This is a genomic window from Pseudomonas marginalis (genome assembly GCF_900105325.1).
Lineage (GTDB): Bacteria > Pseudomonadota > Gammaproteobacteria > Pseudomonadales > Pseudomonadaceae > Aquipseudomonas > Aquipseudomonas marginalis.
This window is the reverse complement of the sequence record NZ_FNSU01000003.1, coordinates 4,421,829-4,479,499: the sequence shown is the minus strand read 5'-3', so window position 1 is coordinate 4,479,499 and position 57,671 is coordinate 4,421,829. Positions and strand designations below refer to the sequence as shown.

Annotated in this window: 52 protein-coding genes (2 of these 52 cut by a window edge); 38 read left to right on the top strand and 14 right to left on the bottom strand. The window is 58.5% G+C overall.

The window, feature by feature from the left end; genetic code table 11:
- The 3 genes from betC to BLW22_RS30165 form a co-directional block, all read left to right on the top strand.
- Positions 1-1,151 carry the 3' portion of a choline-sulfatase gene (gene betC, locus BLW22_RS30175; protein ID WP_074848089.1) on the top strand. It extends 364 nt beyond the left edge of the window, so the window shows 1,151 of its 1,515 coding nt (coding positions 365-1,515); its start codon lies off the left edge, out of view; it ends in the stop codon at positions 1,149-1,151.
- A gap of 16 nt (positions 1,152-1,167) precedes the next feature.
- Entirely contained in the window at positions 1,168-2,082 is a 915-nt protein-coding gene (gene choX, locus BLW22_RS30170; RefSeq protein ID WP_065926825.1) for a choline ABC transporter substrate-binding protein, read from the top strand.
- 158 nt (positions 2,083-2,240) lie between these two features.
- Positions 2,241-3,809 carry a SulP family inorganic anion transporter gene (locus BLW22_RS30165; RefSeq protein WP_074848087.1) on the top strand — a complete coding sequence of 523 codons (1,569 nt, stop codon included), beginning with the start codon at positions 2,241-2,243 and terminating at the stop codon, positions 3,807-3,809.
- On the opposite strand, the gene aroE is transcribed toward BLW22_RS30165, so the two are convergent.
- Together aroE and hemF are read right to left on the bottom strand one after the other, a co-directional pair.
- Positions 3,810-4,631, bottom strand: coding sequence for a shikimate dehydrogenase (gene aroE / locus BLW22_RS30160; protein WP_065946452.1), 822 nt, complete (start codon positions 4,629-4,631; stop codon positions 3,810-3,812).
- Positions 4,631-5,563, bottom strand: coding sequence for an oxygen-dependent coproporphyrinogen oxidase (gene hemF / locus BLW22_RS30155; RefSeq protein WP_065926822.1), 933 nt, complete (start codon positions 5,561-5,563; stop codon positions 4,631-4,633). Before hemF ends, aroE begins: the two co-directional genes overlap by 1 nt.
- A 188-nt stretch (positions 5,564-5,751) precedes the next feature.
- Between hemF and BLW22_RS30150 the strand changes: the two genes are divergently transcribed.
- Entirely contained in the window at positions 5,752-6,729 is a 978-nt protein-coding gene (locus tag BLW22_RS30150) for a quinone oxidoreductase family protein (protein ID WP_074848085.1), read from the top strand.
- Positions 6,730-6,787: 58 nt separating this feature from the next.
- Here BLW22_RS30150 and BLW22_RS30145 read toward each other — a convergent pair whose 3' ends face one another.
- Both BLW22_RS30145 and dprA read right to left on the bottom strand, forming a co-directional pair.
- A complete protein-coding gene (locus BLW22_RS30145; RefSeq protein ID WP_027608149.1) occupies positions 6,788-7,345 on the bottom strand; it encodes an L-threonylcarbamoyladenylate synthase type 1 TsaC in 558 nt (185 codons plus the stop codon).
- Positions 7,346-7,420: 75 nt separating this feature from the next.
- On the bottom strand, positions 7,421-8,524 hold the full coding sequence (dprA, locus tag BLW22_RS30140) for a DNA-processing protein DprA (RefSeq protein WP_065926820.1): 1,104 nt from the start codon (positions 8,522-8,524) through the stop codon (positions 7,421-7,423).
- Positions 8,525-8,778: 254 nt separating this feature from the next.
- On the opposite strand from dprA, the gene def reads away from it, so the two are divergent.
- The 5 genes from def to BLW22_RS30115 all read left to right on the top strand — a co-directional run bounded on the left by def (position 8,779) and on the right by BLW22_RS30115 (position 13,341).
- Positions 8,779-9,285 carry a peptide deformylase gene (gene def / locus BLW22_RS30135; protein ID WP_005783383.1) on the top strand — a complete coding sequence of 169 codons (507 nt, stop codon included), beginning with the start codon at positions 8,779-8,781 and terminating at the stop codon, positions 9,283-9,285.
- A 69-nt stretch (positions 9,286-9,354) separates the two neighbouring features.
- Entirely contained in the window at positions 9,355-10,308 is a 954-nt protein-coding gene (fmt, locus tag BLW22_RS30130) for a methionyl-tRNA formyltransferase (protein ID WP_065926819.1), read from the top strand.
- Positions 10,305-11,615 (top strand): 16S rRNA (cytosine(967)-C(5))-methyltransferase RsmB, encoded by a 1,311-nt coding sequence (gene rsmB / locus BLW22_RS30125; protein WP_065946449.1) that lies wholly within the window; start codon positions 10,305-10,307, stop codon positions 11,613-11,615. Before fmt ends, rsmB begins: the two co-directional genes overlap by 4 nt.
- A 22-nt stretch (positions 11,616-11,637) precedes the next feature.
- Complete coding sequence (trkA, locus tag BLW22_RS30120; RefSeq protein WP_027608153.1) at positions 11,638-13,011, top strand: Trk system potassium transporter TrkA; 1,374 nt, start codon at positions 11,638-11,640, stop codon at positions 13,009-13,011.
- An 18-nt stretch (positions 13,012-13,029) separates the two neighbouring features.
- Positions 13,030-13,341: a tetratricopeptide repeat protein gene (locus BLW22_RS30115; RefSeq protein WP_065926817.1), complete on the top strand. Its 312-nt coding sequence runs from the start codon at positions 13,030-13,032 to the stop codon at positions 13,339-13,341.
- A gap of 116 nt (positions 13,342-13,457) precedes the next feature.
- Here the strand turns inward: BLW22_RS30115 and BLW22_RS30110 are convergent, their stop codons facing one another.
- Positions 13,458-14,345, bottom strand: coding sequence for a lysophospholipid acyltransferase (locus BLW22_RS30110; RefSeq protein ID WP_012721461.1), 888 nt, complete (start codon positions 14,343-14,345; stop codon positions 13,458-13,460).
- Positions 14,346-14,385: 40 nt separating this feature from the next.
- A complete protein-coding gene (locus BLW22_RS30105) occupies positions 14,386-14,943 on the bottom strand; it encodes a DNA-3-methyladenine glycosylase I (RefSeq protein WP_065926816.1) in 558 nt (185 codons plus the stop codon).
- An 81-nt stretch (positions 14,944-15,024) separates the two neighbouring features.
- Here BLW22_RS30105 and glyQ point away from each other — a divergent pair, with 81 nt between their 5' ends.
- The 4 genes from glyQ (at position 15,025) to BLW22_RS30085 (ending at position 19,421) form a co-directional block, all read left to right on the top strand.
- A complete protein-coding gene (gene glyQ / locus BLW22_RS30100) occupies positions 15,025-15,978 on the top strand; it encodes a glycine--tRNA ligase subunit alpha (protein WP_003187265.1) in 954 nt (317 codons plus the stop codon).
- Positions 15,975-18,029: a glycine--tRNA ligase subunit beta gene (glyS, locus tag BLW22_RS30095; RefSeq protein WP_074848083.1), complete on the top strand. Its 2,055-nt coding sequence runs from the start codon at positions 15,975-15,977 to the stop codon at positions 18,027-18,029. Before glyQ ends, glyS begins: the two co-directional genes overlap by 4 nt.
- 2 nt (positions 18,030-18,031) lie before the next feature.
- On the top strand, positions 18,032-18,568 hold the full coding sequence (gene gmhB / locus BLW22_RS30090) for a D-glycero-beta-D-manno-heptose 1,7-bisphosphate 7-phosphatase (RefSeq protein WP_162494271.1): 537 nt from the start codon (positions 18,032-18,034) through the stop codon (positions 18,566-18,568).
- A gap of 82 nt (positions 18,569-18,650) precedes the next feature.
- Complete coding sequence (locus BLW22_RS30085) at positions 18,651-19,421, top strand: lysophospholipid acyltransferase family protein (RefSeq protein ID WP_065926814.1); 771 nt, start codon at positions 18,651-18,653, stop codon at positions 19,419-19,421.
- Between the two features lie 179 nt (positions 19,422-19,600).
- Here BLW22_RS30085 and BLW22_RS30080 read toward each other — a convergent pair whose 3' ends face one another.
- Positions 19,601-21,883, bottom strand: a complete 2,283-nt coding sequence (locus tag BLW22_RS30080) for a CHASE2 domain-containing protein (RefSeq protein WP_074848081.1) — start codon at positions 21,881-21,883, stop codon at positions 19,601-19,603.
- 448 nt (positions 21,884-22,331) lie between these two features.
- On the opposite strand from BLW22_RS30080, the gene BLW22_RS30075 reads away from it, so the two are divergent.
- On the top strand, positions 22,332-23,057 hold the full coding sequence (locus BLW22_RS30075; protein ID WP_027608161.1) for a response regulator transcription factor: 726 nt from the start codon (positions 22,332-22,334) through the stop codon (positions 23,055-23,057).
- Between the two features lie 106 nt (positions 23,058-23,163).
- On the opposite strand, the gene gyrB is transcribed toward BLW22_RS30075, so the two are convergent.
- Genes gyrB through dnaA form a run of 4 tightly spaced genes read right to left on the bottom strand, consistent with a single transcriptional unit; the run spans position 23,164 to position 29,372 of the window.
- Entirely contained in the window at positions 23,164-25,581 is a 2,418-nt protein-coding gene (gyrB, locus tag BLW22_RS30070) for a DNA topoisomerase (ATP-hydrolyzing) subunit B (RefSeq protein WP_065926811.1), read from the bottom strand.
- Positions 25,582-25,585: 4 nt separating this feature from the next.
- Positions 25,586-26,689, bottom strand: a complete 1,104-nt coding sequence (recF, locus tag BLW22_RS30065) for a DNA replication/repair protein RecF (RefSeq protein ID WP_027608164.1) — start codon at positions 26,687-26,689, stop codon at positions 25,586-25,588.
- A 20-nt stretch (positions 26,690-26,709) separates the two neighbouring features.
- Positions 26,710-27,813 (bottom strand): DNA polymerase III subunit beta, encoded by a 1,104-nt coding sequence (gene dnaN, locus BLW22_RS30060; RefSeq protein WP_065926810.1) that lies wholly within the window; start codon positions 27,811-27,813, stop codon positions 26,710-26,712.
- Between the two features lie 38 nt (positions 27,814-27,851).
- Positions 27,852-29,372 carry a chromosomal replication initiator protein DnaA gene (gene dnaA, locus BLW22_RS30055; RefSeq protein ID WP_065926809.1) on the bottom strand — a complete coding sequence of 507 codons (1,521 nt, stop codon included), beginning with the start codon at positions 29,370-29,372 and terminating at the stop codon, positions 27,852-27,854.
- Positions 29,373-29,957: 585 nt separating this feature from the next.
- Between dnaA and rpmH the strand changes: the two genes are divergently transcribed.
- The 5 genes from rpmH to mnmE all read left to right on the top strand — a co-directional run bounded on the left by rpmH (position 29,958) and on the right by mnmE (position 33,907).
- Positions 29,958-30,092, top strand: a complete 135-nt coding sequence (gene rpmH, locus BLW22_RS30050) for a 50S ribosomal protein L34 (protein ID WP_003213577.1) — start codon at positions 29,958-29,960, stop codon at positions 30,090-30,092.
- Positions 30,093-30,108: 16 nt separating this feature from the next.
- Positions 30,109-30,513 (top strand): ribonuclease P protein component, encoded by a 405-nt coding sequence (rnpA, locus tag BLW22_RS30045; RefSeq protein ID WP_053128141.1) that lies wholly within the window; start codon positions 30,109-30,111, stop codon positions 30,511-30,513.
- A complete protein-coding gene (yidD, locus tag BLW22_RS30040; protein ID WP_010207715.1) occupies positions 30,506-30,751 on the top strand; it encodes a membrane protein insertion efficiency factor YidD in 246 nt (81 codons plus the stop codon). The genes rnpA and yidD overlap by 8 nt, the downstream gene beginning before the upstream one ends.
- Before the next feature lie 2 nt (positions 30,752-30,753).
- Positions 30,754-32,457 (top strand): membrane protein insertase YidC, encoded by a 1,704-nt coding sequence (gene yidC / locus BLW22_RS30035; protein WP_065926808.1) that lies wholly within the window; start codon positions 30,754-30,756, stop codon positions 32,455-32,457.
- 79 nt (positions 32,458-32,536) lie between these two features.
- Entirely contained in the window at positions 32,537-33,907 is a 1,371-nt protein-coding gene (mnmE, locus tag BLW22_RS30030) for a tRNA uridine-5-carboxymethylaminomethyl(34) synthesis GTPase MnmE (protein WP_074848076.1), read from the top strand.
- A gap of 60 nt (positions 33,908-33,967) precedes the next feature.
- On the opposite strand, the gene BLW22_RS30025 is transcribed toward mnmE, so the two are convergent.
- The 3 genes from BLW22_RS30025 to BLW22_RS30015 all read right to left on the bottom strand — a co-directional run bounded on the left by BLW22_RS30025 (position 33,968) and on the right by BLW22_RS30015 (position 37,949).
- Positions 33,968-36,406, bottom strand: coding sequence for a TonB-dependent siderophore receptor (locus BLW22_RS30025; RefSeq protein ID WP_074848074.1), 2,439 nt, complete (start codon positions 36,404-36,406; stop codon positions 33,968-33,970).
- A 92-nt stretch (positions 36,407-36,498) separates the two neighbouring features.
- On the bottom strand, positions 36,499-37,443 hold the full coding sequence (locus BLW22_RS30020; protein ID WP_065946445.1) for a FecR domain-containing protein: 945 nt from the start codon (positions 37,441-37,443) through the stop codon (positions 36,499-36,501).
- Positions 37,443-37,949, bottom strand: a complete 507-nt coding sequence (locus BLW22_RS30015; RefSeq protein WP_065926804.1) for a sigma-70 family RNA polymerase sigma factor — start codon at positions 37,947-37,949, stop codon at positions 37,443-37,445. The genes BLW22_RS30020 and BLW22_RS30015 overlap by 1 nt, the downstream gene beginning before the upstream one ends.
- 564 nt (positions 37,950-38,513) lie before the next feature.
- Here BLW22_RS30015 and mnmG point away from each other — a divergent pair.
- From mnmG to BLW22_RS29920, 19 genes are all read left to right on the top strand, one after another.
- Positions 38,514-40,406, top strand: a complete 1,893-nt coding sequence (gene mnmG / locus BLW22_RS30010) for a tRNA uridine-5-carboxymethylaminomethyl(34) synthesis enzyme MnmG (protein ID WP_027608172.1) — start codon at positions 38,514-38,516, stop codon at positions 40,404-40,406.
- Positions 40,403-41,047 carry a 16S rRNA (guanine(527)-N(7))-methyltransferase RsmG gene (rsmG, locus tag BLW22_RS30005; protein ID WP_065926803.1) on the top strand — a complete coding sequence of 215 codons (645 nt, stop codon included), beginning with the start codon at positions 40,403-40,405 and terminating at the stop codon, positions 41,045-41,047. The genes mnmG and rsmG overlap by 4 nt, the downstream gene beginning before the upstream one ends.
- 18 nt (positions 41,048-41,065) lie before the next feature.
- A complete protein-coding gene (locus BLW22_RS30000) occupies positions 41,066-41,863 on the top strand; it encodes a ParA family protein (RefSeq protein WP_016978715.1) in 798 nt (265 codons plus the stop codon).
- A 9-nt stretch (positions 41,864-41,872) separates the two neighbouring features.
- Entirely contained in the window at positions 41,873-42,745 is an 873-nt protein-coding gene (locus BLW22_RS29995; RefSeq protein WP_027608174.1) for a ParB/RepB/Spo0J family partition protein, read from the top strand.
- A 148-nt stretch (positions 42,746-42,893) separates the two neighbouring features.
- Positions 42,894-43,301, top strand: a complete 408-nt coding sequence (locus tag BLW22_RS29990; RefSeq protein WP_010565865.1) for a F0F1 ATP synthase subunit I — start codon at positions 42,894-42,896, stop codon at positions 43,299-43,301.
- A gap of 16 nt (positions 43,302-43,317) precedes the next feature.
- Positions 43,318-44,187 (top strand): F0F1 ATP synthase subunit A, encoded by an 870-nt coding sequence (atpB, locus tag BLW22_RS29985; protein WP_074848072.1) that lies wholly within the window; start codon positions 43,318-43,320, stop codon positions 44,185-44,187.
- Positions 44,188-44,320: 133 nt separating this feature from the next.
- Positions 44,321-44,578 carry a F0F1 ATP synthase subunit C gene (gene atpE / locus BLW22_RS29980; protein ID WP_002555987.1) on the top strand — a complete coding sequence of 86 codons (258 nt, stop codon included), beginning with the start codon at positions 44,321-44,323 and terminating at the stop codon, positions 44,576-44,578.
- 55 nt (positions 44,579-44,633) lie between these two features.
- Complete coding sequence (locus BLW22_RS29975; protein ID WP_008439543.1) at positions 44,634-45,104, top strand: F0F1 ATP synthase subunit B; 471 nt, start codon at positions 44,634-44,636, stop codon at positions 45,102-45,104.
- Between the two features lie 12 nt (positions 45,105-45,116).
- Positions 45,117-45,653 (top strand): F0F1 ATP synthase subunit delta, encoded by a 537-nt coding sequence (locus BLW22_RS29970; RefSeq protein WP_065926802.1) that lies wholly within the window; start codon positions 45,117-45,119, stop codon positions 45,651-45,653.
- A gap of 21 nt (positions 45,654-45,674) precedes the next feature.
- Complete coding sequence (gene atpA, locus BLW22_RS29965; protein WP_003177064.1) at positions 45,675-47,219, top strand: F0F1 ATP synthase subunit alpha; 1,545 nt, start codon at positions 45,675-45,677, stop codon at positions 47,217-47,219.
- A gap of 50 nt (positions 47,220-47,269) precedes the next feature.
- Positions 47,270-48,130 carry a F0F1 ATP synthase subunit gamma gene (atpG, locus tag BLW22_RS29960; protein WP_003195829.1) on the top strand — a complete coding sequence of 287 codons (861 nt, stop codon included), beginning with the start codon at positions 47,270-47,272 and terminating at the stop codon, positions 48,128-48,130.
- 27 nt (positions 48,131-48,157) lie between these two features.
- Complete coding sequence (atpD, locus tag BLW22_RS29955) at positions 48,158-49,534, top strand: F0F1 ATP synthase subunit beta (protein ID WP_003177062.1); 1,377 nt, start codon at positions 48,158-48,160, stop codon at positions 49,532-49,534.
- Between the two features lie 44 nt (positions 49,535-49,578).
- Positions 49,579-49,995 (top strand): F0F1 ATP synthase subunit epsilon, encoded by a 417-nt coding sequence (locus BLW22_RS29950; RefSeq protein WP_003177061.1) that lies wholly within the window; start codon positions 49,579-49,581, stop codon positions 49,993-49,995.
- Positions 49,996-50,117: 122 nt separating this feature from the next.
- A complete protein-coding gene (glmU, locus tag BLW22_RS29945; RefSeq protein WP_074848070.1) occupies positions 50,118-51,485 on the top strand; it encodes a bifunctional UDP-N-acetylglucosamine diphosphorylase/glucosamine-1-phosphate N-acetyltransferase GlmU in 1,368 nt (455 codons plus the stop codon).
- Between the two features lie 227 nt (positions 51,486-51,712).
- Positions 51,713-52,480, top strand: a complete 768-nt coding sequence (locus BLW22_RS29940; RefSeq protein ID WP_027608178.1) for a DeoR/GlpR family DNA-binding transcription regulator — start codon at positions 51,713-51,715, stop codon at positions 52,478-52,480.
- A 10-nt stretch (positions 52,481-52,490) separates the two neighbouring features.
- On the top strand, positions 52,491-54,323 hold the full coding sequence (gene glmS, locus BLW22_RS29935) for a glutamine--fructose-6-phosphate transaminase (isomerizing) (protein ID WP_074848068.1): 1,833 nt from the start codon (positions 52,491-52,493) through the stop codon (positions 54,321-54,323).
- Between the two features lie 280 nt (positions 54,324-54,603).
- A complete protein-coding gene (locus tag BLW22_RS29930) occupies positions 54,604-55,458 on the top strand; it encodes a TnsA endonuclease N-terminal domain-containing protein (protein WP_074848066.1) in 855 nt (284 codons plus the stop codon).
- Positions 55,455-57,623, top strand: coding sequence for a Mu transposase C-terminal domain-containing protein (locus BLW22_RS29925; RefSeq protein WP_074848064.1), 2,169 nt, complete (start codon positions 55,455-55,457; stop codon positions 57,621-57,623). Before BLW22_RS29930 ends, BLW22_RS29925 begins: the two co-directional genes overlap by 4 nt.
- On the top strand, positions 57,620-57,671 hold the 5' end (the start) of the coding sequence (locus BLW22_RS29920; protein WP_074848062.1) for an ATP-binding protein. It continues 1,400 nt past the right edge of the window; the window shows 52 of its 1,452 coding nt (coding positions 1-52); its start codon is at positions 57,620-57,622; its stop codon lies beyond the right edge, outside the window. The genes BLW22_RS29925 and BLW22_RS29920 overlap by 4 nt, the downstream gene beginning before the upstream one ends.

Genomic DNA, 57,671 nt, shown 5'->3' with positions numbered 1-57,671 from the left:
CCGCCGACTATGGCTGGGCGGTGAACTGGGATGAGCCGGACGTACGCCCCACCTGGTACCACAACATGTCCTCGGTGCTGCAAGCCGGCCCGTGCGTGCGTACCAACCAGCTGGATTTCGACGAAGAGGTGGTGTTCAAGGCCCAGCAGTACCTGTTCGACCACATCCGCGAAGACGGTGACCAGCCGTTCTGCTTGACCGTGTCGATGACCCATCCCCACGACCCGTACACCATTCCCAAGCCGTTCTGGGACCTGTACGACGACAACGACATCCCTTTGCCTGCAACGCCGAACCAGGAAGATCTCGACCCGCATTCCCAGCGTCTGCTCAAGGTCTATGACCTGTGGGACAAGCCGCTGCCTGTGGATAAAATTCGCGACGCCCGCCGCGCCTACTTCGGCGCGTGCAGCTACATCGACAGCAATGTCGGCAAGCTGCTGCAGACCCTGGAAGACACCGGCCTGGCCGACGACACCATCATCATTTTCTCCGGCGACCACGGCGACATGCTCGGTGAACGCGGCCTCTGGTACAAAATGCACTGGTTTGAAATGGCCGCCCGCGTGCCGCTGCTGGTCAGTGCGCCGGGGCAATTTGCGCCGGGCCGCGTAACCCAGGCAGTGTCCACCGCCGACCTGCTGCCGACCCTGGTGGAACTGGCCGGCGGCGAGCTGGACCCGCGCCTGCCCCTGGACGGCCGCTCGCTGGTCCCGCACTTGCAGGGGCAGGGCGGGCATGACGAAGTCTTTGGCGAATACATGGCCGAAGGCACCATCAGCCCATTGATGATGATTCGCCGTGGCGCCTACAAATTCATCTACAGCGAAGACGACCCTTGTCTACTGTTCGATGTGCACAACGACCCGCACGAGCGGGAAGACCTCAGCCAGTCACCGGAACACCGGCCACTGTTCGAGGCGTTTTTGAATGAGGCGCGGGCCAAGTGGGACATCCCGGCGATCCACCAGCAGGTGCTCGCCAGCCAACGCCGTCGTCGCCTGGTGTTCGAGGCGCTGACCCAAGGCAAGCTGAAGAGCTGGGATCACCAGCCACTGGTGGACGCCAGTCAGCAATACATGCGCAACCATATCGACCTCGACGACCTGGAGCGCAAGGCACGTTATCCACAACCCTGCCAAAACCAATAAATACAGAGGGAAGGCCATGCAAAAGTTAACTGCAGTAGTGGGCATGTTGGTGCTAAGTAGTGCCAATGCGTATGCGGACACCCGCTGTGAGACCGTGAAGATGGCCGATCCAGGCTGGAGCGACATTGCCGCCACCAACGCCATTACCGGTTTCCTGCTGAACGGCATGGGCTACAAGGCCAAGGTCGACACCCTGGCGGTGCCGATCACCTTCGGCGGGCTCAAGGACGGCCAGGTGGATGTGTTCCTGGGTAACTGGATGCCGGCGCAGCAGGGCTTCTACGACAAGTTCGTGGCCAACGGCGATGTGGTGCAGTTGGCGAAGAACCTCGACGGCACCGAGTTCACTCTCGCCGTGCCGGATTATGTGTGGGATGCCGGGGTGCATGACTTTGCCGACTTGAACAAATTCGCCGACAAGTTCGACAAGAAGATCTACGGCATCGGCTCGGGCGCGCCGGCAAATATCTCGCTGCAGGAGATCATCAAGAAGAATGACTTCGACCTTGGCCAGTGGAAGCTGATCGAGTCCAGCGAGCAGGCAATGCTGGCGGAAGTGTCACGGGCGGTGAAGAAGCAGAAATTCGTCACCTTCCTCGGCTGGACACCGCACCCGATGAACGTGCAACTGAAAATGCACTATCTCAAAGGCGGCGAGAAATACTTCGGTGACACCGGCAGTGTGTATACCTTGACCCGCAAAGGGTATGCGCAGGCCTGCCCTAACGTTGGCAAACTGTTGACCAACCTGAGTTTCACCCAGGAGATGGAGAACAGCATCATGGCTGAGGTGGCCAACAACAAGGTCAGCAATGCCGACGCGGCGAAGGCGTGGATCAAGGCGAACCCGGCTGTATTGGACAAATGGCTCGACGGTGTGAAAACCGTGGATGGCAAGGACGCGTTGCCGGCAGTAAAGGCCAAACTCTAGGGCCTTGCGCTATTCCAATGTGGGAGGGGGCTTGCTCCGATAGCGGAGTGCCAGTCAGAGAGATTTAGACGGGTCCACCTATATCGGGAGCAAGCCCCCTCCCGCAAGGACCAGCGTGTACTGATACCCTGAGTCAAACCTTTTCAGCCGAGTTATAAATGCCCCGGCCCAACCGCCATACACTCTTCCCCTTCCTCCGCTGGCTCCCGCGTCAAACCCGCGCCAGCGTCGGCCGGGACGCGCTGGTCGGCCTCAGCGGTGCCGTGCTCGCGCTGCCCCAGTCGATTGCCTACGCGCTGATCGCCGGTCTCCCACCGGAGTACGGTCTGTATGCCGCCATCATCCCGGTGCTGATCGCCTGCCTGTGGGGTTCATCCTGGCACCTGATCTGTGGCCCCACGGCAGCGATTTCCATCGTGCTGTACGCCAGCGTCAGCCCGTTGGCCGTGCCGGGGTCTCAGGACTACATCACCCTGATCCTGTTGCTGACATTCCTCGCCGGGGTATTCCAGTGGCTGCTGGGCATGCTGCGTTTTGGCGCGCTGGTGAACTTCGTCTCGCATTCGGTGGTGCTGGGTTTCACCCTCGGTGCCGCCGTGGTGATCGCCCTCGGGCAGCTGCCCAATCTGCTTGGCCTGGATTTACCGAGCCAGGCCACAGCGATCAATAGCCTGCTGGCGCTGATCGACCACGCTGGCGAGTGGGACCACGCCTCCCTCGCCCTTGGACTCGGTACTTTGCTGGTGGGCGCGTTGCTCAAATACCTTGTGCCTCGCTGGCCAACGCTACTGATCGCACTGACCCTGGGTAGCCTGGCAACGTGGCTATGGCCGGCGATGTTCGGGCATGTGGCGCTCGTCAGTTCGTTTATCGGCAAGCTGCCACCGTTCAGCCCGCTGCCGCTGGATCCGGACATGATCCTGCGCCTGCTGCCCAGCGCCGTTGCGGTGGGCATGCTGGGGCTGGTGACCAGCCTGTCGATTGCCCGTTCGCTGTCGGCCCGTTCGCAACAATTGCTCGATGCCAACCAGGAAGTTCGCGCCCAGGGTTTATCCAATATCGTTGGCGGATTTTTCTCCGGGTATCTGTCGGCAGGGTCGTTCACCCGCTCCGGCCTCAGCTATGAGTCGGGCGCCTGTTCGCCGTTGGCCGGGGTGTTTTCCGCAGTATGGGTGGCATTGTTTGCGCTGTTTGGCGCCGTATTGATCGCACATATTCCGATCCCGAGCATGGCCGCCAGCATCTTGCTGATTTCCTGGGGCCTGGTGGATCGTCGGGGTATTCGTGCGTTGTTCCGCGTGAGCCGCGCAGAGTTCGTAGTGATGAGCCTGACCTGTGTCGCCACCTTGTTGCTGGAGTTGCAAACGGCGATTTATGCGGGGGTGTTGGCGTCGTTGTTTTTCTACCTTAAGCGCACGTCGCAGCCACGGGTACAGCAATGGCGTGATGGGGAAGAGGATGTGTTGCGCGTCGGTGGGTCGATCTTCTTTGGCGCCAGCCATTACCTGCAAGTACGCCTGCAAAGCTTGCAGGGTGAACGGGTGGTGATCGAGGCGCAGCAGATCAACTTTATCGACTATTCCGGGGTGGAGATGCTGCACCAGGAGGCGCGTCGTTTAAGCGGGCTGGGCCGTAGCCTGACATTGCGCCGCGCCAGGCCGCAGGTGGTGGACGAGTTGAAAAAACTGGAGGGGGCCGATAAATGCCCCATCCAGTTTGAAGATTGATTACTGCGCCAACTGCCGGCGCAGTTCAGCCAACACCGGCGCCGAATCCGGACGAACACCACGCCACAGAAAGAACGCTTCGGCCGCCTGCTCCACCAACATGCCCAGGCCATCCATCGCCACGGCTGCGCCTTGCTCACTGGCCCAACGGCAGAACGCAGTCGGTTCCTTGGCGTACATCATGTCGTAGCAAAACGTCTTGCCCGGTTCGATCAGGCTGCCGGCAATCGGCGGTACATCGCCTGACAGGCTGGCGGACGTGGCATTGATGATCACGTCCACCGGCTCACGCAGCCAGTCGAAACCACTGGCGGACACCGGGCCCAGGTCGTCGAACAGCTCGGCGAGCAATTCGGCTTTTTCCACGGTGCGGTTGGCGATGATCAACGAAGCGGGCCGTTCAGCCAGCAACGGCTCCAACGCGCCCCTTACCGCGCCACCCGCGCCCAGCAACAGGATGCGTCTGCCTTGCAGATTCAAGCCGGCGTTTACCGCCAGGTCACGCACCAGGCCGGCGCCGTCGGTGTTGTCGCCGAGCAACGTGCCGTCAGCGAGTTTGCTCAAGGTGTTCACCGCCCCGGCGCGCTGGGCGCGTTCGGTGAGGCTGTTGGCCAGGCGATAGGCGTCTTCCTTGAACGGCACGGTGACGTTGGCACCTCGGCCCTGTTGGAAAAACTCACGGGCACAGCCGGTGAAATCCTCCAGGGGCGCGAGCAAGGTGCTGTAGTCCAGTTGTTCGCCAGTCTGCTCGGCGAACATACGGTGAATCAGCGGCGACTTGCTGTGGCCGATGGGGTTGCCGAACACCACATAACGATCCATCAAACAGCCGCCTTAGGCGCGGCGATGCCCAGCCAATCGCGGTCTTGCAGGAAGTAGTCGGTTAGGCGTGCTTCTTCGCTGCCGGCCTCGGCTTTCCAGTCGTAGCTCCAGCGCACCTGGGGCGGCAGCGACATCAGGATCGACTCGGTACGCCCGCCCGATTGCAGGCCGAACAGGGTGCCACGGTCGTAGACCAGGTTGAATTCAACGTAGCGGCCGCGACGGAATTCCTGAAACTGGCGTTGCTGTTCGGTATACGCGCTGGCTTTGCGACGTTGCACGATCGGCAGGTAGGCGTCGATGTAGGCGTCGCCGATGGCGCGGATGAAGGCGAAGCAGGTGTCGAAGTCCCACTCGTTCAAGTCGTCGAAGAACAGGCCGCCGATACCACGGGGCTCGTTGCGGTGCTTGATGTGGAAGTAGGTATCGCACCAGGCCTTGTAGCGCGAGTAAACGTCCGGGCCAAACGGCGCGCAGGCCTGCTCGGCCACGCGATGCCAGTGAATGCAGTCTTCTTCGTTGCCGTAGTAGGGCGTGAGGTCGAAGCCGCCACCGAACCACCACACCGGCTCTTCGCCTTCTTTTTCGGCGATGAAAAAACGCACGTTGGCGTGGGACGTCGGCACGTGTGGGTTGTGCGGATGAATCACCAGCGACACGCCCAGGGCTTCAAACCCGCGACCGGCCAGCTCGGGGCGATGCGCACTGGCTGACGGTGGGAGGCCGCTGCCGAACACGTGGGAAAAGTTAACGCCGCCCTTTTCGATGACCGAGCCGTTCTCGATCACACGGGTGCGACCGCCGCCGCCGGCAGGCCGGGTCCAGGCGTCTTCGATAAAGCGAGTGTCCGTCTCGAAGGTTTCCAGGGCGCTGCAAATGCGGTCTTGCAGGTCGAGCAGGTAGGCTTTGACAGCCTCGGTGCGAGTAGTCATGACATCACCTTGAATCGGGCAAAGCTACGCGAAGCCACAGGGCGTCGGCGGCAAATGGGCGCACAGGATACCACTGCGCTTAGATAGCACTGCACATAGCACTGCACTTAGGAGCGCCACAGTTGACGAAGATCAAGCTTAGGAGTCCGATAGGGGGCTACGCGAATTCGACCTCAGGAGAAGTGCAGATGGCCAAACGTATCCAGTTCAGCGCCCATGGCGGCCCCGACGTACTTGAATATGTGGACTACACACCGGCAGAGCCGGGCCCGCAGCAGGTTCGAGTGCGTAACGAGGCGATTGGCCTGAATTTCATCGATACCTATTTCCGCAGTGGCCTTTACGCGCCGCCGGCCCTGCCATCGGGGCTGGGCGCAGAAGGCGCCGGGGTGGTTGATGCGGTGGGCAGCGAAGTCACGCAATTTAAAGTCGGCGACCGCGTGGCCTACGGCAGCGGCCCACTCGGGGCCTACAGCGAATTGCACGTGCTGCCTGCCGCCAACCTGGTACACCTGCCGGACGACATCAGCTTCGAACAAGCCGCCGGCGCCATGCTCAAGGGCCTGACCGTGCAATACCTGCTGCGCCAGACCTATGAGCTCAAAGGTGGCGAGACCATCCTGTTCCACGCCGCCGCCGGTGGCGTGGGCTCCCTGGCCTGCCAATGGGCCAAGGCACTGGGCGTGAAGCTGATCGGTACCGTGAGCTCGCCAGAAAAAGCCGCCCTGGCCAAATCTCTCGGCGCGTGGGAAACCATCGACTACAGCAAGGAAAATGTCGCACAGCGCGTGCTGGAATTGACCGACGGCAAAAAGGTGCCTGTGGTCTACGACGGCGTCGGCAAAGACACCTGGCTGACCTCATTGGACAGCGTGGCGCCACGTGGCCTGGTGGTGAGCTTTGGCAACGCGTCGGGCGCGGTGGATGGGGTGAACCTGGGGATACTCGCGGCCAAAGGCTCGCTGCACGTGACACGGCCGACCCTGGCGACCTACGCCAACAATCCGGCGAACTTGCAGGTGATGGCGGATGATCTGTTTTCGATGATCAAGAGCGGCAAGGTGCGCATTGATATCAACCAGCGGTATTCGCTGGCGGACGCGGCGAAGGCACAGACGGAGTTGTCGGGGCGGCGTACCACTGGGTCGACCATTCTGTTGCCTTGAGGGCCTCTTCGGGGGCGGTGCAACGATTCCACTTGCCCCCGATAGGCGCGACGCGGTCTCAGGAAGGCCGCACCACCTCACCCGTTGCCAAATCGCGAATCAGGCTCGGGTTCTTGCGCCCACCCAGGGCACCACCCAGAACCAGATCCACCTGCCCGCGAAAGTACTGCTCCACACGAATCCGCGTGCGCGCCGCCGGGCGGCCCTGGGGGTTGGCTGAGGTGGAAATCAACGGTCCCACCAGCGCGCACAAGTCCCGTACCAGCGGATGATCGCTCACCCGTAGCGCCACCGTGTCGTGCACACCGGTGACCCATTCCGGCAACAAATCCTGATGCGGCACCAGCCACGTATTCGGTCCGGGCCAGGTGCTGGCCATGCGTTCGATCCAGGTATCCGGGAAGTCTTCGAACAGAAAGTCGAATTGGCGAATATTGTCTGCCACCAGGATCAGGCCCTTGTCCACCGAACGGTTCTTGATCGCCAGCAGCCGATCCACCGCCTCTTCGTTCCATGGATCGCAACCCAGGCCCCAGACCGCTTCGGTTGGATAGGCAATCACCGCACCTGCGCGAATTTCTCGTGCGGCTTCCAGCACACGCCACCTGTTGACCATTGTTTACTCTCCGGACTAAAGCTCTGGGCAGTTTACCGATCTTCTTTACAAAACCTAGTTCCAAAAAGCTGGCCGCTACAAAAGCTGGCCACGCGCAAGCCAGCGCCCGCTTTCGCAGATCACCAGGCCTTCAAGTTCCAACTCCGTGAGGGTCGCCAACACCTGGGCCAACGGCCGCCCACTGACCAGCGCCAGGGCTTCGCTGGTATGGGGCGCCGCGTGCAACAGCGCCACCAACGGATGTATCACAGGCATCGGCGCCGGGCGCGACAATGCCTGCCAACCACGCAAGCCTTCGAGGATGTGTTCAATGGTTTCCACCAGCATCGCACCATCACGGATCAACTGGTGACACCCCTTGGCCCCGGGATGATGGATGGAGCCCGGGATTGCATACACCTCGCGCCCTTGCTCGGCCGCGAGCTTGGCAGTGATCAGCGAGCCGCTGGCCATGCTGGCCTCCACCACCAGCACGCCCAGGGACAGGCCGCTGATGATGCGGTTGCGCCGGGGGAAGTTACCGGCCTGGGGCGCGGCGTCCAGCGGAAACTCGGAAACCACTGCGCTGCCTTGGGCAATCATCGCCGCCGCAAGCCGTCGATGGCGCTGTGGATAAAGATTTTCCAGGCCCGTGCCGAGTACGCCGATTGTATGCCCCCCCACATCCAAAGCGGCTTGATGGGCCGCACCGTCGATACCCAGCGCAAGGCCACTGGTGATGACAAAACCGGCGCTCGCCAGGCTGCGGGAAAATGCAGCGGCCGTGTCCATGCCGGGGCGGGATGCACGGCGGCTGCCGACCATCGCCAGTTGCGGTTTTTCCAGGATCCCGGGGTCGCCGGCGACAAATAAAAGCGGCGGGGCGTCATCTATCTGGGCGAGCAGTGCCGGGTACTCAGGTTGGTCCCACATCAGCAAATGCTGGTCCGGACGTTCCAACCAGGCCAACGCCTGACTGGCACCGTCGCGGATCTCATGGCTACGGCGGGCATCGGCGCTGATGGGTGACAACCCCAAGGAGCGCCACGCGCTGGCCGGGGCGCCGATGGCCTTTGAAGCGCTGCCGAACGCTTCGATCAACAACCGAAAGCGCTTCGGGCCTACCTCCGGCAGCCTGTGCAGGCGTAGGCGGGCTTCCAGTTCTGAAGGGGAAATTTCATTGCAGTTTTTCGAAAGCATCTGATCATCCTTGACCGGAACAAGCTGTGGATAACTCTGTTGGTAACTTATTTAGCAGGCTATTTATTACGGTCGAGGGGCAGTCTCGAAACGGGGGGATAAGTAGCGATTTCCTCATGGGGTGAATCTCCTTTATTATGTGCGTTCGCGTGAAATGCCAGGGCCTTCGCGGCTTTCGGGCGTTTCACACCGGCCGTATGGGTCCATTCCCACCGCCGATTTGCCTTTACCTCACATGTGCAGCAATTACGCTTATGGCTATTTTGAACATCCTCGAATTCCCCGACTCGCGCCTGCGCACAATCGCCAAGCCGGTGGCCGTAGTGGACGACAAGGTTCGTCAGCTGGTCGATGACATGTTTGAAACAATGTATGAAGCGCCTGGTATCGGCCTCGCCGCCACCCAGGTCAACGTGCATCTGCGCGTCGTGGTCATGGACCTGTCGGAAGATCGCAGCGAACCACGGGTGTATATCAACCCCGAGTTCGAACCGTTGACCGACGAGATGGGCGAATACCAGGAAGGCTGCCTCTCGGTACCGGAGTTCTACGAGAACGTCGAGCGCCCGCTGCGCGTGAAGATCAAGGCCCTCGACCGCGATGGCAAGCCGTTCGAACTGATTGCCGAAGGCCTGCTGGCCGTGTGCATCCAGCACGAATGCGACCACCTCAACGGCAAGCTGTTTGTCGATTACCTGTCCACGCTCAAACGCGACCGGATCAAGAAGAAGCTGGAAAAAAAGCATCGCCAGCAAGCTTGATGCCCTCCTTCCAAAGGCTTGCTGCGGCAAGCCTTTTTCTTTTGTGACTGCTTTTAACCGAGACCTCCCATGACCGAGCCATTGCGCATTGTTTTTGCCGGCACGCCTGAATTTGCCGCCGAACACCTCAAGGCCCTGCTTGCCAGCCCTTATGACATCGTCGCGGTGTACACCCAGCCGGATCGCCCGGCCGGTCGCGGGCAAAAACTGATGCCAAGCCCGGTCAAGCAGTTGGCGCTTGAGCACAACATCCCCGTGCTGCAACCGCCGACCCTGCGCAACGCCGAGGCCCAGGCTGAACTGGCGGCGCTGCAACCGGACTTGCTGGTGGTGGTGGCCTACGGTTTGATCCTGCCCCAGGTCGTGCTGGATATTCCACGCCTGGGCTGTATCAACAGCCACGCCTCACTGCTGCCACGCTGGCGCGGTGCGGCGCCGATCCAACGTGCCGTGGAGGCAGGCGACAGCGAAAGCGGCGTGACGGTGATGCGCATGGAGGCGGGTTTGGACACCGGCCCGATGCTGCTCAAAGTCACCACCCCGATCACGGCCGCAGACACCGGTGGCAGCCTGCACGACCGCCTCGCCGAGATGGGCCCGCCCGCCGTGATCCAGGCCATTGCCGGTCTCGCCGCTGGCACCCTGCAAGGTGAGGTGCAGGACGACAGCCTGGCCACCTACGCCCACAAGCTGAACAAAGACGAAGCCCGCATCGACTGGAGCCGCCCGGCTGTGGAGCTGGAACGCCTGGTGCGTGCCTTCAACCCGTGGCCGATCTGCCACAGCACCCTCAATGGCGAGGCCTTGAAAGTGTTGGCCGCGACCTTGGCCGACAGCAAAGGCACACCCGGTGAAATCATCGGTGCCAGCAAGGAGGGGCTGCTGGTCGCTTGCGGCGAACAGGCGCTGTGCCTGACCCGTCTGCAATTGCCCGGTGGCAAGGCGCTTAATTTCAGCGATTTGTACAACAGTCGCCGTGAGAAATTTTCCCTGGGCACGATCCTCGGGGTGGCAACCCAATGAACCCACGTCTGGCCGCCGCCAAGGCCCTGGCCGCCGTACTCAACGGCAAGGCTTCGCTGAACAGTTCGCTGCCCACGCAGTTGGACAAGGTCGAAGACCGCGATCGTGGTTTCACCCAGGACCTGGCCTTCGGCACCGCCCGCTGGCAACCACGGTTGTCGGCGCTGGCAGCCAAGCTGCTGCAAAAACCGTTCAAGGCGGCCGATGCTGATGTCGAGGCGCTGCTGCTGGTCGGTCTCTATCAGCTGCTCTACACCCGCGTGCCGGCCCACGCCGCCATCGGTGAAACCGTCGGTTGCGCCGACAAGCTGAAAAAAACCTGGGCCAAGGCCCTGCTCAACGCGGTACTGCGCCGCGCCCAGCGCGAAAGCGAAGCGCTGCTGGCCGAGTTGGAACATGACCCGGTGGTGCGCACCGCTCACCCGCGCTGGCTGCAAAAATCCCTGAAGGCCTTCTGGCCCGAGCAATGGGAAGCCATTTGCGCGGCCAACAACGCGCACCCACCGATGATCCTGCGGGTCAACCGCCGCCATCACCGCCGTGATGCGTATCTGCACTTGCTGACGAGCGCAGGTATTAACGCTACGCCCTGCGTGTACAGCAGCGACGGCATTGTGCTGGAAGCGGCCACCGACGTGCGCAGCCTGCCGGGCTTCGCCGAAGGCTGGATCAGTGTGCAGGACGAAGCCGCGCAACTGGCCGCCGACCTGCTCGACCTGGCTCCCGGTCAGCGTGTACTGGACGCCTGCTGTGCTCCAGGCGGTAAGACGTGTCACATCCTCGAAGTTGAAAAGGACCTGGCCGGTGTAGTGGCGGTCGATCTGGAAGCCAAGCGTCTGGTGCGTGTACGGGAGAATCTCGCACGCCTGGGCCTCAGCGCCGAGCTGATCGCTGCCGACGGCCGCGACACCGCCACCTGGTGGGACGGCAAACCGTTCCAACGCATCCTGCTTGACGCGCCGTGTTCCGCCACCGGTGTGATCCGCCGTCACCCGGACATCAAGCTCACCCGCCAACCCGACGACATCACCGCCCTGGCGGTGCTGCAAGGCGAACTGCTCGACGCACTGTGGCCGACCCTCGAAGTCGGCGGCATCCTGCTTTACGCCACCTGCTCCACCTTGCCCACCGAAAACACCGAGGTGATCGAAGCCTTTCTCGCCCGCACCAGCGGCGCGCGGGAACTGGACCTCGCCACGGCAGCTGGTATCAAACAGCCCCATGGCCGCCAGTTACTCGCACAGGAAGGCGGGCATGATGGTTTCTACTACGCCAAACTGATCAAGATCGCCGCCGCGCGCGGCTGAACGGGTTTAAGGGAGTGACCGGATGAAAATCATCATCCTTGGAGCAGGGCAGGTTGGCGGCACACTGGCCGAACATTTGGCCAGTGAAGCCAATGACATCACCGTGGTCGACACCGATGCCGAGCGCCTGCGCAACCTGGGCGACCGCCTGGATATCCGCACCGTACAAGGCCGGGCGTCGTTTCCCACCGTGCTGCGTCAGGCGGGTGCCGACGACGCCGACATGCTGGTCGCGGTCACCAACAGCGACGAGACCAATATGGTCGCCTGCCAGGTCGCCCACACCCTGTTCCACACCCCGACCAAGATCGCCCGGGTGCGTGAAGCCGCCTACCTGACCCGCGCCGGCCTGTTCGATAACGACGCCATCCCCGTGGACGTTCTGATCAGCCCGGAACAGGTCGTCACCCACTACATCAAGCGCCTGATCGAAATCCCGGGCGCCTTGCAGGTGATCGACTTCGCCGGCGGCAAGGCGCAACTGGTGGCGGTGAAGGCCTACTACGGTGGACCGCTGGTGGGTCAGCAATTGCGTCAACTGCGTGAACACATGCCGAATGTGGAAACCCGCGTAGCCGCGATTTTCCGACGTGACCGGCCGATCCTGCCCCAGGGCGATACGGTGATCGAGGCCGATGACGAAGTATTCTTCATCGCTGCCAAAGCGAATATTCGTGCCGTCATGAGTGAAATGCGTCGGCTCGATGAGAGCTACAAACGCATCGTCATCGCCGGCGGCGGGCAGATTGGCGAGCGCCTGGCCGAAGCGATCGAGAGTCGCTACCAGGTGAAAATCATCGAGATGAGCCCGGCACGCTGCCGGCATTTGTCCGACACCCTGGACAGCACGGTCGTACTGCAAGGCAGTGCCTCGGACCGCGACCTGCTGATGGAAGAAAACATCGCCGACGCGGATATCTTCCTGGCCCTGACCAACGATGACGAGGCCAACATCATGTCGTCCTTGCTGGCCAAGCGGCTGGGGGCCAAGAAGGTCATGACCATCATCAACAACCCGGCCTATGTCGACCTGATCCAGGGCGGCGATATCGACATCGCCATCAGCCCGCAACTGGCCACCATCGGCACCTTGCTTGCCCACGTGCGCCGGGGCGATATCGTCAGCGTGCACTCCCTGCGCCGGGGGGCGGCGGAGGCCATCGAGGCGATTGCCCACGGTGATTCGAAGTCGAGCAAAGTGATCGGCAAGGCCATCCGCGATATAGGCCTGCCGCCGGGCACCACCATTGGCGCAATCATTCGTGATGAGGAAGTGATCATCGCCCACGACGATACGGTGATCGCCACGGGTGACCACGTGATCCTGTTCCTGGTGGATAAAAAACATATCCGCGATGTGGAGAAGCTGTTCCACGTGGGATTGAGCTTTTTCTGATCAACGGGAGTGACCGACATGCTCGAATCCCTGGAAAAAATGCTCGCCAAGGGTGTGGATAATTCCCTGCTGCGCTTTGGGCTGGGCAAGGGTTATCTGGACCTGAAGGACAATGCCAAGGCGGCGGAGCATTTGCACAAATGCGTCGAGTTCGATCCGAAGTATTCGGCGGCGTGGAAGTTGTTGGGCAAGGCGCAGCTGGGGCAGGGTGATAACGCCGCGGCGCGACAGGCGTGGGAGAAGGGCATCGAAGCGGCCCAGGCCCATGGCGACAAGCAGGCCGAGAAAGAAATGACGGTGTTCCTGAAGAAACTCGACCGCCAAAGCTAAGCAGATCGAAAATGTGGGAGGGGGCTTGCTCCCGATAGCAGTGTGTCAGCCAATGCATAGTTGACTGAACCACCGCTATCGGGGCAAGCCCCCTCCCACATTTAGTCAGCAGTGGGTCAGTACCACCGCTCTTCACCCGGCGGGCGTTTCTTGAAGCGCTTCATGCTCCACATGTACTGGCTCGGGTAGGCGCCGACATAACGCTCCACCACTTTGCTCATCGCCGCGCAGGAGGTGGCGGTGTCGGTGCTGTACATGTCTTCCGGCGCCGCTTCCAGGATCACTTTGTAGCCCGAACCGTCCGGCAGCCGCAGCGCATGCAGGAACACCCCCACGGCCTTGTGGCCGGCGAGCATGTTCGGCACGAACTTGCTGGTGAGCGCCTGGGTGGCGAAGAACGGCACGAAGATCCCTGCGGACTCGGCCGGCTCCGGGTCGGCCGGAATACCCACCTGGCCGCCCTTGCGCACTTCCTTGATCACACTGAGGATGCCTTCCTTGGTGGACGCCGCCACGCGGTTACCCAGTTGTACGCGCTGCTTGCGCAGCAACTCGTCCACCGCCTTGAGCTTGGGCGGGCGGTAAAAAATGATCGGTTTGCACTGGCTGCAATAGAAGTGGTTCAACACCTCCCAGTTGCCCAGGTGGCTGGTGATGCCGACCACACCTTTGCCCGAGGCCAGGGCTTCGTGCAGCACCTCAAGGCCTTCGACTTCACGCACCAGGTCGATGGAGCGCTGGGCCGGCCAGATCCAGGCGCAGGCGCTTTCGGTAAGGGACTTGCCGATGTCCTTCAGGCTCTGGCCAACCAGGCGCTCGCGCGCGGCGGGGTCCATGTCCGGGAAGCATTTAGAGAGGTTGATCCGCACCGTGTCACGGGAGCGGTTAGGGGTTTTCCACATGATCCAGCCGATGGCCGTGCCGACCGCTTGAACCGCGCGCCAGGGCAATAGGGCAAACAACCGAAGAGCGCCTACCAGCAAGGCGCCTTTAAACTTTTCCACAGGTCACTCCTGATCGTGTGTGGTGCGCAAAGCCGCCATTCTAACCGGCGTTGGCCAAGTCCGCGTAACGGTCGCAGTCCTGGGTGTGGTCCATGACCATGCCCGAGGCCTGCATGAACGCGTAACAGATGGTCGGGCCGACAAAGGTGAAGCCGGCTTTCTTGAGTGCTTTGCTCATGGCTTCAGCCTCCGGCGTAATCGCAGGCACTTCGCTGCGGTCCTTGAAATGGTTGACCTTGGGCACGCCGCCGACAAACGACCAGAGCCACCCCACCGGATCTTCAAGCGCCAGCCAGGCTGCGGCGTTGCGCCGGGTGGCGTTGAGCTTGAGGCGGTTACGCACAATGCCAGGGTCAAGCATCAGCGCTTCGATCTCGGCATCGGTCAGCTGTGCCAGACGCCGGGCATCAAAACCAAACAAGACCTTTCGATAATGCTCGCGTTTGCGTAAAACGGTGATCCAGGACAGGCCCGCCTGGAACCCTTCGAGCAAAAGCAACTCGAACAAACCCTGCGCATCGCGCAGCGGCGTTCCCCACTCCTGATCGTGATAAGCCATGTACAGCGGATCTTCAGAACACCAAAAGCAGCGTGGCATAAGGCTCCAGGGGATGGTGGCGCGGCCGAATCGGGTATACTCCCGCTCTTTAAATCGCAGCCCAAGTAACAGGTGAATTTCGTGAGCCAGCCTACGCCAGCCGTGCGTACCTTCCAAGACTTGATCCTCGCCCTCCAGCAATACTGGGCCGAGCAAGGTTGTGTGGTACTTCAGCCCTACGATATGGAAGTAGGCGCCGGCACTTTCCACACCGCTACATTCCTGCGGGCCATCGGCCCGGAAACCTGGAACGCCGCTTATGTGCAGCCCAGTCGTCGCCCGACTGACGGCCGCTACGGCGAAAACCCGAACCGTCTGCAGCACTACTATCAGTTCCAGGTAGTCCTGAAGCCGAACCCGGACAACTTCCAGGAACTGTACCTGGGCTCGCTCAAGCACGTGGGCCTCGACCCGCTGGTGCACGACATCCGTTTCGTCGAAGACAACTGGGAGTCGCCCACCCTCGGCGCCTGGGGCCTGGGCTGGGAAGTCTGGCTCAATGGCATGGAAGTCACCCAGTTCACCTACTTCCAACAGGCCGGTGGCATCGAGTGCTACCCGGTGACCGGCGAGATCACCTACGGCCTCGAGCGCCTGGCCATGTACCTGCAGGGCGTGGATTCGGTCTACGACCTGGTGTGGGCTGACGGCCCGTTCGGCAAAGTGACCTATGGCGATGTGTTCCACCAGAACGAAGTGGAGCAATCGACCTACAACTTCGAACACGCCAACGTCGACAAGCTGTTCGAACTGTTCGACTTCTATGAAAGCGAAGCCAAGCGCCTGATCGAACTCGACCAGCCGCTGCCGTTGCCGAGCTATGAAATGGTGTTGAAGGCCTCCCATACCTTCAACCTGCTGGACGCCCGCCGTGCCATCTCGGTAACCGCGCGCCAGCAATACATCCTGCGTGTACGCACCCTGGCGCGTTCCGTCGCCCAAGCCTACCTGCTGGCTCGCGCCAAGCTGGGCTTCCCGATGGCCACCCCGGACCTGCGTGATGAAGTGTTGGCTAAGCTGGAGGCTGCACAATGAGTGCTCAAGATTTCCTGGTTGAACTGGGCACCGAAGAGCTGCCACCCAAGGCACTCAATACCCTGGCCGATGCGTTCCTGGCCGGTATCGAAAAAGGCCTGCAGAGCGCCGGCCTGAAGTTTGAAGCGAAGAAAGTCTACGCCGCGCCGCGCCGCCTGGCCGTGTTGCTGACCGCGCTGGAAACCCAGCAGCCGGACCGCAGCATCAACCTCGACGGCCCGCCACGCCAGGCGGCTTTCGACGCCGAAGGCAACCCGACCCAAGCCGCACTGGGCTTCGCCAAGAAGTGCGGTGTGGAGCTGAGCGAGATCGACCAGAGCGGTCCGAAACTGCGTTTCAGCCAGGTCATCACAGGCAAGCCCACCGCCAGCCTGTTGCCGACCATCGTCGAAGACTCCCTGAACGACCTGCCGATTCCCAAGCGCATGCGCTGGGGCGCGCGCAAGGAAGAGTTCGTACGCCCGACCCAGTGGCTGGTGATGCTGCTCGGTGACCAGGTCATCGATTGCACCATCCTCGCCCAGAAAGCTGGCCGTGATTCCCGTGGCCATCGCTTCCACCATCCACAAGCGGTGCGCATCACTTCGCCGGCTAACTATGCCGCCGATCTGCGTGCTGCCTACGTGCTGGCCGATGCCAACGAGCGTCGCGAGCTGATCAGCAAGCGCACCGAAGAACTCGCCCGCCTGCAGGAAGGCACCGCCATCGTGCCGCCAAGCCTGCTCGACGAAGTGACCGCGCTGGTTGAATGGCCGGTGCCGCTGGTGTGCTCGTTCGAAGAACGTTTCCTCGATGTGCCGCAGGAAGCGCTGATCACCACCATGCAGGACAACCAGAAGTATTTCTGCCTGCTGGACGTGGACGGCAAGTTGCTGCCGCGCTTTATCACCGTGGCCAACATCGAAAGCAAGGACCCGCAGCAGATCATCGCCGGTAACGAGAAAGTCGTGCGTCCGCGCCTGACTGACGCCGAGTTCTTCTTCAAGCAAGACAAGAAGCAGAAACTCGAAGACTTCAACCTGCGCCTGCAGAACGTGGTATTCCAGGAAAAACTCGGCAGCGTCTACGACAAGGCCGTGCGCGTTTCCAAGCTGGCGGCCTACATTGCCCCACGCATCGGCGGTGATGCCGCCTGGGCTGCGCGTGCGGGCTTGCTGTCCAAGTGCGACCTGGCCACCGAAATGGTCGGCGAGTTCCCGGAGATGCAGGGCGTTGCCGGTTACTACTACGCCCTCAACGATGGCGAGGCGGACGATGTCGCGCTGGCGCTGAACGAGCAGTACATGCCGCGCGGTGCCGGCGCCGAGCTGCCGACCACCCTGACCGGTGCGGCCGTGGCCATCGCCGACAAGCTGGATACCCTCGTCGGTATCTTCGGTATCGGCATGCTGCCTACCGGTAGCAAAGACCCGTATGCCCTGCGTCGCGCGGCCCTCGGCGTGCTGCGTATCCTGATCGACAAGAAGCTCGACCTCGACCTGACCCAGGCCGTGGTGTTCGCGGTCGGCCAGTTCGGTGGCAAGGTCAAGCAAGCCGGCCTGGCCGAGCAAGTGCTGGAGTTCGTGTTCGACCGCCTGCGTGCGCGTTATGAAGACGAAGGCGTGGACGTTTCCGTCTACCTGTCGGTACGTGCCCTGCAACCGGGTTCGGCACTGGACTTCGATCAGCGCGTACAAGCCGTACAGGCGTTCCGTAAGCTGCCGGAAGCCGACGCCCTGGCCGCTGTGAACAAGCGAGTGTCGAACCTGCTGGGCAAGGCCGAAGGCCTGGGCAACGCCGATGTCGACCCAGGCCTGTTTGCCGACGCCAAGGAGTTCTCGCTGAACTCAGCCATTGCCAAGGCAGAGAACGCGGTGAAGCCGCTGATCGCCGAACGCAATTACGCCGAAGCCCTGGCACGCCTGGCGACCTTGCGTGAGCCGGTGGATGCGTTCTTCGAAGCGGTGATGATCAATGCCGAAGATGCCGGCGTGCGGAAAAACCGCTACGCCATGCTGGCGCGTCTGCGTGGCCTGTTCGTCAACATCGCTGACATTTCGACGCTGAGCTGACCATGTTGAAACTGCTGATTCTCGATCGGGACGGGGTGATCAACTACGACTCCGACGCTTACATCAAGTCGGTGGCGGAATGGATTCCACTGCCCGGTTCGATCGAGGCCATCGCGCAGTTGAGCAAAGCCGGCTGGACGGTGGCCATCGCCACCAACCAGTCCGGCATCGCCCGCGGCTATTACGACATCGCCACCCTGGACGCCATGCACGCGCGCTTGCGCACCCTGGTGGCGGAGCAGGGCGGGGAAGTGGGGCTGGTGGTGTACTGCCCTCACGGGCCGGATGAGGGATGCGATTGCCGCAAACCCAAGCCTGGCATGTTGAAAATCATTGCAGAACATTACAAGGTGCCCTTGGCTGGGATATGGTTCGTCGGGGACAGCCTCGGTGACCTGGAGGCGGCCAAAGCCGTCGACTCTCAGCCAGTTTTGGTAAAGACCGGGAAAGGCGAAAAGACCCAGGCGAAAAACCTGCCGGTAGGCACCTTGATTTTTGACGATCTGGCGGCGGTTGCCGCAGAACTTATCAACAACTAGCCGCCCTCGACTTCCTGACCAAGGACTGTTCGGGAGTGCGCTTTTAACAGGCGGGCCATGTCCCGCAACGGTAAATGCCGCCATGTCGATTTTGCAGGCCATCAGAACCTTTTTCTTTTACCTGCTGCTGGGCACCAGTTCGTTTCTCTGGTGCACCCTGAGCTTTTTTATTGCGCCGTTCCTGCCGTTCAAGGCGCGCTATCGCTTTATCAACGTCTATTGGTGCCGCTGCGCGTTGTGGCTGACCAAGGTGTTCCTGAACATTCGCTTCGAGATCAAGGGCGCTGAAAACGTACCGGACCAGCCGTGTGTGATTCTGTCGAACCACCAGAGCACCTGGGAGACCTTCTTCCTCTCGGCTTACTTCTCGCCATTGAGCCAGGTGCTCAAGCGCGAGCTGTTGTACGTGCCGTTCTTCGGCTGGGCCATGGCCATGTTGCGCCCGATCGCCATCGACCGTGACAACCCCAAGGCGGCGCTCAAGCACGTCGCCAAGAAGGGCGATGAACTGCTCAAGGATGGCGTGTGGGTGCTGATCTTCCCGGAAGGTACGCGGGTACCCTTTGGGACAGTAGGCAAGTTCTCTCGCGGCGGTACCGCATTGGCAGTCAACGCCAACCTGCCGGTGCTGCCGATTGCGCATAACGCTGGCAAGTTCTGGCCGAAGGCGGGCTGGGCAAAACGCGCGGGCACCATCACTGTGGTGATAGGCGAGCCAATGTACGCAGAAGGGGAAGGCCCACGCGCCATTGCCGCGCTGAATGACCGTGCCCAGGCATGGAATGAAGCGCAGCAGCGGGCCATGGGTTCCCTGCCGCCGGAGCCGATTGTGGTGGAGACGCCGGTGGTATGAGCATCTGTGGATAACCTGTGTACGCTTTGTTGGCGAATTGGCTTTTTTGGGTCCTAATAAGTTGATTTAGTTAGATATTTCCAAATCCATCAAAACCGCAAAAAACGTGCATAAGTTTTTTCCGCATTAAAAAACCGGTCCTTGAGACCGGTTTTTTATGCACAGCACAAAGGTACGTTTTAGCCGTCGTCCAGCAAGGGCAGCTGCAGGCTGAAAGAGGTGCCTTTGCCCACGGTGCTTTCACACTCGATACGGCCCCCATGACGCTCCACCACCGCCTTGACCATGCTCAGTCCCAACCCCAGCCCTTCGCTGCCTTGGGCCGAGTCAAAGCGTTTGTACTGGCTGAACAGTTCAGGCAAATCCTCGGCGGCTATCCCTGGGCCCTGGTCGCTGATGCGGCATTCCAGCCAGCCTTGCGCGCTGCTGTGTCGCAGCCGGACAGTGGTACCGGACGGGGAATATTTGATCGCGTTCTCCAGCACATTGAACAATGCGCGGGTGAGCAGCGATTGATCGGCTGACACCATCCCTTCGTCGGCCTCGTCCAGATCGTGGACCAGGTGAATCCCCTTGAGCTGGGCGATCACGGCCACTTGATCAAACGCATCCATTACCAGCATGGCGAACAGCGTAGGCTCGAACTGGTAGCCATCGGCCTCAGCCCTCGCCAGTTGCACAAATGATTCGGTCAGGCTCAAGGCGCGGCGTACTTGTTGCTCTATCTGGGCAAATATCGGCGACTCACTGCCGTGCACATCCAACAGGGCGAGGATCGCCGAGTGGGGTGCACGCAAGTCGTGAGAGAGGAAACGCAGCATGGTTTCCCGATGCTGCTGGGCCTCGCGTTCCTTGCTCAGATCAGTAAGGCTCAACAGCCAGCCAAGCGCGACATCCCCTTCGGCCGGCAGCAAGGGGGCAAGTTCCATGCGCAGGCTGCGTTGATGGATATCACGAAACTCAACGAGTTCCAGTGTCGAGAGGGGGGGGCGTACGCCATTGTGCAGCGGTGGATAACCCAGGTCGGCCAGTTGCTCCAGAAGGTTATGGTTGATCAAGTCATTGCCGAACACTTCCCGGGCGATGCGGTTGGCCAACAGGACATTACCCTGGGTGTCTGTGATCAACGTCGCCACCGGCAGGCATTCCAATCCATCGGCCATAAACCGTCGGGTGTCCCGCGTACGACTGACGGCTTGCTCCAAGGCAAAGATACGGCCCTGCAATACGTCACCCTTATTGGCGGGTGCACGGCGGCGCTCGGGCAAGACTTTGGGTTCGTTATCCAGGCGCGTCAATTCCCAGCCGAAGTAGGCCAGGATCACGCTGAGACGCCGCCAGTTCCAGATCAGATAGCTGAGCAGCAAACCGATCAAGCAGGCCGCAGGCGACCACCAGTAGCCCAGGCGCAACAAGGCCGCTGAACCCACCAAGGCCATGCACATGCACCCCAGGGTCATCCACAGCGCATAGCGTGGGCGGTATAGCAGCAGGCCCAGCAACATCGCCACCAGGGACGTTGCGATCAGTGCGGCCAGCCAGCCGGGCAAGTCCACAATACTTCGATCTTGCAGCAAGCCATTGAGCACATTGGCCTGGATCTCCACACCCGCTGTGGTGCCGGCCATAGGAGAGAGCGGTGTGACAAAGCGATCGCCCATACCCGACGCTGTCGCCCCCACCAGAATCAGACGGCCCCGCAACCGCTCGGGAGGGACCTCACCACGTAATACGCTGACATAAGACACGCTCGGGAAATGGGTGTCGGCAGCAATAAACGGGATACGGACCGCATGCTCCCGGTGCCAATCCTGGGTGATCGATGGCAGAGGTTCCCCGGGCATCTCGGCCGATTGCCCGCTCATCGCGAAAGCCAGCCACGCTAACTGAAGCGCCGTGGCACCGGCTGGCCCCTCCCGCATATACAGCCTGCGGACCACGCCATCGCTATCCGCCTCCACATTGATATGCCCGACACCCTTGGCACATTTGAGCAGTGACAGCATTTGTGCCCCAGACTGGCTGTAGCTGGCCGAATCGTCACGAGCCAAGGGCAACAATACGTTGCCGGCGTTGCACACCGCGTCGGCCAGGCGCTTGTCATTGACCGGGTTACCGGGCTCGCTGAAGATCACATCAAACAGGATACCGGCCGGCTGCGCCGCGCTCAGGCGATCGATCAGGTCGGCGTGCACACTACGCGGCCAGGGCCACTGGCCGAGTTTCTTCAGGCTAGGGTCATCGATGGTCACCAGCAGGATGCGCGGATCCACCGGTAGAGGCGCCAGACGTCGAAGGCTGTCGTATAGCGGGTTGTTCAAGGCCAGGCCAGGACTCATCGAGAGGTAGGCAGTGATTGGCAACAGCAGCAAACCGATCCATAACCACTCACGTACCAGACCGTGGAACAGGCGCTGGGCATGGGTGGGTTGGCGTTTTTCGGCCTTTCCCCAGAGCGTCATGGATCAACGCGCCTGAGTTGTTGGCGTGCGATAGAAGATGGCATAGACCCCCGATTCCTCCTCAGTCGTTGCACGGCGTAAGCCGACACACGTTCGTGATAGAACGACGCGTTGAGCCCAGTGAAGCTCATTTTCGACGCGGTGGAAAAAAATTCCTGCTGGATGTTCATAACGGCGGGAATTCCAAAGGGCATCCACTATCGGGGCGCAGGAGTTTACGACAGCGCACGCGTCGGCTGATCCTTTTCCTTAACGCCTGGAGCCGGTATCTTTCCCACATAGGTATGGAGAGCTTTCAATGGCGTATTCGCTTATTGATCCCAGCGTACCGAGAGATCCAAGGGGTCGACGAACCTGAGCACAATTCTTCAGATTCATTGACCGGCATCTGCGCAGTACGTGCCCTTCAATACGACTGCCGTACTCTTCGAGAAGAAAGGACCCACCCATGCGTGTCGCAATACTGGATGACGAACCCGCTGAATTGCGACGGGTGGAACAGACACTGCGACAAATCCCCAGCACCGCCGAACAACCCTGGACACTGCATTGCTTCGAGCGCGGCGAAGACCTGCTGCGTCAGTTGCGTCGGGAGACCTTCGACCTGCTGATACTCGACTGGCAACTGCCCGACATCACCGGTATTGCCTTACTGCGCTGGACCCGTGAACACATGGAGTCGCCACCGGCAGTCATCATGCTCACCAGCCGTGATGCCGAAAGCGATATCGTCAGCGCATTGAACAGCGGGGCCGACGACTACGTCAGCAAACCCTTTCGTCCTAACGAACTGAAGGCACGAGTGACAGCCGTTCTACGTCGGCATGGCCTGCAGAGATCGGCAACCCCTGAAGTGCAGAGTTTCAACGACCTGACCTTCGACGATGCAGAGTTGACCGTCACACGCGCAGGCAAACCGATCAACCTTACCGAGCGCGAATACCGCCTGGCGAGCTGCTTGTTCGCCAATCTGGCTCGGCCGCTGTCGCGTGAGTATCTTTATGAGCGGTTCTGGACCCATGAAGAAATGGTGTCCTCGCGGCCGCTGGATACGCATATCTACCGGCTACGCAACAAGCTCGGGCTTACCGCTGATAGAGGTTGGCAGTTGTTGACGATCTATGGGTATGGGTATCGATTGGAGAGTGTGGCGGCGGCTTCTTCTCATGGATAAAAAACACGATGTTCCACGTGGAGCATTTTGCGGAAGATGATTTCCACGCAATAAAAAAGGCCAACGTTATGCGTTGGCCTTTTTTATTTTGCGCGTCGTACCTGGATCAGAAATCCAGGTTAGACACTGCCAGGGCATTGCTCTCGATGAAGTCACGGCGAGGTTCGACCGCATCACCCATCAGGGTGTTGAAGATCTGGTCTGCGCCAATGGCGTCCTCGATGGTTACGCGCAGCATACGGCGCTGGGCTGGGTCCATGGTGGTTTCCCACAGTTGATCCGGGTTCATTTCGCCCAGACCTTTGTATCGTTGGATCGTATGGCGCTTGGTGCTTTCCGCCATCAACCAGTCCAGGGCTTCCTTGAACTCCTTGACCGCTTTCTTACGCTCGCCACGCTGAATATAAGCACCATCGTCCAGCAGGGTGCTCAGTTGCGCGCCGAGGGTCACAACGGTCTTGTAGTCGTTGCTGCCGAAGAAGTCGCGGTTGAAGGTGACGTAGTTCGACAGGCCGTGGGAGATCAATTCGACCTCTGGCAGCCAAACGTTACGTTCACGGTCTTCACGCAGGCTGGCTTTGTACACCAGGCCGGATTTTTCGACAGTACGCAGGCGTACTTCATATTGGGCCAGCCATTCCTGCATGTGTGCGTGGTCGCCCAACTGCTCCAGGCTTACAGACGGCAGGTAGATGAAGTGCTCGGTTAATTCCTGTGGGTACAGGCGCGACAGGCGCTTGAGTGTCTTCATCACCATACGGAAGTCGTTAACCAGACGCTCCAGCGCCTCACCGGAGATCCCCGGGGCTTCGTCGTTCAAGTGCAGGCTGGCATCTTCCAGGGCCGACTGCGTCATGTACTCTTCCATGGCGTCGTCGTCTTTGATGTACTGTTCTTGCTTGCCTTTCTTCACTTTGTACAACGGCGGCTGGGCGATGTAGATGTAGCCACGCTCGATCAGCTCCGGCAACTGACGGAAGAAGAATGTCAGCAGCAGGGTACGGATGTGCGAACCGTCGACGTCAGCATCGGTCATGATGATGATGTTGTGATAGCGCAGCTTGTCGATGTTGTACTCGTCTCGGCCAATACCGCAGCCCAGTGCCGTGATCAAGGTGCCGACTTCCTGGGAGGAAATCATCTTGTCGAAACGAGCCTTCTCCACGTTGAGGATCTTACCCTTCAACGGCAGGATGGCCTGGGTGCGACGGTTACGACCCTGCTTGGCGGAACCGCCAGCAGAGTCACCTTCCACCAGGTACAGTTCGGAGAGGGCAGGGTCCTTCTCCTGGCAGTCAGCCAGTTTGCCTGGCAAGCCGGCAATATCCAGCGCACCTTTACGGCGGGTCATCTCACGGGCTTTACGCGCCGCTTCACGGGCACGCGCGGCATCGATCATCTTGCCGACAACCAGCTTGGCTTCGTTCGGGTTTTCCAGCAGGAAGTCGGAGAAGTACTTACCCATCTCTTGTTCAACCGCAGTTTTCACTTCGGAAGACACCAGCTTGTCTTTGGTCTGGGAGCTGAACTTAGGGTCCGGCACTTTCACCGAGATGATTGCGGTCAGGCCTTCACGGGCATCGTCACCGGTGGTGGCGACCTTATGCTTCTTCGCCAGGCCTTCGGCTTCGATATAGGTGTTCAGGTTACGTGTCAGCGCCGAACGGAAACCCACCAAGTGAGTACCACCGTCACGCTGTGGAATGTTGTTGGTGAAGCACAACAGGTTCTCGTTGAAGCTGTCGTTCCATTGCAGGGCGATTTCAACGCCGATGCCGTCTTCACGCTGGATGTTGAAGTGGAACACCTGGTTGACCGCAGTCTTGTTGGTGTTCAGGTATTCAACGAACGCACGCAAGCCGCCTTCGTATTTGAACAGCTCTTCCTTGCCGCTGCGCTCATCCTTGAGGACGATGCCGACACCGGAGTTGAGGAAGGACAATTCACGAATCCGCTTGGCCAGGATGTCCCAGCTGAAGTGGATGTTCTTGAAGGTATCAGCCGATGGCTTGAAATGGATCTGGGTACCGGTGCTTTCACTGTCACCAACGATTTTCATCGGCTCCTGTGGCACACCGTGGACGTAGGTCTGCTCCCAGATCTTGCCACTGCGGCGAACGGTCAGGATCAGCTCTTCGGAAAGAGCGTTCACCACCGACACACCCACACCGTGCAGACCACCGGAGACTTTATAGGAGTTGTCGTCGAACTTACCGCCGGCGTGGAGCACGGTCATGATGACCTCTGCCGCCGAAACACCTTCTTCTTTGTGCACATCTACCGGGATGCCGCGACCGTTGTCGCGCACAGTAATGGATTCGTCCGGATGGATGATGATGCTGATGTCGTCGCAGTGACCGGCCAAAGCTTCGTCGATGGAGTTGTCGACCACCTCGAACACCATGTGGTGCAGACCGCTACCGTCATCAGTGTCGCCAATGTACATACCGGGACGTTTGCGTACGGCATCCAAACCTTTCAGCACTTTAATGCTGGTCGAGTCGTACGTGTTTTCTTCGCTCATGCCTTCACTCCCGATGGTCGTGGGTCTGGGTGATACGGCCTTGTTCCACGTGGAACAAAGCGACTGGCGTTTCCGTCTGCCAGCCTTCCCTCAATAATTCGTGGTCTACACAGGTGATAAACACCTGGCAGCGTAAGTCTTCCAACAAGCGGCATAACGCACGGCGGTGTTGCTCGTCGAGTTCAGACGGCAAGTCATCCACCAGATAAATACACTGACCACGTCGGGCTTGGCTAACCAGATGCCCCTGGGCGATCCGCAGTGCACACACCACCAACTTCTGCTGGCCGCGGGACAAGATATCCGCAGCATTATGTGCGCCTAATCTAAGACGCAAATCTGCCCGTTGGGGTCCGGCCTGGGTATGGCCAATTTGCTGATCCCGCTGCAGGGACGTCGCGAGCACTGCACTCAGCTCACGGTCTTTGTCCCAGCCACGGTAGTAACTCAGCGTCAGCCCCTCGAGATCCAACAACTCACTCAAGGTCTGCTCAAAGACTGGTTTCAAGGCTTTGATATAGGCGCGGCGGTATTCATCTATTTCATCGCTGGCCAGGCACAGTTCCCGGTCCCAGGCCGCTTGCGAAGCGGCGTCAAGTGTACCATGCCGCAGCCATGAGTTCCGCTGCCGCAGGGCCTTCTGCAGGCGCTGCCACGTGGCCATGAATCGCGGTTCCACGTGGAACACTCCCCAGTCGAGAAACTGCCTGCGGATCTTTGGCGCGCCTTCCAACAAGCGGAAGCTGTCAGGATTGATCAGTTGCAACGGCAGGATCTCTGCCAGTTGCGCAGCACTGCGAGCGTTTTGCCCGTCGATGCGAATCTGGAACTCACCGCCGCGATCACGAGAAATCCCCAGGCTGCTGTGCCCACCTTCTGCCAGTTCGACTTGGCCAAATACCGTGCAGGCCAGTTGTTCGTACTGAATCACCGGCAACAAGCGGGCACTGCGAAAGGAACGGGCAAGCCCTAGCAAGTGGATGGCTTCCAGCACGCTGGTTTTGCCACTGCCGTTGGCGCCGTGGAGGATATTGATGCGGGGGGAGGGGGAGAAGGTCACCGGGTGCAAATTGCGCACCGCGGTGACCGAGACGCGACTAAGGGACATCTAGCTTCTGCTGGGCATGATTACAGGCGCATCGGCATAACGACGTAAGCCGAGTCGTCATTATCGGATTCCTGCACCAGGGCGCTGCTGTTGGAGTCGGACAGGATGAGGCGAACCTGTTCGGTGGTCATCACACCCAGCACGTCCAGCAAGTAGCTCACGTTGAAGCCGATTTCCAAAGTGCCGCCGTTGTAATCGACGCCCACTTCCTCTTCCGCTTCTTCCTGCTCCGGGTTATTGGCCTGGATTTTCAACTGACCGTTGGCCAGTTGCAGACGAATGCCCCGGTACTTCTCGTTGGACAGGATCGCAGTACGGCTGAACGCTTCACGCAGGGCCTGGCGATCACCGATCACCAGCTTGTCGCCGCCTTTAGGCAGAACGCGCTCGTAATCCGGGAACTTGCCGTCGACCAGCTTGGAGGTGAAGGTGAACTCGCCGGTGGTCGCGCGGATATGGTGCTGACCCAGCACGATGCTGACATTGCCATCCGGCTCGGTGAGCAGGCGCGCCAGTTCGAGAATACCCTTACGCGGCACGATCACCTGGTGACGGTCAGGTTGACCGATATCGGCGCGCATCGAGCACATCGCCAGACGGTGACCGTCAGTGGCCACGGCGCGAATGATGCCTTCCGACACCTCCAGCAGCATGCCGTTGAGGTAGTAACGTACGTCCTGCTGGGCCATGGCGAAGCTGGTGCGCTCAATCAGACGGCGCAGTTTGCTTTGCTCCAGGCTGCAGGTCAGTGAGCCTGGGCCCTCTTCCACAGTCGGGAAATCATTGGCCGGCAAAGTAGACAGCGTGAAACGACTGCGACCCGCCTTGACCACCAACTTCTGCTCATCAACCTTGATGTCGATCAGCGCGTCGTTCGGCAGGCTTTTGCAGATGTCCATCAGCTTGCGCGCGGGTACTGTAATCTCGCCAGGTTCAGCGGGTTCTTCCAGTTGCACGCGACCGACCAGCTCGACTTCCAGGTCGGTACCGGTCAGGGACAATTGCTGGCCTTCGACCACCAGCAATACGTTGGAGAGCACCGGCAAGGTCTGTCGGCGCTCGACGACGCCTGCGACCAGTTGCAGGGGTTTCAACAGGGCTTCGCGTTGAATGGTGAAATGCATGGTCTAGTCCCTTGCCTTAATAAGCTGCGCTGGTGTCATCAAGTAGTCAGTGTACGCAGCAGGTTCTTGTAGTCCTCGCGAATATCCGCGTCGGATTCCTTAAGTTCGTTGATCTTGCGGCACGCGTGCAAGACCGTGGTGTGGTCGCGGCCGCCAAACACGTCTCCGATTTCCGGCAGGCTATGGTTGGTCAACTCCTTGGAGAGTGCCATGGCCACCTGACGAGGACGAGCCACCGAGCGCGAACGGCGCTTGGACAGCAAGTCGGAAATCTTGATCTTGTAGTACTCGGCCACCGTGCGCTGGATGTTATCCACACTCACCAGTTTGTCCTGCAATGCCAGCAAGTCTTTCAGGGATTCGCGAATCAGCTCGATGGTGATGTCCCGGCCCATGAAGTGAGAGTGCGCGATGACACGCTTGAGCGCACCTTCCAGCTCACGCACGTTGGAACGGATGCGTTGGGCGATGAAAAACGCGGCGTCGTGGGGCAGATCGACTTTCGCCTGATCGGCCTTTTTCATCAGGATCGCTACGCGGGTTTCCAGCTCCGGCGGCTCTACCGCAACGGTAAGGCCCCAACCAAAGCGCGACTTCAAGCGTTCTTCCAGGCCTTCGATTTCCTTCGGGTAACGGTCACTGGTCAGGATGACCTGTTGGCCGCCTTCGAGCAGGGCGTTGAAGGTGTGGAAAAACTCTTCCTGGGAACGCTCCTTGCGCGCGAAGAATTGAATGTCATCGATCAGCAATGCATCAACGGAGCGGTAGAACCGCTTGAACTCGTTGATCGCATTGAGCTGCAGGGCCTTGACCATATCTGCCACGAAACGCTCCGAGTGCAGGTACACAACCTTGGCATTCGGGTTCTTCTTTAATAGGTGGTTACCCACAGCGTGCATCAAGTGGGTCTTACCCAAGCCAACGCCGCCATAAAGGAAGAGCGGGTTGTAACCATGCTTGGGGTTATCGGCGACCTGCCAGGCGGCCGCGCGGGCCAGCTGGTTGGATTTACCTTCGACGAAGTTCTCAAAGGTGAACGTGCGGTTCAGGTAGCTGGTGTGCTTGAGCGCACCTTCGACCTGCACCGTGCGCTGCTCGGCGCGGACCGGAGCCTGCTGGGAACTGGCACCCGCCATCGGATCGAAGCTGTCGCGGGACGGCTCTTCATTGATAGGCGCGTTGTTCTGCGACGAGGATTTCGAAGGCGTCTGGGCAACCGGCGCTGGCGAGTTATTAACAGGCGCCACAGGGGCTTGAGCCTGCGAGGCACTGGCTGCGAGCGGAGCATTCGGTGCAGCACGAGGTGCCGAGCTGCGTTTGCTGCCTATTAATAAGGAGAGCACGGGCGCAAGGCCATTGCCGTGTTCATCGAGCAATTCGAGAACGCGGCTCAGGTACTTCTCGTTGACCCAGTCGAGAACAAAACGATTGGGCGCATAGATACGCAACTCGTCGCCTTCGGCTTCGACCTGTAGCGGGCGGATCCAGGTGTTGAATTGCTGGGCAGGCAGCTCATCGCGCAAAAGCTCCACGCACTGCTGCCAAAGTTCCACTGACACGGATATCCCCTAAGTTGAAAGCCGGTGAGGCAAAAACAGCCGCCATTGTAGCGGCCAGCAGCCCACTTATCCACATGTAGGTTGCTCACAGGCCAGCCAAAATCAATGCCTTAACTGCAAAAAATGCGACAGATGGTCTGTGCATAAGCTCTGTGGATAAGCGGGCCTGAGCTCGTTGTAAAAGTGGGGTCGAAAGTCTGTGGGTAACTGACCTGTGGATAACATGCCATTCCACACACAGCTTATCCGACAGCGCAGCACAGGCAGAGCACCGCTTCTCCCCCATGTTGTCATTCTCTGTACAGCACGTGGAATATGGCCTTAAGGCAGTTATCCACAGAGGATGGCCTGCCTAGCTTTTATAAGCTTTACAGAAAAGCTTTAAATAACTTCCTTCTTTATTTTTATATCTATGGCATTGCTCATGGAAGCAGAACGGAAAGAAAAGGTCTGGAGGCCCGTAAAGATCTAATTGAAGGAAAAGCTGGTTGGAAATTGACCTAGAGGCTTGCTTTCTCTAGAATCGCCGGTCTCTTAAAACGGGGGCCATTCCGGCCCGTTGTGGACGAACCAGGTAACAACGCCATGAAACGTACTTTCCAACCAAGCACCATCAAACGCGCCCGTACCCACGGCTTCCGTGCTCGCATGGCTACCAAGAACGGCCGTGCTGTCCTGTCGCGTCGCCGCGCCAAAGGTCGTGCGCGTCTGGCAGTTTGATAATCCGGTACTGGTGGTGAGTCAGGACTTCAGTCGGGAAAAGCGTCTGCTAACTCCCCGGCACTTCAAGGCAGTCTTTGACTCCCCCACCGGCAAGGTTCCGGGGAAAAATCTCCTGCTCCTTGCGCGTAACAACGATCTTGATCACCCCCGTCTCGGGTTGGTGATCGGCAAGAAGAGCGTAAAGCTCTCCGTTGAGCGCAATCGCCTCAAGCGTCTGATGCGCGAATCGTTTCGCCTCCACCAGGACACTCTGGTTGGTTGGGATATTGTTATCGTCGCGCGCAAAGGCTTGGGGGATGTAGAAAACCCCGAATTGATTCAGCATTTCGGCAAGCTCTGGAAACGTCTGGCGCGTACCAACAAACCAGCACCAGCAGTCAGCACCGAAACTGTAGGGGTAGACAGCACCGATGCGTAAACTGGCACTCGTTCCGATCCAGTTTTATCGCTATGCCATTAGTCCTCTGATGGCCAGCCACTGTCGTTTCTACCCCAGTTGTTCCTGCTACGCGTTAGAGGCCATAGAAAATCATGGTCTTCTGCGCGGTGGCTGGCTGACCTTTCGTCGTTTAGGTCGCTGTCATCCGTGGAATCCCGGTGGTTATGACCCGGTTCCACCTATCCCTACCTCCCGTTCTTCTTCGATGGCCGAGTAATCATGGATATTAAACGCACGATCCTGATCGTCGCCCTGGCAATCGTGTCCTACGTCATGGTCCTTAAGTGGAACCAGGACTATGGCCAGGCTGCCCTGCCGACTCAGAATGTTGCTGCCAATGCTGTTCCAGCGGGGCTTCCCGATACAGTAAGTGGCACCAATACTGCCGCCAGTGATGACATTCCACGGGCAGCGGGCGAAACAAAAGCACCTGCCGAAGTTGCAGTTGCCGCAAGCACCGACCTCATCCAGATCAAGACGGATGTGTTGGACCTGGCTATCGACCCGCAAGGTGGCGATGTTGCCAAGCTGACACTTCCGCTGTATCCGCGTCGTCAGGATCACCCGGAAATCCCATTCCAGTTGTTCGATAACGGTGGCGAACGTGTTTACCAGGCACAAAGTGGCCTGATCGGTACCAACGGCCCTGATGCGAGTGCAACCGGTCGTCCGATTTTCTCTGCGGAGAAGAAGAGCTATCAACTGGCAGATGGCCAAGACCAACTGGTCGTGGACTTGAAGTTCAGCAAGGACGGCGTCAACTACATCAAGCGCTTCACACTCAAGCGCGGCCTGTACGACATCGTTGTCACCTATTTGATCGACAACCAGAGCGCCCAGCCTTGGACCGGCGCAATGTTTGCGCAGCTCAAGCGTGACGCCAGTTCCGATCCATCGTCCAGCACTGCGACGGGTACCGCGACTTACCTGGGCGCTGCCCTGTGGACAAGTTCGGAGCCGTACAAAAAAGTATCCATGAAAGACATGGATAAAGTGGCCGAAGACAAAACCAAGGCGCCGATCACCTATAACGTGAACGGTGGCTGGGTAGCCTGGCTGCAACACTACTTTGTGACCGCGTGGATTCCTCAGCCCGGCCAGAACAATGCAGTACTGGCGCGCAAGGACAGCAAAGGCAACTACATCATCGGCTACACCGGCCCGGCGTTGACCGTGGCTCCAGGTGCCAAGGCTGAAACCAGCGCTACCCTGTACGCCGGCCCGAAAAGCCAGGCGGTGCTGAAAGAGTTGTCCCCAGGTCTGGAACTGACTGTGGACTACGGCATCCTGTGGTTCATTGCCCAGCCGATCTTCTGGCTGCTGCAACATATCCACAGCATCGTCGGTAACTGGGGCTGGTCGATCATCTTCCTGACCATGCTGATCAAGGGGATCTTCTTCCCACTGTCGGCCGCCAGCTACAAGTCGATGGCGCGTATGCGTGCCGTGGCGCCTAAACTGGCCGCGCTGAAAGAACAACATGGCGATGACCGGCAGAAAATGTCGCAGGCCATGATGGAGCTGTACAAGAAAGAGAAGATCAACCCGCTGGGTGGATGCTTGCCGATTCTGGTACAGATGCCGGTATTCCTGTCGCTGTACTGGGTACTCCTGGAAAGCGTGGAAATGCGCCAGGCACCGTTCATGCTGTGGATAACTGACCTGTCGATCAAAGACCCGTTCTTTATCCTGCCGATCATCATGGGCGCGACCATGTTTATCCAGCAGCGCCTGAACCCGACGCCGCCGGATCCGATGCAGGCCAAGGTGATGAAAATGATGCCAATCATCTTCACCTTCTTCTTCCTGTGGTTCCCGGCTGGCCTGGTTCTGTACTGGGTGGTCAACAACGTGTTGTCGATCTCTCAACAGTGGTACATCACACGTAAAATCGAAGCGGCTACCAAAAAAGCCGAGGCGTAATTTACTCTGTGGATAACCACTCAAGACGCCCCCTAGTGGGGCGTTTTGCTTTCCGTCACTTTTATTCTGGAACCTGCTGATGAGCGCTCCTCGTGAAACCATCGCTGCTGTCGCTACCGCTCAGGGTCGCGGCGGTGTCGGTATCGTTCGTATTTCCGGACCGCTCGCCGGGATTGCCGCGAAGGCCATCAGCGGGCGTGAGTTGAAGCCGCGCTATGCCCATTACGGCCCCTTCCTCGGCTCTGGTGAGGAAGTATTGGACGAAGGCCTGGCCCTGTATTTCCCGGGACCTAACTCCTTCACGGGTGAAGACGTACTGGAATTGCAGGGGCACGGCGGCCCGGTCGTTCTGGATATGTTGCTGCAACGCTGCCTGCAGTTGGGTTGCCGCCTGGCTCGCCCAGGTGAGTTCAGTGAGCGGGCATTCCTCAACGACAAGCTCGACCTGGCACAGGCCGAGGCGATTGCCGATTTGATCGAGGCCAGTTCTGCGCAAGCTGCACGCAATGCGCTGCGCTCTCTGCAGGGCGCTTTTTCCCTGCGTGTGCATAACTTGACCGAACAGTTGATCAGCCTGCGCATCTACGTCGAGGCGGCGATTGATTTTCCTGAAGAGGAAATCGACTTCCTTGCCGATGGCCATGTATTGGCGATGCTGGATAAGGTCCGTGATGAGTTATCCACAGTCCTGCGGGAAGCCGGGCAAGGCGCGTTGCTGCGAGACGGGATGACCGTCGTGATCGCTGGGCGTCCCAATGCCGGCAAATCCAGCCTGCTCAATGCGCTGGCGGGGCGTGAAGCAGCCATTGTCACCGAGATCGCCGGCACCACCCGGGATATCCTGCGCGAACATATCCACATCGATGGCATGCCGTTGCACGTCGTCGACACCGCCGGTTTACGCGATACCGATGACCAGGTTGAAAAGATCGGCGTGGAACGCGCGCTCAAAGCCATCGGCGAAGCGGACCGGGTACTGCTGGTGGTGGACGCCACCGCGCCGGAGGCTGTGGATCCTTTTGCATTGTGGCCGGAATTCCTCGAGCAACGGCCGGACCCGGCCAAAGTCACCTTGATTCGTAACAAAGCCGACCTGACGGGTGAAGCCATTGCGATGGAAACCAGCGCTGATGGCCACGTCACTATCAGCCTGAGCGCCAAGTCTGCGGGGGAGGGCCTGGAATTGCTGCGTGAGCATCTCAAGGCCTGCATGGGTTACGAGCAGACGTCGGAAAGCAGCTTCAGTGCGCGCCGCAGGCACCTGGAGGCGCTGCGCCATGCAAGCGCGGCATTGGAGCACGGCCGGGCGCAGTTGACCTTGGCGGGGGCGGGGGAGCTGCTGGCTGAGGATCTTCGCCAGGCGCAGCAGCTGTTGGGAGAAATCACCGGCGCATTCAGCTCCGATGATTTGTTGGGACGGATCTTCTCCAGCTTCTGTATCGGCAAGTAGCAGCAGGCTTGCCAGCGATAGCGGCCTGAAGAGCATTTTGATTCTTCAGGCCATCATCCATCACCAGTTGTACGAAACAGTCCCAAGCAGTGTACGACTGTCACCCCAGTAGCAGCGGCCCGCGTCGTTGCAGCCAGAAACATACTCCTTGTCGAACAGGTTCTTGGCGTTCACGTCCACTGACCAGTGCTTGTCGATCTGATAGCCGACGGCTGCGTCCACCAGAGTGACGCTCCCAGCATCCAGCTTTCCGTACAGGCTTGGCTGGGTGTAAGAAAACGTACTGTCGAAATAGCGCACACCGCCGCCCAGGGACAGGCCCTTGAGTTGGCCATCGAGGAAGCGGTACTTGCCCCACATCGAGGCCTGGTTGCGCGGAACCCCCGTCATCTGATGCCCCTCGACCAGCGAGGTAGCCGAGTCCTTGGTAATACGAGCGTCAGTGTAGGTGTAGGCTGCGGTCACATTCAGGTTGGGCGTGATGTTGCTGTTCACCTCGACCTCAGCACCTTTAGCCCGGCTTTCGCCCACCTGGCGGTAGCTGTTGGTGGTGGCGTCGAGGTAGGTGTCATCTTCCTTGCGCAAGTCATACACCGACAGGGTCATCGCTGTATCCCAGCCGACCGGTTCGTACTTCACACCCACTTCGTACTGACTGCTGGTGATCGGCTTCAACGGTGAACCGGCGTTGGAGATCTGCTGTACAGGCACAAATGCGGTGGAGTAGCTGACGTACGGCGTCAGGCCGTTGTCGAACTGGTACATCACCCCGCCCTGGTAGGTAAACTTGCGGTCTTCGGAGCCGGTATTGCTGGCCTTGTTGACCTTGTCGCGGAAATCACTGTCGACCCAGTCCTGGCGGCCACCCAGCAGGAACAACCAGTGGTCATACTTGCTCTGGATTTGTGCATAAACACCCTTCATCTGCTGCTCGAGCAAGGTGTTTTGCACAGCCACCGGGGTAAGCGGCTCACGCAGGTACACGGGGTTATACACATTGATGGTGCCGGCGAAGCCTGCGTCCCAATCCTGGTTGAACGAGGTGCGGTCATAACTGGCGCCGAACAGCACCGTATTTTCCAGGTCCCCGACCTGGAATTTGCCTTCCAACTGGTTATCCAGGGAGTAGACCATCGATTTGTTGTAGCGGTCGTAGGCCGTCATGTTCAGTTGGGTGCCGAAACCGCCATTGTTCAATGTGCCCGGCCAGGTTTCATGACGGTTGATGCGCGATTGCATGTACCGCGAGTTCTGGCGGAACTGCCACTCATCATTGAAGCTGTGGCTGAATTCGTAGCCGCTGCTCCAGGCTTCACGTTCGAACGTATTCCAGTCCGGGTCGCCGAGCATGGTGTGCTTGGACAGCTTTCCGTTCGGATTTGTAAGCAAGGTCCCCGCGGCGGGTAGGCCGAGTTCGAGATTGGTGTGGTCCTTTTGGTAATTGGCCAACAGAGTGAGCGTGTTGAAGTCGTCGAAATTCAGGGTCAATGAAGGCGCGATGTACAGGCGATCATCAGGAACATGGTCAGTCTGCGTATCAGACTTGCGGCCGAGCATCACCACCCGACCAAGGATATTGCCGCTATCGTTGAGTGGACCAGAGATATCCACACCCAACTGACGCCGATTATTCGAGCCATAACCGAGCTGCACTTCACCCTGCGGCGTGGCAGTCGGATGTTTGCTCACCAGGTTCACTAAGCCCCCAGGCGCGTTTTCACCGTACAGCAGGGAAGAGGGCCCACGGAAGATTTCGACCCGCTCCAGGCCATAAGGCTCACTGGTGGTGTCGTACCGATTGCCTTGTACGCGCAGGCCATCTCGCAGCAGGCCGTAGCCGTAATCCGTGGCATTGAAACCGCGGATGAAGAACAAGTCACCCGCGAGACCGTCGCCAGCAGCAAAGGGTGGCGCGAAAATACCTGGCACGTAGCCCAATACTTCAGTCAGGGTCTGCGACTTCTGGTCCTTGATGCGCTGGCCGGTGACGACCGATACCGAACGCGGTGTTTCCGACAGAGGTGTGCTGGTCTTGGTACCGATACGGCTGTTTTGCGCTTTGTAGCCCACATCCCCGGCAATCTCCTGAGTGAACCCAGCCTGTTGATAAGTGCTGACCGTGGTGGGCGCGAGCGTGAGTTGCCCTGTAGGAATGGCCTGCAGGACATAGCTGCCAGGCGCCTGGACCAGCGCTTGTAACCCCGAGTTCTGCAGCAACAATGCAAAGCCTTGCTCAACCGAATAGTCACCTTCCAGCCCGGTTGTATTCAAGCGCGCGGTTTGCTGGGGCGAGAAAGACAGAATCACATTCGCCCTGGCGGCAAATTGGCTCAAGGCATTGTCCAGGGGACCGGCCGCAATGACGTAATGCTGCACCGCGCTGGCGGCCATGGCGTCACTGGATAGCAAAACACCGGCTGTGGCTGCCGTGCCGAGCAGTAGGCTGCACGTCATACCGTGGTAGGAAAGTCGCTGGCGGAGCTTGGTGCGAAGGCGCATAGGTGGGTAAGCCCTGAAGGTGGCGTCGTGATTACCTTTAGGGCCGTGCCAGGTAAAAAAAAGATAACCCCTTGTGAGGATATTTTTTGCGATCAGGCGATTCGCTCCACCGAAACCCAATAGCGAGTGAAGTATTTCACCTGAATGGGCAAGGTTGCCTGCAGATTCGCCAGTACCGCATCGGTGGAATCCAGGCGGAAAGTCCCGGAAACACGTAGGCGTGCACAAGCCAAGTCGCATTTCAGGACACCGGCACGGTAGCGGGAAAGGTCTTCGATCACATCCCCGAGGCGAGCATCCAATACGATCAGCTGCCCATCGACCCAGGCTGCCTGGGATCCGCTATACGTGTGGTCAAGCCCTATGTTTTGACGATCAAAGTCAGCGCTTTCACCGGCACCGAGCAGTCGAGCATGGTTGGGCCGGTCACCAGGGGACACACTCACGCGATCCTTCAGAACACCGACACGCGTGGAATCTGGCAGCTGGCGCACTGTAAACCGAGTACCCAGTGCCTGGACTCGGCCTTGGCGGGTTTCGACATAAAAGGGCGTGTGCCCGCCCAACTTGCCGGTGTGGATAAGTACTTCACCTTCACGCAGCCGGATCAAACGTTGGCGCCCGTCGAATATCACGTCAATCGCCGTGCTGGTATTCAGATCAATCCGTGTGCCGTCAGCCAATGCGATACGCCGGCGTTCACCCACAGACGTCCGGTAGTCGGCCCATACATTGCCCAGGGAGGTGTGTTGCTGGACATTCCAGCCCAGGCACCCGGTACCGCCCATTACCAGCATCCACTTCAATACCTGACGACGTTGTTGCGTGGCCGACAATGCCCGGCGGGTGAAATCCTGGGGCAGGGCGCCGAGACTGCGCTGCAATTGCTCCATCTGGTTCCACGCCGCCTGATGGGACGGATCGCCGCTGAGCCATTGTTGCCAGGCAAGGCGTTCAGCAGCCGTAGGCGTTTGGGATTGAAACTGTACATACCAGTGAGCAGCGGCCTCGAAGGTCTTGCGATCGGGGGCGGCCATTACAGGCTGGCCATGATCAGCGAGCATTCAGTCAATGCACGGATCATGTGCTTCTTCACCGTGGTCAGCGACACCTGCAGTTCATCGGCGATCTGTTGATAAGTCAGCCCCTCGATCTGCGACAACAGGAAGATCCGTCGCGCTCGCTCACCGAGTCCGGACAGGGCTTTATCCACAGCCACCAGCGTCTCGATGATGATGGCTTTGTCTTCTTCATTGATGGCCGTGGCTTCAGGCCGTTCGGCCAAGGTTTGCTTGTAGGCCTGTTCGATGGCATGCCGGCGATAACGGTCAATCACCAGGCCCCTGGCGATGGTCGCCAGGTAGTCACGCGGTTCAACGATCTGCGCCGCATGCCGCCCACCCAGAATGCGCACGAACGTATCGTGCGCCACATCGGCTGCATCGCAGGCGTTATGCAACTTACCTTTGAGCCACCCGTGCAACCAGGAGTGGTGCTGCTCGTAGATGTTCTGAACCGCAGCCGTGTGTGAAGAAGGGGACATAGGGCATGACAAGCTAAGTTAATGATAATCGCTATTATTAACTGCCTGGCTGTTTTCTCACAATAGATCTCTTTTTGACGTGCTCACCCCCGAATAGAAAGATTCGGTTGGCTTCGTCGTGGGCGAAATTCACACGATTGCACGGATTTCTGTGGATTAAGCCCTGTGAATAACTGCCCGTGGGCCCAGTTGATAACAGGGCTCGAAACCTGAGTAAAAACCCATCTGTGGATAACCACCTGTTTAATCCACAGGCTTAAAGCACTTATCCAAGGGCCTCATTGGCACATGACCACAGACTTTTGAATCGCTGTACACATTGTAAATAAAGGCCTGTAGAGATCTATCCACAGAAACGGTGCCCAGTAGAAATAAACATAAAAACAAAGATTTAATAAATTTCTCTCTTTTAATTTCTATTGTCTGTGATTCATCCACAGCTGGTTAAATTTTGTGCAAAGGGTTCTTTAGGAAGGGCGAAGTCCCTATACTTGCCGCCAAAGCTCCAAAACCCTTTCAACAAACAATTCCTGATTACCTACATAAGCAGGCACGAGGTGCGTGGTGGATTTCCCTTCCCGTTTTGAAGTGATCGTCATCGGCGGCGGTCATGCCGGTACCGAGGCAGCACTGGCGTCAGCACGCATGGGCGTAAAAACCCTGTTGCTGACGCATAACGTGGAAACCCTCGGCGCCATGAGTTGCAACCCCGCCATTGGTGGGATCGGCAAAAGCCATCTGGTCAAGGAAATCGACGCCCTTGGTGGCGTGATGGCCGAGGCTACCGACAAGGGTGGTATTCAATTTCGCGTGCTCAACAGCCGCAAAGGCCCGGCCGTGCGTGCCACTCGGGCCCAGGCAGACCGCATCCTGTACAAAGCCGCGGTCCGCGAAACCCTGGAAAACCAGCCCAACCTGTGGATATTTCAACAAGCCGCCGATGACTTGATCGTCGAACAGGACGTGGTTCGCGGTGTTGTCACCCAAATGGGCCTGCGTTTCTTCGCAGAATCCGTGGTGTTGACCACCGGTACGTTCCTCGGCGGACTTATCCACATCGGCATGCAGAACTATTCGGGTGGCCGCGCCGGTGATCCGCCGTCGATTGCCCTGGCAAAACGCCTGCGCGAATTGCCGCTGCGCGTCGGTCGCCTGAAAACCGGGACCCCACCGCGTATCGACGGGCGTTCCGTGGATTTCTCGGTGATGACTGAACAAGCTGGCGATACACCGATTCCGGTAATGTCGTTCATGGGTTCCAAGGAGCAACACCCCAAACAGGTGAGCTGCTGGATTACCCATACCAATGCGCGCACTCACGAAATCATTGCCGCGAACCTCGACCGTTCGCCGATGTACTCCGGGGTGATCGAAGGTATTGGCCCACGTTACTGCCCGTCGATCGAAGACAAGATCCACCGCTTTGCCGACAAGGAAAGCCATCAGGTGTTCATCGAGCCCGAAGGCCTGACTACCCATGAGCTGTACCCGAACGGGATTTCCACTTCCCTGCCGTTCGATGTGCAAATCCAGATCGTGCAATCGATTCGCGGCATGGAAAACGCACACATCGTGCGTCCGGGCTACGCCATCGAATACGACTACTTCGACCCGCGTGATTTGAAGTACAGCCTGGAAACCAAGGTTATCGGCGGTCTGTTCTTCGCTGGGCAAATCAACGGCACCACCGGCTACGAAGAAGCCGGCGCCCAGGGTTTGCTGGCCGGGACCAACGCCGCATTGCGTGCACAAGGCAAAGACAGCTGGTGCCCGCGTCGCGATGAAGCGTATATCGGCGTGTTGGTCGACGACCTGATTACCCTGGGAACCCAGGAACCGTATCGGATGTTCACTTCCCGAGCGGAATACCGCCTGATCCTGCGGGAAGACAACGCCGACCTGCGCCTGACCGAAAAAGGCCGTGAACTGGGGCTGGTCGACGATGCGCGCTGGGCGGCCTTCTGCAAAAAACGCGAAAGCATCGAGCTTGAAGAGCAGCGCCTGAAAAGTACCTGGGTTCGCCCCGGGACCGAGCAGGGCGACGCGATTGCGGAAAAATTCGGCACGCCGCTGACTCATGAATACAACCTGCTGAACCTGCTGTCCCGTCCGGAAATCGACTACGCCGGTCTGGTCGAAGTGACCGGCGGCGGCGCCGATGATCCACAGGTTGCCGAGCAGGTCGAAATCAAGACCAAGTACGCCGGTTACATTGACCGCCAGCAGGACGAGATCGCTCGTCTGCGCGCCAGTGAAGACACCAGGCTGCCTGTGGATATCGACTACACCGGTATTTCCGGATTGTCGAAAGAAATCCAAAGCAAGCTGGGGATAACTCGCCCCGAGACCCTCGGCCAGGCTTCACGTATCCCGGGCGTCACCCCTGCAGCTATTTCGCTGTTGATGATTCATTTGAAAAAACGCGGCGCGGGCCGTCAGTTGGAGCAAAGCGCTTGAGTTCGTTGGTCACCTCGCAACACGCCGAAGAGTTATCCACAGGTGCGCGCCAATTGGGCGTGGACTTGACCGAGGCCCAGCACGATTTGCTGCTGGGTTACCTGGCCCTGTTGATCAAATGGAACAAGGCTTACAACCTGACGGCTGTGCGTGATCCCGACGAAATGGTTTCCCGTCACTTGCTCGACAGTCTGAGCGTGATGCCGTTTATCGAAAACGGTCGTTGGCTCGATGTCGGCAGTGGTGGCGGTATGCCTGGCATCCCACTGGCTATCCTGTTTCCTGAATCGCAAGTGACCTGCCTGGACAGCAACGGCAAGAAAACCCGCTTCCTGACCCAGGTCAAGCTCGAACTCAAGCTGGATAACCTGCAAGTTATCCACAGTCGCGTCGAAGCCTTCACGCCTGAACTGCCGTTCAACGGAATTGTTTCCCGGGCGTTCAGCAGCATGGAGAACTTCAGCAACTGGACCCGTCACCTGGGCGACCGCGACACCCGCTGGCTGGCAATGAAGGGCGTCCATCCAAGCGATGAGCTGTTAGCATTGCCGGCAGACTTCCACCTCGATAGCGAACATGCCTTGGCCGTACCCGGTTGCCAAGGCCAACGCCATCTGCTGATACTGCGCCGCACGGCATGATTGGGAACACAAGCAAGAATGGCTAAGGTATTCGCGATAGCGAACCAGAAAGGTGGCGTGGGCAAAACCACCACCTGCATCAACCTCGCAGCATCCCTGGTCGCCACCAAGCGCCGGGTGCTGTTGATCGATCTCGATCCACAGGGCAACGCCACCATGGGTAGCGGTGTGGATAAACACGGCTTGGAAAACTCGGTCTACGACTTGCTGATTGGCGAGTGCGACCTGGCCCAGGCCATGCACTACTCCGAGCATGGCGGTTATCAACTGCTGCCGGCCAACCGCGATTTGACTGCGGCGGAAGTGGTGCTGCTGGAAATGCAGATGAAGGAAAGCCGTCTGCGCAGCGCGTTGGCACCGATCCGCGAGAATTACGACTACATTTTGATCGACTGCCCACCGTCGCTGTCGATGCTCACGCTTAACGCATTGGTGGCTGCCGATGGGGTGATTATCCCCATGCAGTGCGAGTACTACGCGCTGGAAGGGTTGAGCGACCTTGTGGATAACATCAAGCGTATCGCCGAGCTGCTCAACCCGAACCTGCAGATCGAAGGCCTGCTGCGGACCATGTTCGATCCGCGCCTGAGCCTGATGAACGATGTGTCGGCGCAGCTCAAGGAACACTTTGGCGACCAGCTGTACGACACCGTGATTCCACGCAACATCCGCCTGGCCGAAGCGCCAAGCTATGGCATGCCCGCGCTGGCGTACGACAAATCATCCCGTGGTGCCATTGCCTACCTGGCATTGGCCGGCGAGATGGTTCGTCGTCAACGCCGCAACTCACGCACCGCTGCAGCCCAGCCAACTTAAGGAATCCCCATGGCCGTCAAGAAACGAGGTCTCGGACGTGGACTGGATGCACTGCTGAGTGGTCCGACCGTCACATCGCTTGAAGAACAAGCGGTGCAGGCTGACGAACGCGAGCTGCAGCACCTGCCCCTGGACCTGATCCAGCGCGGCAAATACCAGCCACGCCGGGACATGGACCCCCAGGCGCTGGAGGAACTGGCCAATTCGATCAAGGCCCAGGGCGTGATGCAGCCGATTGTGGTGCGCCCGATCGGCGGCGGCCGCTTTGAAATCATTGCCGGTGAACGCCGCTGGCGCGCCAGCCAGCAGGCAGGCAAGGACACCATCCCGGCAATGGTGCGCGATGTAACGGATGAAACCGCCATCGCCATGGCGTTGATCGAGAATATCCAGCGTGAAGACCTCAATCCGATCGAGGAAGCGATCGCCTTGCAGCGTTTGCAGCAGGAATTCCAGCTGACCCAGCAACAGGTCGCCGAGGCCGTGGGTAAATCCCGTGTCACCGTGTCCAACTTGCTGCGCCTGATCGCGCTGCCGGAAGTCATCAAGACCATGTTGTCCCATGGCGACCTCGAGATGGGCCACGCCCGTGCTTTGCTCGGTTTGCCGGAAAATCAACAGGTTGAAGGGGCGCGACACGTTGTCGCACGAGGGCTCACCGTTCGTCAGACCGAGGCCCTGGTTCGCCAGTGGCTCAGCGGCAAACCTGCACCGGTCGAAACGGCCAAACCTGATCCGGATATCGCGCGTCTCGAGCAGCGCCTGGCCGAGCGCCTGGGCTCTGCGGTACAAATTCGCCACGGCAAGAAAGGCAAAGGGCAATTGGTCATCGGATATAACTCCCTTGATGAGCTTCAGGGCGTCCTTGCCCACATCCGCTGAAACATTTGCTTATGTAGCGCGTGATCGGAAATCACTACCCGGCAGTTGAATAGGGGCAGAACCGCCCCTATACTCTGCGCGCATTTTGTCGGCACAAATTATGCCAAGTTATTGATTTCCGGCAGCCGACTATTGAGGAGCAAGAGTGATGGAAACCCGCACGCCAAACACGTTGCCCTTCCATCGCTTGGCTGTTTTTCCGGTTTTATTGGCTCAATTTGTCATCTTGCTGATCGCCGCATTGGCGCTTTGGTACTGGCATGGAGTCGTAGCCGGATATTCAGGACTTTGCGGAGGCCTGATAGCCTTGCTGCCCAATATGTATTTTGCTCACAGGGCCTTTCGGTTTTCCGGCGCCCGAGCAGCCCAGGCTATCGTCCGGTCTTTTTATGCCGGCGAGGCGGGGAAACTGATTTTGACGGCAGTGCTGTTTGCACTGACCTTTGCAGGTGTGAAGCCATTGGCGCCGCTGGCTGTATTCGGCGTCTTCGTGTTGACCCAACTGGTCAGCTGGTTCGCTCCCCTGCTGATGAAAACAAGACTTTCGAAACCTTAGGGCGTTTGAGGCAACCATGGCAGAAACAACCGCTTCGGGCTATATCCAGCACCACTTGCAGAACCTGACCTTCGGTCAGATTCCCAACGGCGGCTGGGGCTTTGCCCACTCCGCAGCAGAAGCCAAAGAAATGGGCTTCTGGGCTTTCCACCTGGATACTCTGGGCTGGTCGGTCGCTTTGGGTCTGATCTTCGTCCTGATTTTCCGCATGGCGGCAAAGAAGGCGACTTCCGGTCAGCCAGGTGCTTTGCAGAACTTCGTTGAAGTACTGGTCGAATTCGTCGATGGCAGCGTGAAAGACAGCTTCCATGGCCGTAGCCCGGTGATTGCACCGTTGGCACTGACCATCTTCGTCTGGGTGTTCCTGATGAACGCCGTCGACCTGATCCCGGTTGACTGGATCCCTCAGTTGGCCATGGCGATTTCCGGCGACCCGCACATTCCATTCCGTGCCGTATCGACCACTGACCCGAACGCTACCCTGGGCATGGCCCTGTCGGTATTTGCGTTGATCATTTTCTACAGCATCAAGATCAAGGGCATCGGCGGCTTCATCGGCGAACTGACCCTGCACCCGTTCGGCAGCAAGAACATCTTCGTTCAAGCCCTGCTGATCCCGGTGAACTTCCTGCTGGAATTCGTCACCCTGATCGCCAAGCCGATCTCCCTGGCCCTGCGACTGTTCGGCAACATGTATGCCGGCGAGCTGGTGTTCATTCTGATCGCTGTGATGTTCGGCAGCGGCCTGCTCTGGCTTAGCGGCCTGGGCATTGTTCTGCAGTGGGCGTGGGCTGTGTTCCACATCCTGATCATCACCCTGCAGGCCTTCATCTTCATGATGCTGACCATCGTCTACCTGTCGATGGCGCACGAAGAGAACCATTAAGGCCAGTCTCGACTAGTCTGATGTCCTTCCCGGTGAAACGGGAAGGTGGCCCACCAGGGCTATGAAACGATTTGTTTTACCGCTTTAAAATCTAAAAAACCTAAACCATACGACGTAAAAGTCGGGAGGAAAGATGGAAACTGTAGTTGGTCTAACCGCTATCGCTGTTGCACTGTTGATCGGCCTGGGCGCCCTGGGTACTGCCATTGGTTTCGGCCTGCTGGGCGGCAAGTTCCTGGAAGGCGCAGCGCGTCAGCCAGAAATGGTTCCAATGCTGCAAGTTAAAATGTTCATCGTTGCCGGCCTGCTCGACGCCGTGACCATGATCGGCGTTGGTATCGCTCTGTTCTTCACCTTCGCGAACCCCTTCGTTGGTCAACTCGCCGGTTAATCACTCGTTTTTCGAGTGATTGGTGTGTTGTGCAACGAATGAGCGAGGTATTGGCGTGAACATTAATGCAACCATTATTGGTCAGTCCTTAGCGTTCTTGATTTTTGTCGTTTTCTGCATGAAGTTCGTATGGCCTCCGGTCATCGCGGCTTTGCACGAACGTCAAAAGAAGATCGCGGATGGACTGGACGCTGCCGCACGAGCAGCTCGCGACCTAGAGTTGGCCCAAGATAAAGCGGGTCAGCAACTGCGCGAAGCGAAAGCTCAAGCAGCCGAAATCATTGAGCAAGCCAAGAAACGCGGTAACCAGATTGTTGAAGAGGCTGTTGAAAAAGCCCGTATCGACGCTGACCGTGTGAAGGTTCAGGCTCAAGCCGAGATCGAGCAGGAACTGAACGGTGTCAAAGATGCGCTGCGTGCCCAACTGGGTGCTCTGGCCGTCGGCGGTGCTGAGAAGATCCTGGGTGCCACAATCGATCAAAACGCGCACGCGGAGCTGGTTAACAAACTGGCTGCTGAAATTTAAGCGAGGGCGATCATGGCAGAATTGACCACGTTGGCCCGACCTTACGCTAAGGCAGCCTTCGAGCACGCCCAGGCCCACCAGCAGCTGGCCTCTTGGTCAGCCATGCTCGGCCTGGCTGCAGCAGTGTCGCAAGACGGCACCATGCAGCGCGTGCTCAAGGCCCCGCGACTGACGAGCGCAGACAAGGCCGCCACTTTTATTGAAGTGTGCGGCGACAAGTTTGATGTGAAAGTGCAGAACTTCATCAATGTCATCGCCGAAAACGACCGTCTCCTGCTTTTGCCGGAGATTGCCGCTCTGTTCGACCTGTACAAGGCCGAGCAAGAGAAATCGATAGACGTTGAAGTGACCAGTGCTTTTGCATTGAACCAAGAACAGCAAGACAAACTCGCCAAGGTTCTCAGTGCACGACTCGACCGGGAAGTGCGCCTGCAAGTTGCGGAAGACCCATCCCTTATTGGGGGTGTTGTCATTCGCGCCGGCGACCTGGTTATCGATGGCTCGATTCGCGGCAAACTCGCGAATCTTGCCGAAGCATTGAAATCTTGAGTTTGAAGGGGCAGCAGAGCAATGCAGCAACTCAATCCTTCCGAAATAAGTGAAATTATCAAGGGCCGCATCGACAAGCTCGATGTGACCTCCCAAGCCCGTAACGAAGGCACTGTCGTCAGCGTATCTGACGGCATCGTGCGGATTCACGGTCTGGCCGACGTTATGTACGGCGAGATGATCGAGTTTCCGGGCGGCGTCTACGGTATGGCCCTCAACCTGGAGCAAGACTCCGTAGGTGCCGTTGTATTGGGCGCGTACACCAGTCTGGCTGAAGGCATGAGCGCCAAGTGCACTGGCCGCATCCTGGAGGTTCCGGTTGGTAAGGAATTGCTGGGTCGCGTAGTCGACGCACTGGGTAACCCTGTTGACGGTAAAGGTCCACTGGGCAACACCGAGACCGACGCGGTCGAGAAAGTTGCTCCAGGCGTGATCTGGCGTAAGTCGGTAGACCAGCCTGTACAGACTGGCTACAAGGCTGTCGATGCCATGATCCCAGTCGGCCGTGGCCAGCGTGAGCTGATCATCGGTGACCGTCAGATCGGTAAAACCGCTCTGGCGATCGACGCGATCATCAACCAGAAGAACAGCGGCATTTTCTGCGTCTACGTAGCGATCGGTCAGAAGCAATCGACCATCGCCAACGTCGTTCGCAAGCTGGAAGAAAACGGCGCCCTGGCCAACACGATCATCGTGGCTGCCAGTGCTTCGGAATCTCCTGCGCTGCAATTCCTGGCACCGTACTCCGGTTGCACCATGGGTGAATTCTTCCGCGACCGCGGTGAAGACGCGCTGATCGTTTATGACGATCTGTCCAAGCAAGCAGTGGCTTACCGCCAGATTTCCCTGCTGCTGCGTCGTCCACCAGGCCGTGAAGCCTACCCAGGCGACGTGTTCTATCTCCACTCCCGTCTGCTGGAGCGCGCATCCCGCGTTTCGGAAGAGTACGTAGAGAAGTTCACCAACGGCGCAGTGACCGGCAAAACCGGTTCCTTGACCGCACTGCCGATCATCGAAACCCAGGCTGGCGACGTTTCCGCGTTCGTTCCGACCAACGTGATTTCCATCACCGACGGTCAGATCTTCCTGGAATCGGCCATGTTCAACTCGGGCATCCGCCCTGCAGTGAACGCCGGTGTTTCGGTATCCCGTGTGGGTGGTGCCGCTCAGACCAAGATCATCAAGAAGCTCTCCGGTGGTATCCGTACCGCTCTGGCTCAGTACCGTGAACTGGCCGCATTCGCCCAGTTCGCTTCTGACCTGGACGAAGCGACCCGTAAGCAACTTGAGCATGGTCAGCGCGTTACCGAGCTGATGAAGCAGAAGCAATACGCCCCAATGTCGATCGCTGACATGGCGTTGTCGCTGTATGCCGCTGAGCGTGGGTTCCTGACCGACGTTGAAATCGCCAAGGTCGGCAGCTTTGAACAAGCGCTGATTGCTTACTTCAACCGCGATCACGCCGAATTGATGGCGAAGATCAACGTGAAGGGTGACTTCAATGACGATATCGACGCTGGCATGAAAGCCGGTATCGAGAAGTTCAAGGCCACCCAAACCTGGTAAGCCGCAGCGGGAGCCGCAAGGCTCCCGCTTGCTAACCTGATAGGTGTTACATGGCAGGCGCAAAAGAGATTCGCAGTAAGATTGCGAGCATCAAAAGCACGCAAAAAATTACCAGCGCCATGGAAAAAGTGGCGGTCAGCAAAATGCGCAAGGCACAAATGCGCATGGCTGCTAGCCGTCCTTATGCGGAGCGTATCCGCCAGGTAATTGGGCATCTGGCCAACGCCAACCCGGAATACCGCCACCCTTTCATGATCGAACGCGCCGTCAAGCGTGTGGGTTATGTGGTAGTGAGCAGTGACCGTGGTTTGTGCGGTGGTTTGAATACCAACCTGTTCAAGGCCCTGGTCAAGGACATGGCGGTAAACCGCGAAAACGGCGTCGAGATCGATCTGTGTGTTGTTGGTAGCAAGGGTGCGGCCTTTTTCCGCAACTTCGGCGGTAACGTCGTTGCAGCTATCAGCCACCTGGGTGAAGAGCCGTCGATCAATGATTTGATCGGCAGTGTGAAGGTGATGCTGGATGCGTACCTGGAAGGCCGGATTGACCGCCTCTCCGTGGTATCCAACAAGTTCATCAACACCATGACCCAGCAGCCAACCGTGGAGCAATTGATTCCACTGGTGGCGACTCCGGATCAGGAACTCAAGCACCACTGGGACTACCTCTACGAACCAGACGCCAAAGAGCTGCTTGACGGCTTGATGGTGCGCTACGTGGAGTCGCAGGTGTACCAGGCGGTGGTCGAGAACAACGCAGCTGAACAAGCGGCGCGGATGATCGCGATGAAAAACGCTACCGATAACGCCGGTGATCTGATCAGCGATTTGCAGCTGATCTACAACAAGGCGCGTCAGGCTGCGATCACCCAAGAGATCTCGGAAATCGTCGGCGGCGCTGCCGCGGTTTAACGGTTCAAATATTCAGAGGATCCAGCTATGAGTAGCGGACGTATCGTTCAAATCATCGGCGCCGTTATCGACGTGGAATTTCCACGCGACAGCGTACCGAGCATCTACAACGCGCTGAAAGTACAAGGCGCGGAAACTACTCTGGAAGTTCAGCAGCAGCTGGGCGACGGCGTAGTTCGTACCATTGCGATGGGTTCCACCGAAGGCTTGAAGCGCGGTCTGGACGTTATCGACTCCGGCGCTGCCATCTCCGTACCGGTCGGTAAAGCGACCCTGGGCCGGATCATGGACGTACTGGGCAACCCGATTGACGAAGCTGGCCCGATTGACACTGAAGAGCGCTGGGGCATTCACCGTCCAGCACCTTCGTTCGCGGAACAAGCTGGCGGCAACGACCTGCTGGAAACCGGCATCAAGGTTATCGACCTGGTTTGCCCGTTCGCCAAGGGCGGTAAAGTCGGTCTGTTCGGTGGTGCCGGTGTAGGCAAGACCGTAAACATGATGGAACTGATCCGTAACATCGCCATCGAGCACAGCGGTTATTCCGTGTTCGCCGGTGTGGGTGAGCGTACTCGTGAGGGTAACGACTTCTACCACGAGATGAAGGACTCCAACGTTCTGGACAAAGTGGCACTGGTCTACGGTCAGATGAACGAGCCGCCGGGAAACCGTCTGCGCGTAGCACTGACTGGCCTGACCATGGCCGAGAAGTTCCGTGACGAAGGTAACGACGTTCTGCTGTTCGTCGACAACATCTACCGTTACACCCTGGCCGGTACTGAAGTATCCGCACTGCTGGGCCGTATGCCTTCCGCAGTAGGTTACCAGCCGACCCTGGCTGAAGAGATGGGCGTTCTGCAGGAACGTATCACTTCGACCAAGGAAGGTTCGATCACTTCGATCCAAGCGGTATACGTACCTGCGGATGACTTGACCGACCCATCGCCTGCGACCACCTTCGCCCACTTGGACGCCACCGTCGTTCTGTCCCGTGACATCGCTTCCCTGGGTATCTACCCAGCGGTCGATCCACTCGACTCGACTTCGCGCCAGCTGGACCCGAACGTGATCGGCCAGGAGCACTACGACACCGCTCGCGGCGTTCAGTACGTGCTGCAGCGTTACAAAGAACTGAAGGACATCATTGCGATCCTGGGTATGGACGAGCTGTCGGAAGCCGACAAGCAGTTGGTAAACCGTGCTCGTAAGATCCAGCGCTTCTTGTCGCAGCCGTTCTTCGTGGCTGAAGTCTTCACCGGTGCTTCGGGTAAATACGTTTCCCTGAAAGACACCATTGCTGGCTTCAAAGGCATCCTCAACGGTGACTACGACCACCTGCCAGAACAAGCGTTCTACATGGTCGGCGGCATCGAAGAAGCGATCGAGAAAGCCAAGAAACTGTAATCCAGGCGCCCGGAAACGGGCGCTCATCAGGTTGAGGCAATCAGATGGCTATGACAGTCCATTGCGATATCGTCAGCGCGGAAGGGGAAATCTTCTCCGGTCTGGTAGAAATGGTGATTGCACACGGCGAACTCGGTGACCTGGGTATTGCCATGGGCCACGCGCCATTGATCACCAGCTTGAAGCCAGGTCCGATCACTCTGACCAAGCAAGGCGGGGAAAAGGAGGTGTTTTACATCTCCGGTGGTTTCCTTGAGGTTCAGCCGAACATGGTCAAGGTACTTGCCGACACCGTGCAACGTGCTGGCGACCTGGATGAAGCCTCCGCTCAGGAAGCCGTCAAGGCTGCCGAGAAGGCCCTGAACGAAAAGGGTGCGGACTTCGACTACAGCGCTGCTGCTGTACGTCTGGCCGAGGCTGCAGCTCAGCTGCGCACGCTCCAGCAGATCCGCAAGAAGTAAGCGGCGAAGCCGTGACGCTTATGCGCGATTGATTAAAAAGGGTAGCCTCGGCTACCCTTTTTCTTTTTTAGCAAAACACATCTTTGGTCTGAAGCCGGACCGCCCAGGATTGGTAGCCATTCATGTCTCTTGAAATCGTCATTCTCGCCGCAGGCCAGGGCACCCGCATGCGTTCGGCCTTGCCCAAGGTGCTGCACCCGGTCGCGGGCAATTCCATGCTTGGGCATGTTATCCACAGCGCTCGTCAATTGGACCCACAACGTATCCACGTGGTGATCGGCCACGGTGCTGATGTGGTGCGCGAGCGCCTGGCGGCGGATGACCTGAATTTCGTATTACAGGACAAACAACTGGGCACCGGCCACGCCACCGCGCAAGCTGTGCCGTTCATTACCGCTGACACCGTGCTGATCCTCTACGGTGACGTGCCGCTGATCGAAGTGGAAACCCTGCAACGCCTGCTCAAGCATGTGGCGCCCGGCCAGATGGGCCTGCTCACCGTTGAGCTGGATGACCCCACCGGTTACGGGCGCATCGTGCGCGGTGCCGACGGCAAGGTCGCGGCGATCGTCGAGCACAAGGACGCCAGTGAAGCCCAGCGGGCTATCACCGAAGGCAACACCGGCATCCTTGCGGTGCCTGCCAATAAGCTCGCCGACTGGATGAGCCGCCTGTCCAACAACAACGCCCAGGGCGAGTACTACCTCACCGACGTGATCGAGATGGCCGTGAGTGATGGCCTGCTGGTCGCCACCGAACAGCCCCACGACCCGATGGAAGTGCAGGGCGCCAATGATCGCAAGCAGCTTGCAGAGCTCGAGCGTCACTACCAACTGCGTGAAGGCCGCCGCCTGATGGCCAAGGGCGTGACCCTGCGCGACCCTGCGCGTTTTGACGTCCGCGGTGAGGTCACCGTGGGCCGCGATGTGCTGATCGACATCAACGTGATCCTTGAAGGCCGCGTGATCATCGAAGACGACGTGGTCATTGGCCCGAACTGCGTGATCAAGGACAGCACCCTGCGCAAGGGGGTGGTGATCAAGGCCAACAGCCATATCGACGGCGCCGTAATGGGCGAGGGCAGCGATGCCGGTCCGTTTGCGCGGTTGCGTCCGGGCACTGTGATGGGCGCCAGGGCGCACGTCGGCAATTTCGTCGAACTGAAAAACGCGCAAATGGGCGACGACGCAAAGGCCGGTCACCTGGCTTATCTGGGGGATGCGGTGATCGGTGCGCGCAGCAACATCGGCGCTGGCGCGATCACCTGCAACTACGACGGTGCCAACAAGTACCAGACCACCATTGGCGAGGACGTATTCATCGGCTCGAATAATTCGCTGATTGCACCTGTGACGATCGGCGATGGTTCGAACACTGCCGCGGGCTCAACCATCAACCAGGATGTGGATAAGTCCCAACTGGCCGTGGCCCGTGCACGCCAACGTAACATCGACGGCTGGAAACGCCCGGTCAAAATCAAAAAGACCTGAGTTATCCACAGTCTCATCAGCAGCGCTATCCAAATGTGGGAGGGGCTTGCCCCCGATGGCGGATTTTCAGTCAATGTTTTAGTCGACTGATCTCCTGCAATCGGGGGCAAGCCCCCTCCCACATTTGTCGTGCGTTGCTTGAAAAATCTGTTTCCGACGCTTGACGATATCTTCTCAATAGGTTTTGATTGCCTTCTTTATCTTTCGAAACGAAACTTATCATCGCCATGTCGAAACGAAATACACCCCAACGACGCCACAACATCCTGACCTTGCTCAACGAACAGGGCGAAGTCAGCGTGGACGAACTGGCCAAGCGTTTCGAAACCTCGGAAGTCACTATCCGCAAGGACTTGGCCGCGCTCGAAAGTAACGGCCTGTTGCTGCGTCGTTATGGTGGCGCGATCACCATGCCTCAGGAACTGGTCGGCGACCCCGCCCAACCGGTCTCGGCCTACAAACGTGCGATCGCCCGTGCTGCGGTGATGCGTTTGCGTGAACACGCCCGCATCATCATCGACAGCGGCAGCACCACCGCCGCCATGATCCCGGAACTGGGCCACCAGCCCGGCCTGGTGGTCATGACCAACTCCCTGCACGTGGCCAGCGCCTTGAGCGAACTGGAACACGAACCGGTGCTGTTGATGACCGGCGGCACCTGGGACCCGCATTCGGACTCGTTCCAGGGCCAGGTCGCCGAGCAGGTGTTGCGTTCCTACGACTTTGATCAACTGTTCATCGGCGCCGACGGTATCGATCTGCAGCGTGGCACCACCACCTTCAACGAATTACTGGGCCTGAGCCGTGTGATGGCCGAGGTCGCCCGTGAAGTGGTGGTGATGGTCGAATCCGACAAGATCGGCCGCAAGATTCCCAACCTGGAACTGCCCTGGAGCAGCGTCCATACCCTTATTACCGATGATCGCCTGCCGCTTGAGGCCCGCGACCAGATCCAAGCCCGCGGCATTACGCTGATATGCGCGGCAATCATCTAGGAGAAGCACCATGTGTGGAATTGTTGGCGCAGTCGCCGAACGTAACGTAACGGCCATCCTGCTTGAAGGCCTCAAGCGCCTGGAATACCGCGGCTACGACAGCGCGGGCGTGGCCGTCTTCACCAACGCGGGCAAGCTTGAGCGCATGCGCCGCCCAGGCAAGGTCAGCGAGTTGGAGCAGGCGTTGGCCGGCGAGCCGCTGGTAGGTCGCCTGGGGATTGCCCACACCCGCTGGGCTACCCACGGCGCACCGTGCGAGCGTAATGCCCACCCGCACTTCTCCGGTGACTTGGCGGTGGTGCACAACGGCATCATCGAAAACCACGAAGTGCTGCGCGAACAACTCAAGAGCATGGGCTACGTGTTCACCTCGGACACCGACACCGAAGTCATCGCCCACCTGCTCAACCACAAGCTCAAGGACCACAGCGACCTGACCACCGCCCTCAAGGCCACGGTCAAGGAACTGCACGGCGCCTACGGTCTGGCCGTGGTCAGCGCCAGCCAACCGGACCGCGTGGTTGCCGCCCGCAGTGGCAGCCCGCTGGTGATCGGCCTGGGCCTGGGAGAGAACTTCCTCGCCTCCGATCAACTGGCCCTGCGCCAGGTGACCGACCGCTTCATGTACCTGGAGGAGGGCGATATTGCTGACATTCGCCGTGAAAGCGTGGCGATCTGGGACGTGAACGGTAATTCCGTCGAACGCGAAGCCGTGCAATATCGCGACGGTGCCGAGGCCGCCGACAAAGGCGAGTTCCGCCACTTCATGCTCAAGGAAATCCACGAACAGCCATCCGTGGTGCAACGCACCCTGGAAGGCCGCCTTGGCGACAAGCAAGTGCTGGTCAATGCCTTCGGCCCGCAAGCCGCCGAGCTGTTCGCCAAAGTGCGCAATGTGCAGATTGTCGCCTGTGGCACCAGCTACCACGCCGGCATGGTTGCCCGTTACTGGCTGGAAGAACTGGCCGGCATCCCGTGCCAGGTCGAAGTCGCCAGCGAGTTCCGCTACCGCAAGGTAGTGGTGCAGCCCGACACCCTGTTCGTGACCATTTCCCAGTCCGGCGAAACCGCCGACACCCTGGCCGCGCTGCGCAACGCCAAGGAACTGGGCTTCCTCGCCAGCCTGGCGATCTGCAACGTCAGCATCAGCTCCCTGGTACGTGAGTCCGACCTGACCCTGCTGACCCAGGCCGGTCGCGAAATCGGTGTGGCCTCCACCAAAGCGTTCACCACCCAGTTGGTTGGCCTGTTGCTGCTGACCCTGTCCCTGGGCCAGGTTCGCGGCACCTTGGCTGCTGGCGTCGAAGCCACCCTGGTGGAAGAACTGCGCCGCCTGCCGACCCGCCTGGGCGAAGCCTTGGCCATGGACAGCACCGTGGAAAAAGTCGCCGAGCTGTTCGCCGACAAGAACCACACTCTGTTCCTCGGCCGTGGCGCGCAGTACCCGGTGGCGATGGAAGGCTCGCTGAAGCTCAAGGAAATTTCGTACATCCACGCCGAAGCCTACCCGGCCGGTGAGCTCAAACACGGCCCGTTGGCCCTGGTGGACGACGACATGCCGGTGGTCACCGTAGCGCCGAACAACGAACTGCTGGAGAAGCTCAAGTCCAACCTGCAGGAAGTCCGCGCCCGTGGCGGCCAACTGATCGTGTTCGCCGACGAAAAAGCCGGCATGACCAACGGCGAAGGCACCCACGTCATCAACATGCCGCACATCCACGACACCCTGTCGCCGATCCTCTACACCATCCCGCTGCAACTGCTGTCGTACTACGTCGCCGTGCTCAAAGGCACCGACGTTGACCAGCCGCGCAACCTGGCGAAGTCGGTGACGGTGGAGTAACCCGCTCCACCCTGGAGGCCCGCCTGGTTTTGAACAATATAGATTGACACTAATCAATATAGTTTGAAACGCGGAAACATAGATTGACACAAGGCTGAAACCCCCGTATCTACGGGGGTTTCTTCTTTCCAGGCTTTCCTTTGGTCTGGATTCATCGCTTCAGTTTTCAGCGGGTGTAGTCTAGAAATGCTTTAAATACGGTCGCTACGGTGGTCATGTTCTTCTACGACTTTTTCTCGGCAGGAGTTGAAGCGGTCCACATCGACTGAGGAGGCGTGGGTTGCGAGGTCGTAAGTTTGCATCACAGCAGGACATTGATCGGCACATTGCAAATGGATTTGGCGGAGGCGCCGGGGCGAGCTACGTGCCTTGGCTGCGGGTACAGGACGTTCCTTCGATCGGTCGTTCGCACAAGATTCAAGGCGTCAAGATCGACAGGATCCATCACTTGCTGTCAGATCTCGAGCGTTCTTACTTCCTTGTGTGTGAATTTTCAGAAGACGTCGTGGATATTCGTGAACAATACCCATTGCTCCCCTCAGAGCGGGCGCAAGCAATAGCAACGTCTATAAACGTACGCTTCCCCCGGTACCCTAGAACAACGCTGCCTTATGTGATGACGACCGACTTTCTACTAACTGTTAAGGACCAGAATGGAAATTTCAAGTCGGTAGCTAGAACTGTGAAGTATCGTTCTGATTTAGTAGACAAAGGAAGTAAACGCACGCTTGAAAAACTTGAGATTGAAAAGCGCTTTTGGCAGAGTCAAGGTGTCGATTGGAAAATCGTCACAGACGAGTTTTTCACACGAGATCTAATTAAAAACCTTGGGCTAATCAGAAAATACTCAAAACTCCCTCGTGATTTAATGAAAGTATCGCTGCATTCTAATTTTATTGATTGCTTGGCAAACAGCCGCGAATATCCGTGGACTTTGGCCACCTGTTTAAGAAAAATTGCATCCCTTCTGTCCATCTCCTATATCGACGCCCAAGCAATATTCTTCCATCTGGTTTGGAATAAGGTACTGAAAATCGACTTGGTTAGCTCTCCTCTACATCTTACTGGGCTAGTTCCTGACTTCGAAGTTATCCAGAACTCTATCGATATTTCGATGAAGGAGAAAATGTCATGAATTTTTTCGTAAATGACGTTTTTGAGCCTGTTACCGATTCGTCAGTTATCGGTACGATCGTTAGGCTCATTTACCTTGATGAAATGCATGACCTGGCTGTTGTGATTGACCTAGCTGATCCTCCCAGGCAGCCATACGCTATTAGTCTTGAAGAGCTGCATCGATCGGTATCGGGTGGTGATACGAAACCAGTGACCATCGCCACACCCGAGTTCATGCTTGTGCTTGAGGATCAGTTGGACGAGGCAGCCAAGCTGGGCCGAGACGAAAAATGGGCCATCATTGCCCCTCTGCTAGATCCTGACTACCCAGGGCGAATATTCGCACGGGGGGAATTTGGCCCGTTGGTTAGCAAAAGAGCTTCAGACTTGGGGATTCAGCGGAAGAAGATTTATCGGCTTCTTTACCGTTATTGGATTTATGGTCAAATCCGAAACTCCTTGCTCAATAATTATTCAGCGGTAGGTGTTTCCGATAGAAAATATGATCCGAGTAAGCCTCCAGGTCGAAAGCCTAAATTTCAAGGCGTTCTTACACCGTCTTCCAAGATGCTTAGCGCTGTTGATAAAAAGTGTATTCGTGTTGGGTATGCGCTTTATGTGAAAGATAAAAAATCTTCTATTTCGAGCGCATATGACGAAATGTTGAGAAGATTCTACTCGGTTCGAGATATCTCGAAAAACAGCGAAGAAGAGCTTCATTTGCTTCCGAGTTCAGAAATACCCAGCTTGAGGCAGTTTAGATATTGGGGCCAAATCTTTTTTGACGAAATAGAAACTGAGCGTGGCCGTAAAGGTTTGAGGAGGTGGCTGAAAGACTGCCGCCCGCTTTCAGGTACTGTTCGCGATTGGCTGCGTGGACCATGTCACCAGTTTGAAATCGACGCAACTATTGCCGATATTTATTTGGTCAACAGCTACTCTAGAAGGATGCTCATAGGCCGCCCTATAGTTTATATCGTAGTGGATAGCTTTTCCGGAATGATCGTTGGTCTCTATGTGGGGTTGGAAGGCCCCAGTTGGAATGGGGCGAGGCAGGCGCTATTCAACGCGTTTACTTCAAAGGTCGCGTTTTGCGCGCAGAACGGCGTTGAAATCAACGCAGATGACTGGGATTGTCACCACTTGCCCCACCAGATTTATGCCGACAGGGGCGAGATGCTCTCACTTGCAGCAGAAGGGCTTTCGTCAGGCTTGGGGATTGAGATGGGCACTGCCCCGCCATATCGGCCGGATTGGAAGCCTATGGTAGAGAGTCGGTTTGGCATTTTGAATGATCTGACGGGCATTAGATGGCTACCTGGCGGGGTAGCTGCGCGTGATAAAGAGCGAGGCGAGCGAGACTACCGGCTCGATGCCACCCTCACGCTTAAAGAATTCACACAGATCCTCATCAACTGCGTGCTCCACTATAACCGGCATCATCGTCAGCCTGACCGGCTGACGCAGGCAATGATGAATGACGGCGTTGAACCCACACCCAACGGAATATGGAGTTGGGCTTGCGAGAACGATCTGGTCGAATCTAACAAACGCCCCGACGAGATGGTTTACCTCCACCTCCTGCCCCGAGAGCGCGCGACCGTTCAAAAGGGTGGAGTGATGTTTCGCGGAATGCACTACGTGTGTGATATGGCCGTAGAGAAAAATTGGTTTGCCAAAGCTCGCAAAGGGGGAGTCTGGTCAATAGAGTGTTGGTTCGATCCGAACTCTGCTGCGCACATTTGGATCCAGGGTGATGCCAAGCAGTTTATCCGTTGTGATCTTCGACAATCGGATGCCAGTTACGCGAACTACCGCTCGGACGAAATTTTTGACCTGCTCGAAGCCTATCGCCAGAAACCACCAACTCACCGACGAGCTGAGCTGGAAAGCCGTGTGCAACTTAGCGATCAAGTCCATCAGATCATCACCAATGCCCTTTCTGAAAGAGAGCTGGAGCCTGCTCCTTCCACCAAGGCCGAGGCCACAGGAAACATCCGCGAAAACCGCGCCGAAGAACGGCTCCGTGAGCGTGAAAATGCGGTTGTACCAGCAGGTGTCAGGGCTGAGCCAGCTTCTCGACAATCTGAATCGACATCGACAGCGCGTGACTCATATGCCGGCGAGCGCACCGCGCAGGTTATCGATTTGCTCAAAAGAATACGGCCAGGACAGGCACAATGAAAGGTGCACAGACGTTTGCCAATTACGTCAAACAGGATATTCGTGAGT

Coding starts and splice junctions, on each gene's coding strand:
- yidD (WP_010207715.1), top strand. CDS start 30,506: ATGCGTAAACTGGCACTCGTTCCGATCCAGTTTTATCGCTATGCCATT.
- dprA (WP_065926820.1), bottom strand. CDS start 8,524: ATGCTTTCGAAAAACTGCAATGAAATTTCCCCTTCAGAACTGGAAGCC.
- atpE (WP_002555987.1), top strand. CDS start 44,321: ATGGAAACTGTAGTTGGTCTAACCGCTATCGCTGTTGCACTGTTGATC.
- BLW22_RS30020 (WP_065946445.1), bottom strand. CDS start 37,443: ATGGCCGCCCCCGATCGCAAGACCTTCGAGGCCGCTGCTCACTGGTAT.
- choX (WP_065926825.1), top strand. CDS start 1,168: ATGCAAAAGTTAACTGCAGTAGTGGGCATGTTGGTGCTAAGTAGTGCC.
- mnmE (WP_074848076.1), top strand. CDS start 32,537: ATGAGCGCTCCTCGTGAAACCATCGCTGCTGTCGCTACCGCTCAGGGT.
- atpD (WP_003177062.1), top strand. CDS start 48,158: ATGAGTAGCGGACGTATCGTTCAAATCATCGGCGCCGTTATCGACGTG.
- rsmB (WP_065946449.1), top strand. CDS start 10,305: ATGAACCCACGTCTGGCCGCCGCCAAGGCCCTGGCCGCCGTACTCAAC.
- yidC (WP_065926808.1), top strand. CDS start 30,754: ATGGATATTAAACGCACGATCCTGATCGTCGCCCTGGCAATCGTGTCC.
- glmS (WP_074848068.1), top strand. CDS start 52,491: ATGTGTGGAATTGTTGGCGCAGTCGCCGAACGTAACGTAACGGCCATC.
- BLW22_RS29950 (WP_003177061.1), top strand. CDS start 49,579: ATGGCTATGACAGTCCATTGCGATATCGTCAGCGCGGAAGGGGAAATC.
- glyS (WP_074848083.1), top strand. CDS start 15,975: ATGAGTGCTCAAGATTTCCTGGTTGAACTGGGCACCGAAGAGCTGCCA.
- atpG (WP_003195829.1), top strand. CDS start 47,270: ATGGCAGGCGCAAAAGAGATTCGCAGTAAGATTGCGAGCATCAAAAGC.
- hemF (WP_065926822.1), bottom strand. CDS start 5,563: ATGACTACTCGCACCGAGGCTGTCAAAGCCTACCTGCTCGACCTGCAA.
- BLW22_RS29995 (WP_027608174.1), top strand. CDS start 41,873: ATGGCCGTCAAGAAACGAGGTCTCGGACGTGGACTGGATGCACTGCTG.
- BLW22_RS29925 (WP_074848064.1), top strand. CDS start 55,455: ATGAATTTTTTCGTAAATGACGTTTTTGAGCCTGTTACCGATTCGTCA.
- BLW22_RS29990 (WP_010565865.1), top strand. CDS start 42,894: ATGGAAACCCGCACGCCAAACACGTTGCCCTTCCATCGCTTGGCTGTT.
- BLW22_RS30085 (WP_065926814.1), top strand. CDS start 18,651: ATGTCGATTTTGCAGGCCATCAGAACCTTTTTCTTTTACCTGCTGCTG.
- atpA (WP_003177064.1), top strand. CDS start 45,675: ATGCAGCAACTCAATCCTTCCGAAATAAGTGAAATTATCAAGGGCCGC.
- aroE (WP_065946452.1), bottom strand. CDS start 4,631: ATGGATCGTTATGTGGTGTTCGGCAACCCCATCGGCCACAGCAAGTCG.
- def (WP_005783383.1), top strand. CDS start 8,779: ATGGCTATTTTGAACATCCTCGAATTCCCCGACTCGCGCCTGCGCACA.
- BLW22_RS29970 (WP_065926802.1), top strand. CDS start 45,117: ATGGCAGAATTGACCACGTTGGCCCGACCTTACGCTAAGGCAGCCTTC.
- BLW22_RS30150 (WP_074848085.1), top strand. CDS start 5,752: ATGGCCAAACGTATCCAGTTCAGCGCCCATGGCGGCCCCGACGTACTT.
- BLW22_RS30080 (WP_074848081.1), bottom strand. CDS start 21,883: ATGACGCTCTGGGGAAAGGCCGAAAAACGCCAACCCACCCATGCCCAG.
- BLW22_RS30000 (WP_016978715.1), top strand. CDS start 41,066: ATGGCTAAGGTATTCGCGATAGCGAACCAGAAAGGTGGCGTGGGCAAA.
- BLW22_RS30145 (WP_027608149.1), bottom strand. CDS start 7,345: ATGGTCAACAGGTGGCGTGTGCTGGAAGCCGCACGAGAAATTCGCGCA.
- BLW22_RS30015 (WP_065926804.1), bottom strand. CDS start 37,949: ATGTCCCCTTCTTCACACACGGCTGCGGTTCAGAACATCTACGAGCAG.
- gyrB (WP_065926811.1), bottom strand. CDS start 25,581: ATGAGCGAAGAAAACACGTACGACTCGACCAGCATTAAAGTGCTGAAA.
- BLW22_RS30105 (WP_065926816.1), bottom strand. CDS start 14,943: ATGCCACGCTGCTTTTGGTGTTCTGAAGATCCGCTGTACATGGCTTAT.
- trkA (WP_027608153.1), top strand. CDS start 11,638: ATGAAAATCATCATCCTTGGAGCAGGGCAGGTTGGCGGCACACTGGCC.
- BLW22_RS30075 (WP_027608161.1), top strand. CDS start 22,332: ATGCGTGTCGCAATACTGGATGACGAACCCGCTGAATTGCGACGGGTG.
- rpmH (WP_003213577.1), top strand. CDS start 29,958: ATGAAACGTACTTTCCAACCAAGCACCATCAAACGCGCCCGTACCCAC.
- gmhB (WP_162494271.1), top strand. CDS start 18,032: ATGTTGAAACTGCTGATTCTCGATCGGGACGGGGTGATCAACTACGAC.
- glmU (WP_074848070.1), top strand. CDS start 50,118: ATGTCTCTTGAAATCGTCATTCTCGCCGCAGGCCAGGGCACCCGCATG.
- recF (WP_027608164.1), bottom strand. CDS start 26,689: ATGTCCCTTAGTCGCGTCTCGGTCACCGCGGTGCGCAATTTGCACCCG.
- BLW22_RS30165 (WP_074848087.1), top strand. CDS start 2,241: ATGCCCCGGCCCAACCGCCATACACTCTTCCCCTTCCTCCGCTGGCTC.
- BLW22_RS30025 (WP_074848074.1), bottom strand. CDS start 36,406: ATGCGCCTTCGCACCAAGCTCCGCCAGCGACTTTCCTACCACGGTATG.
- atpB (WP_074848072.1), top strand. CDS start 43,318: ATGGCAGAAACAACCGCTTCGGGCTATATCCAGCACCACTTGCAGAAC.
- dnaN (WP_065926810.1), bottom strand. CDS start 27,813: ATGCATTTCACCATTCAACGCGAAGCCCTGTTGAAACCCCTGCAACTG.
- BLW22_RS29940 (WP_027608178.1), top strand. CDS start 51,713: ATGTCGAAACGAAATACACCCCAACGACGCCACAACATCCTGACCTTG.
- fmt (WP_065926819.1), top strand. CDS start 9,355: ATGACCGAGCCATTGCGCATTGTTTTTGCCGGCACGCCTGAATTTGCC.
- BLW22_RS30115 (WP_065926817.1), top strand. CDS start 13,030: ATGCTCGAATCCCTGGAAAAAATGCTCGCCAAGGGTGTGGATAATTCC.